Source organism: Streptomyces albus subsp. albus, from assembly GCF_000725885.1.
GTDB lineage: Bacteria > Actinomycetota > Actinomycetes > Streptomycetales > Streptomycetaceae > Streptomyces > Streptomyces albus.
The window spans coordinates 1-56509 of the sequence record NZ_JODR01000030.1; the positions used below are offsets into that span (position 1 = coordinate 1).

General features: G+C 73.7%; 51 protein-coding genes and 2 pseudogenes (1 of these 53 cut by a window edge). 31 read left to right on the forward strand and 22 right to left on the reverse strand.

Annotation, left to right across the window (positions count from 1 at the left end; genetic code table 11):
• Positions 1-118 precede the first annotated feature (118 nt).
• From IO40_RS0128290 to IO40_RS0128300, 3 genes are all read right to left on the reverse strand, one after another.
• A complete protein-coding gene (locus IO40_RS0128290; RefSeq protein WP_016467203.1) occupies positions 119-1591 on the reverse strand; it encodes a carboxylesterase/lipase family protein in 1473 nt (490 codons plus the stop codon).
• Positions 1592-1610: 19 nt separating this feature from the next.
• Positions 1611-3110, reverse strand: coding sequence for an FAD-binding oxidoreductase (locus IO40_RS0128295; protein ID WP_016467204.1), 1500 nt, complete (start codon positions 3108-3110; stop codon positions 1611-1613).
• 62 nt (positions 3111-3172) lie between these two features.
• A complete protein-coding gene (locus IO40_RS0128300; RefSeq protein ID WP_031030175.1) occupies positions 3173-4039 on the reverse strand; it encodes an alpha/beta fold hydrolase in 867 nt (288 codons plus the stop codon).
• A 58-nt stretch (positions 4040-4097) separates the two neighbouring features.
• Between IO40_RS0128300 and IO40_RS0128305 the strand changes: the two genes are divergently transcribed.
• The 5 genes and pseudogenes from IO40_RS0128305 (at position 4098) to IO40_RS0128325 (ending at position 10185) form a co-directional block, all read left to right on the forward strand.
• The gene (locus IO40_RS0128305; RefSeq protein ID WP_016467206.1) at positions 4098-4580 is read left to right on the forward strand and encodes a MarR family winged helix-turn-helix transcriptional regulator; all 483 of its coding nucleotides are present in this window, start codon (positions 4098-4100) and stop codon (positions 4578-4580) included.
• Between the two features lie 169 nt (positions 4581-4749).
• Positions 4750-5835 carry a branched-chain amino acid aminotransferase gene (locus IO40_RS0128310; protein ID WP_031176380.1) on the forward strand — a complete coding sequence of 362 codons (1086 nt, stop codon included), beginning with the start codon at positions 4750-4752 and terminating at the stop codon, positions 5833-5835.
• Positions 5836-6033: 198 nt separating this feature from the next.
• Positions 6034-6729, forward strand: a complete 696-nt coding sequence (locus tag IO40_RS0128315; RefSeq protein ID WP_016467208.1) for a hypothetical protein — start codon at positions 6034-6036, stop codon at positions 6727-6729.
• 170 nt (positions 6730-6899) lie between these two features.
• Positions 6900-8991 (forward strand): annotated as a pseudogene (locus tag IO40_RS34175) (SpoIIE family protein phosphatase).
• A 57-nt stretch (positions 8992-9048) separates the two neighbouring features.
• Positions 9049-10185 carry a pyridoxal-phosphate-dependent aminotransferase family protein gene (locus IO40_RS0128325; RefSeq protein WP_016467210.1) on the forward strand — a complete coding sequence of 379 codons (1137 nt, stop codon included), beginning with the start codon at positions 9049-9051 and terminating at the stop codon, positions 10183-10185.
• Between the two features lie 92 nt (positions 10186-10277).
• Here IO40_RS0128325 and IO40_RS0128330 read toward each other — a convergent pair whose 3' ends face one another.
• Together IO40_RS0128330 and IO40_RS0128335 are read right to left on the reverse strand one after the other, a co-directional pair.
• Positions 10278-10922, reverse strand: coding sequence for an HD domain-containing protein (locus IO40_RS0128330; protein WP_016467211.1), 645 nt, complete (start codon positions 10920-10922; stop codon positions 10278-10280).
• Positions 10923-10963: 41 nt separating this feature from the next.
• Positions 10964-11410 (reverse strand): nitroreductase family deazaflavin-dependent oxidoreductase, encoded by a 447-nt coding sequence (locus tag IO40_RS0128335; protein ID WP_016467212.1) that lies wholly within the window; start codon positions 11408-11410, stop codon positions 10964-10966.
• Between the two features lie 267 nt (positions 11411-11677).
• On the opposite strand from IO40_RS0128335, the gene IO40_RS0128340 reads away from it, so the two are divergent.
• The 3 genes from IO40_RS0128340 (at position 11678) to IO40_RS0128350 (ending at position 13800) form a co-directional block, all read left to right on the forward strand.
• Complete coding sequence (locus IO40_RS0128340) at positions 11678-11893, forward strand: EF-hand domain-containing protein (RefSeq protein WP_016467213.1); 216 nt, start codon at positions 11678-11680, stop codon at positions 11891-11893.
• A gap of 309 nt (positions 11894-12202) precedes the next feature.
• Positions 12203-13015, forward strand: coding sequence for an SAM-dependent methyltransferase (locus IO40_RS0128345; protein ID WP_016467214.1), 813 nt, complete (start codon positions 12203-12205; stop codon positions 13013-13015).
• Positions 13016-13089: 74 nt separating this feature from the next.
• Complete coding sequence (locus tag IO40_RS0128350) at positions 13090-13800, forward strand: alpha/beta hydrolase (RefSeq protein ID WP_016467215.1); 711 nt, start codon at positions 13090-13092, stop codon at positions 13798-13800.
• Positions 13801-13835: 35 nt separating this feature from the next.
• Here the strand turns inward: IO40_RS0128350 and IO40_RS0128355 are convergent, their stop codons facing one another.
• The 5 genes from IO40_RS0128355 to IO40_RS0128375 all read right to left on the reverse strand — a co-directional run bounded on the left by IO40_RS0128355 (position 13836) and on the right by IO40_RS0128375 (position 20671).
• On the reverse strand, positions 13836-14795 hold the full coding sequence (locus IO40_RS0128355; protein ID WP_016467216.1) for an alpha/beta hydrolase family protein: 960 nt from the start codon (positions 14793-14795) through the stop codon (positions 13836-13838).
• A 519-nt stretch (positions 14796-15314) separates the two neighbouring features.
• Positions 15315-16940 (reverse strand): endonuclease/exonuclease/phosphatase family protein, encoded by a 1626-nt coding sequence (locus tag IO40_RS0128360; RefSeq protein WP_016467217.1) that lies wholly within the window; start codon positions 16938-16940, stop codon positions 15315-15317.
• A 532-nt stretch (positions 16941-17472) separates the two neighbouring features.
• A complete protein-coding gene (locus tag IO40_RS0128365) occupies positions 17473-18348 on the reverse strand; it encodes a sugar phosphate isomerase/epimerase family protein (protein ID WP_016467218.1) in 876 nt (291 codons plus the stop codon).
• Complete coding sequence (locus tag IO40_RS0128370) at positions 18345-19523, reverse strand: dihydrodipicolinate synthase family protein (RefSeq protein ID WP_031176382.1); 1179 nt, start codon at positions 19521-19523, stop codon at positions 18345-18347. Before IO40_RS0128370 ends, IO40_RS0128365 begins: the two co-directional genes overlap by 4 nt.
• Entirely contained in the window at positions 19520-20671 is a 1152-nt protein-coding gene (locus IO40_RS0128375) for a Gfo/Idh/MocA family protein (protein WP_031176383.1), read from the reverse strand. Before IO40_RS0128375 ends, IO40_RS0128370 begins: the two co-directional genes overlap by 4 nt.
• 392 nt (positions 20672-21063) lie before the next feature.
• On the opposite strand from IO40_RS0128375, the gene IO40_RS0128380 reads away from it, so the two are divergent.
• The 10 genes from IO40_RS0128380 (at position 21064) to IO40_RS0128425 (ending at position 30609) form a co-directional block, all read left to right on the forward strand.
• Positions 21064-21426: an NADH-quinone oxidoreductase subunit A gene (locus tag IO40_RS0128380; RefSeq protein ID WP_031176384.1), complete on the forward strand. Its 363-nt coding sequence runs from the start codon at positions 21064-21066 to the stop codon at positions 21424-21426.
• The gene (locus IO40_RS0128385) at positions 21417-22625 is read left to right on the forward strand and encodes a hypothetical protein (RefSeq protein ID WP_031176385.1); all 1209 of its coding nucleotides are present in this window, start codon (positions 21417-21419) and stop codon (positions 22623-22625) included. The genes IO40_RS0128380 and IO40_RS0128385 overlap by 10 nt, the downstream gene beginning before the upstream one ends.
• Entirely contained in the window at positions 22618-23547 is a 930-nt protein-coding gene (locus IO40_RS0128390) for an NADH-quinone oxidoreductase subunit H (RefSeq protein WP_030408933.1), read from the forward strand. The genes IO40_RS0128385 and IO40_RS0128390 overlap by 8 nt, the downstream gene beginning before the upstream one ends.
• A 78-nt stretch (positions 23548-23625) precedes the next feature.
• The gene (locus tag IO40_RS0128395) at positions 23626-24132 is read left to right on the forward strand and encodes an NADH-quinone oxidoreductase subunit J (protein ID WP_041968484.1); all 507 of its coding nucleotides are present in this window, start codon (positions 23626-23628) and stop codon (positions 24130-24132) included.
• Positions 24129-24431: an NADH-quinone oxidoreductase subunit NuoK gene (gene nuoK / locus IO40_RS0128400; protein ID WP_016467225.1), complete on the forward strand. Its 303-nt coding sequence runs from the start codon at positions 24129-24131 to the stop codon at positions 24429-24431. The genes IO40_RS0128395 and nuoK overlap by 4 nt, the downstream gene beginning before the upstream one ends.
• On the forward strand, positions 24428-26302 hold the full coding sequence (locus IO40_RS0128405) for a proton-conducting transporter transmembrane domain-containing protein (protein WP_016467226.1): 1875 nt from the start codon (positions 24428-24430) through the stop codon (positions 26300-26302). Before nuoK ends, IO40_RS0128405 begins: the two co-directional genes overlap by 4 nt.
• Positions 26303-26308: 6 nt before the next feature.
• Positions 26309-27817, forward strand: a complete 1509-nt coding sequence (locus IO40_RS0128410) for a complex I subunit 4 family protein (protein ID WP_016467227.1) — start codon at positions 26309-26311, stop codon at positions 27815-27817.
• Between the two features lie 29 nt (positions 27818-27846).
• Complete coding sequence (locus IO40_RS0128415; RefSeq protein ID WP_031176386.1) at positions 27847-29265, forward strand: NADH-quinone oxidoreductase subunit N; 1419 nt, start codon at positions 27847-27849, stop codon at positions 29263-29265.
• 162 nt (positions 29266-29427) lie between these two features.
• Entirely contained in the window at positions 29428-30003 is a 576-nt protein-coding gene (locus IO40_RS0128420; RefSeq protein ID WP_016467229.1) for a TerD family protein, read from the forward strand.
• Between the two features lie 150 nt (positions 30004-30153).
• Positions 30154-30609: a tellurite resistance TerB family protein gene (locus tag IO40_RS0128425; RefSeq protein ID WP_016467230.1), complete on the forward strand. Its 456-nt coding sequence runs from the start codon at positions 30154-30156 to the stop codon at positions 30607-30609.
• A 37-nt stretch (positions 30610-30646) separates the two neighbouring features.
• Here the strand turns inward: IO40_RS0128425 and tatA are convergent, their stop codons facing one another.
• Positions 30647-30868, reverse strand: a complete 222-nt coding sequence (gene tatA / locus IO40_RS0128430; RefSeq protein WP_016467231.1) for a Sec-independent protein translocase subunit TatA — start codon at positions 30866-30868, stop codon at positions 30647-30649.
• Positions 30869-30972: 104 nt separating this feature from the next.
• Between tatA and IO40_RS0128435 the strand changes: the two genes are divergently transcribed.
• Positions 30973-32448, forward strand: a complete 1476-nt coding sequence (locus tag IO40_RS0128435; protein WP_016467232.1) for an LCP family protein — start codon at positions 30973-30975, stop codon at positions 32446-32448.
• Here IO40_RS0128435 and mgtA read toward each other — a convergent pair.
• A complete protein-coding gene (gene mgtA, locus IO40_RS0128440; RefSeq protein ID WP_016467233.1) occupies positions 32439-35177 on the reverse strand; it encodes a magnesium-translocating P-type ATPase in 2739 nt (912 codons plus the stop codon). The genes IO40_RS0128435 and mgtA overlap by 10 nt on opposite strands.
• Positions 35170-35529, reverse strand: a complete 360-nt coding sequence (locus tag IO40_RS0128445; RefSeq protein WP_016467234.1) for an ArsR/SmtB family transcription factor — start codon at positions 35527-35529, stop codon at positions 35170-35172. Before IO40_RS0128445 ends, mgtA begins: the two co-directional genes overlap by 8 nt.
• Before the next feature lie 263 nt (positions 35530-35792).
• On the opposite strand from IO40_RS0128445, the gene IO40_RS0128450 reads away from it, so the two are divergent.
• Positions 35793-36059 (forward strand): GlsB/YeaQ/YmgE family stress response membrane protein, encoded by a 267-nt coding sequence (locus IO40_RS0128450; protein ID WP_016467235.1) that lies wholly within the window; start codon positions 35793-35795, stop codon positions 36057-36059.
• On the opposite strand, the gene IO40_RS35060 is transcribed toward IO40_RS0128450, so the two are convergent.
• Positions 36019-36747 (reverse strand): hypothetical protein, encoded by a 729-nt coding sequence (locus IO40_RS35060; protein ID WP_016467236.1) that lies wholly within the window; start codon positions 36745-36747, stop codon positions 36019-36021. The two genes, IO40_RS0128450 and IO40_RS35060, sit on opposite strands and share 41 nt — an antisense overlap.
• 193 nt (positions 36748-36940) lie before the next feature.
• On the opposite strand from IO40_RS35060, the gene IO40_RS0128460 reads away from it, so the two are divergent.
• Positions 36941-37360: a BlaI/MecI/CopY family transcriptional regulator gene (locus tag IO40_RS0128460; protein WP_016467237.1), complete on the forward strand. Its 420-nt coding sequence runs from the start codon at positions 36941-36943 to the stop codon at positions 37358-37360.
• Between the two features lie 3 nt (positions 37361-37363).
• Entirely contained in the window at positions 37364-38314 is a 951-nt protein-coding gene (locus tag IO40_RS0128465) for a M56 family metallopeptidase (protein ID WP_016467238.1), read from the forward strand.
• Positions 38315-38487: 173 nt separating this feature from the next.
• Here the strand turns inward: IO40_RS0128465 and IO40_RS0128470 are convergent, their stop codons facing one another.
• Positions 38488-38922: an Hsp20/alpha crystallin family protein gene (locus IO40_RS0128470; protein ID WP_016467239.1), complete on the reverse strand. Its 435-nt coding sequence runs from the start codon at positions 38920-38922 to the stop codon at positions 38488-38490.
• A gap of 248 nt (positions 38923-39170) precedes the next feature.
• Complete coding sequence (locus IO40_RS0128475; protein ID WP_016467240.1) at positions 39171-39407, reverse strand: twin-arginine translocase TatA/TatE family subunit; 237 nt, start codon at positions 39405-39407, stop codon at positions 39171-39173.
• 185 nt (positions 39408-39592) lie between these two features.
• Here IO40_RS0128475 and IO40_RS0128480 point away from each other — a divergent pair, with 185 nt between their 5' ends.
• From IO40_RS0128480 to IO40_RS0128495, 4 genes are all read left to right on the forward strand, one after another.
• Entirely contained in the window at positions 39593-40585 is a 993-nt protein-coding gene (locus tag IO40_RS0128480) for a sporulation protein (protein ID WP_016467241.1), read from the forward strand.
• 600 nt (positions 40586-41185) lie between these two features.
• Positions 41186-42040 carry a GtrA family protein gene (locus IO40_RS35370; RefSeq protein ID WP_063830989.1) on the forward strand — a complete coding sequence of 285 codons (855 nt, stop codon included), beginning with the start codon at positions 41186-41188 and terminating at the stop codon, positions 42038-42040.
• Positions 42041-42100: 60 nt separating this feature from the next.
• Positions 42101-43255, forward strand: a complete 1155-nt coding sequence (locus IO40_RS0128490) for a hypothetical protein (protein ID WP_031176389.1) — start codon at positions 42101-42103, stop codon at positions 43253-43255.
• 73 nt (positions 43256-43328) lie between these two features.
• Positions 43329-43943: a class I SAM-dependent methyltransferase gene (locus tag IO40_RS0128495; RefSeq protein WP_031176390.1), complete on the forward strand. Its 615-nt coding sequence runs from the start codon at positions 43329-43331 to the stop codon at positions 43941-43943.
• A gap of 37 nt (positions 43944-43980) precedes the next feature.
• Here the strand turns inward: IO40_RS0128495 and IO40_RS0128500 are convergent, their stop codons facing one another.
• Both IO40_RS0128500 and IO40_RS0128505 read right to left on the reverse strand, forming a co-directional pair.
• The gene (locus tag IO40_RS0128500; protein ID WP_016467245.1) at positions 43981-44811 is read right to left on the reverse strand and encodes a class I SAM-dependent methyltransferase; all 831 of its coding nucleotides are present in this window, start codon (positions 44809-44811) and stop codon (positions 43981-43983) included.
• A 398-nt stretch (positions 44812-45209) separates the two neighbouring features.
• Positions 45210-45875: a DUF4232 domain-containing protein gene (locus tag IO40_RS0128505; RefSeq protein WP_016467246.1), complete on the reverse strand. Its 666-nt coding sequence runs from the start codon at positions 45873-45875 to the stop codon at positions 45210-45212.
• A gap of 357 nt (positions 45876-46232) precedes the next feature.
• Here IO40_RS0128505 and IO40_RS0128510 point away from each other — a divergent pair, with 357 nt between their 5' ends.
• From IO40_RS0128510 to IO40_RS0128520, 3 genes are all read left to right on the forward strand, one after another.
• Positions 46233-46760, forward strand: coding sequence for a hypothetical protein (locus tag IO40_RS0128510; protein WP_016467247.1), 528 nt, complete (start codon positions 46233-46235; stop codon positions 46758-46760).
• Positions 46761-47132: 372 nt separating this feature from the next.
• Positions 47133-48146: a helix-turn-helix transcriptional regulator gene (locus tag IO40_RS0128515; RefSeq protein ID WP_031176391.1), complete on the forward strand. Its 1014-nt coding sequence runs from the start codon at positions 47133-47135 to the stop codon at positions 48144-48146.
• A 214-nt stretch (positions 48147-48360) separates the two neighbouring features.
• Entirely contained in the window at positions 48361-49614 is a 1254-nt protein-coding gene (locus IO40_RS0128520) for a multidrug effflux MFS transporter (protein WP_016467249.1), read from the forward strand.
• A gap of 72 nt (positions 49615-49686) precedes the next feature.
• Here IO40_RS0128520 and IO40_RS0128525 read toward each other — a convergent pair whose 3' ends face one another.
• Positions 49687-51339 (reverse strand): amidohydrolase, encoded by a 1653-nt coding sequence (locus IO40_RS0128525; protein WP_016467250.1) that lies wholly within the window; start codon positions 51337-51339, stop codon positions 49687-49689.
• Positions 51340-51373: 34 nt separating this feature from the next.
• A complete protein-coding gene (locus tag IO40_RS0128530) occupies positions 51374-52738 on the reverse strand; it encodes an MFS transporter (RefSeq protein WP_016467251.1) in 1365 nt (454 codons plus the stop codon).
• A gap of 187 nt (positions 52739-52925) precedes the next feature.
• Here IO40_RS0128530 and IO40_RS0128535 point away from each other — a divergent pair, with 187 nt between their 5' ends.
• Positions 52926-53819, forward strand: coding sequence for a LysR family transcriptional regulator (locus tag IO40_RS0128535; RefSeq protein WP_041969165.1), 894 nt, complete (start codon positions 52926-52928; stop codon positions 53817-53819).
• A 48-nt stretch (positions 53820-53867) separates the two neighbouring features.
• On the opposite strand, the gene IO40_RS0128540 is transcribed toward IO40_RS0128535, so the two are convergent.
• The gene (locus IO40_RS0128540) at positions 53868-55121 is read right to left on the reverse strand and encodes a hypothetical protein (protein ID WP_031176395.1); all 1254 of its coding nucleotides are present in this window, start codon (positions 55119-55121) and stop codon (positions 53868-53870) included.
• Between the two features lie 609 nt (positions 55122-55730).
• Positions 55731-56306: a DinB family protein gene (locus IO40_RS0128545; protein WP_016467254.1), complete on the reverse strand. Its 576-nt coding sequence runs from the start codon at positions 56304-56306 to the stop codon at positions 55731-55733.
• Between the two features lie 172 nt (positions 56307-56478).
• Between IO40_RS0128545 and IO40_RS39135 the strand changes: the two are divergent.
• Positions 56479-56509: pseudogene (locus IO40_RS39135) on the forward strand (winged helix-turn-helix transcriptional regulator); its annotated part runs 65 nt beyond the window's last position; the annotation flags it as partial.

Here is a 56509-nt window from a genome sequence, read left to right on the forward strand (position 1 = left end):
GACCGCTACGGCACCATGGACAACGTCGACTCCGCCTACTGAGCAGGCAGTCACTCACACAGCACCGCGCATGCGAACACCCGAAGCGGGTGGGAGGAAGCCCCTCCCACCCGCTTCGTCACGTCCGGGCAGTGCGTACTCCGTCCCACATCCGCCGCTCGGGGCCGTCGGCGTGTTCGGTGCGGGTCCACTCCGGGCCAATGTGCTGCACCACCGGGTGCTCGTGGGTGTAGCGGGGCCAGCCGGGGTCGCCGTCGGTGGCGAACCGTACCCAGGCGTCGTGGGTGCGCCGGGCGAGTTCCCTGACCTCGTCGTCGTCGGGAATGCCGAAGCTGCCGTGGTCCACCCGGCCGACGGTGTCGAAGACGAAGGGCAGCTCCAGTCCGTGACAGGCCCCCAGTCGCCCTCCGTAGGCGGGTGAGCGCCAGGTGAACTCGTACCGCCAGGTCCCGCCGGGGTGCGGGGCGTGCGCTTCCGCGAGGGTCCAGGTGGGATGGGCGAAGACGATGTCCGTGCCCACCGCCGGGAACAGGTCGCCGCGGCCCGAGGCGCGGTAGGCGGCCAGCAGCCGCTCCGGCTCGGGGTGCAGCGGGGCGAGCAGTGCGGGCAGCGCCTCCTCCGGCACGGAAAGGCCGAGCGCCACGGTGTAGAAGTTCAGCTCCTCGCGGTTGTGACCGACCATGACGTCCACGTCGGCGGCTGCGCCGGCGGCCACCATGCCGGTGGGCTGGTCGGTGAGCTGCTCGCCGTCGATCACCAGGCTCAGCGGCGACAGTCCCAGCAGGGGGTCGGGAGCGGGTACGGGCCGGCGGAGAGCGAGCGGTTCGAGGGCGGCCACCAGTGCTTCGTCGGGCAGGGCGGCCAGTGCCCGTGCGGCCGGTTCGGTGCCCAGGACCGCCCCCACCTCCCGGGCGACGGCCACGGCCTGTGCCCGGGTGAGCGCGCTGCTGCCGGCCCCGCTCTGCGCGACGGCGCGCCGGAAGAGCCCGCGGGGTGCGGCGGCCAGCAGTGCCGCGACGCTCATCCCGCCGGCCGATTCGCCGAAGACGGTGACGTTGTCCGGGTCCCCGCCGAAGGCGGCGACGTTGTCCCGTACCCAGTGCAGCGCGGCGAGCTGGTCGAGCAGCCCCCGGTTGGGCGGGGCGTCCCGGACGGCGACGTAGCCGGATATGCCCAGCCGGTAGTTGAGCGTCACCAGCACCACGCCGTGGTGCGCGAACCGGGTGCCGTCGTAGCCGGGGGCGCTGCCCGAGCCGCTGGTGAAGGCGCCCCCGTGGAGGAAGACCATGACGGGGAGGCGGCCGGCGCCGGGGTCGGGGGTGTGGACCTGGACGGTCAGGTAGTCGCGGCCCTTCACCCAGCCGGGGCCGGAGAGGGAGGAGAAGTCGACGTCGGGGTGCCGGCTGTCGGGCTGGGGCGCGGTGGGGCCGGGCCGGGTCGCGTCCAGATCACCGGCCCAGGTGGGCGGTGGGGCCGGTGCGGCGAACCGGGCGGCCCCCGTCGGGCCGGCGGCGTACGGGATGCCGTGGAAGGCGTGGACGCCGTCGCGTGTGGTGCCGCGTACGCCGCCTTGCCCAAGCTGGACCCTCATCGCATGCGCCTCCTCGCCGTCAGGCGACGTCTCCGTTGCGCTCCGTGGTCGTGGGGGCGGTGGTGCCGCCCGTGTCCCAGGTGTTCCCGCCGCTGCCGGTTTCCCCGACGACCTTGCCGGGATTGAACAGTCCGAGCGGATCGAGAGCCTCTTTCACGGCGCGTTGGACGGCGCACACCTCGGGGCCGAGCTCCCGTGCCATGCCGCCGCGTTTGAGCAGGCCCACCCCGTGTTCGCCGGTGACGGTGCCGCCTGCCTCGACGGCCGCGGTGAGCAGCTCCTCGAAGGCGGCCTGGGCGGCCTCGCGGGCGGCGTCGTCACCGGGCGGGGTGATCAGCAGCGGGTGCAGATTGCCGTCCCCGGCATGGGCGATGGTGGCGATGCGCACGCCGTGCCGGCGGCCGGTCTCCTCGATGCGGGCCAGCATGCGGGGCACGGCGGAGCGGGGGACGCAGATGTCCTCGGTGAGCACCGGGCCGAGCCGTTCCAGGGCCGGGTAGGCGAGCCTGCGTACGTCGAACAGTGCTTCCGCCTCGGTCTCGTCGGTGGAGCGTTCCGCCCACAGTGCGCCGCTCTCGGTGAACGCGGCGGCCACGGCGGCGGCTTCGTCGTCGCCCGCCTGGCCGGGGCTGTCCACCCGGGCCAGCAGCAGGGCGGCGGCCTGGGGTTCGATGCCCAGGTGCTTCCACTCCTCGACGGCGGTCATACAGGCCCTGTCCAGCAGTTCGAGGGCGGCCGGCCGCAGACCGCGCCGGGTGCACAGGGCGACCGCCCGCCCGGCCGACACGAGGTCGTCGAAGGCGCCGACCACGGTGTGCGGGGCGGTGGCGGGGGCGGGCCGCAGCCGCAGCGTGATCTCGGTGATCACACCGAAGGTGCCCTCGGAGCCGGTGAACAGTCCGGTCAGGTCGTAGCCGCTGACTCCCTTGGTGGTGCGGCGGCCGAACCGTACGGCGGTGCCGTACTCGCCGGCCGGGCCGCCCATGACGGCCTGGAGGCCGAGCACGTAGTCGCGGGTCACGCCGTACTTGAGGCAGCACAGGCCGCCCGCGTTGGTGGCCACGTTGCCGCCGATGGTGGACCAGGGGGCGCTGGCGGGGTCCGGCGGGTACCACAGGCCGTGCTCGGCGACGGCGGCCTTCAGGTCGTTGTTGACCACACCGGGCTGGACGACGGCGAGCTGGTTCTCCTCGTCGATCTCCAGCACGCGGTTCATCCGGGAGACGTCCAGTACCAGACAGCCGTCCACCGCGTTGGCACCGCCCGACAGTCCGGTTCCCGCGCCCCGGGTGACGACGGGTATCCGCCAGGCCGCGCAGGTGCGGACGGCGGCCTGCACCTCGGCGGTGCCGGCGGCCCGCAGCGCGGCGAGCGGTCGGCCGTGCGGGGCCCATTCGGCGTCGTCGGCGGAGAGTGCGGCCAGGACGTCGGGGTCGGTGACGAGCGCGCTGCCGGGGAGGGCGGCGGCGAGCGCGTCGAGGGCGGGGTGCGGCTGGGGCGTGTGGTTCGCGTCGTTCACCCGCCGGACGCTACGCCGTCGCCGGGGAACCGGCCATGGCGGGTCCCTGGCGTGACGCCTGCTCAGCGGCCCGGGGCGGCGGTGCCGGGACGCGGGCTGCTGTCGGCCGGCTGCTCCAGGAAGCGGGCCAGGAGCGTGTTGTAGCCGGCCGGGTTCTCCATGTTGGGGTAGTGGGCGGCGCCCGGGACGGTGGCGGACCGGCCGTCGGGGACGGTGGCGACGAGGCGTTCGGCCATGGCGAGGTGGTCGCTGTTGTCGAGTGCCCCGTGGAGCGCCAGGACGGGGACGGCGATGCGGGCGGCGCGCCGCCAGGTGTCGGTCACGGGGACGAGGTGGTCGGGTTCGCCGGCGGTGTGCTTGGCGACGGTCCGGCTGACCATGTCGTGCAGTCGGCGTACGACGTCCGGGTCGGCGTCGGCGGGCGTGCGGTGGGGCCCGCAGGCGATCCGGACGTAGGCGGCGATCCAGCCGGCGATGTCTCCGGCGGCCAGTGCGCGGTGCTGTTCCGCCTGGGCCTTTCGTATCCAGGGGTCCTCGAAGACGGGCTCGCTGGTGCCCACGCCTCCGACGACGACGGCGCGGACGAGACCGGGGTGTTCGAGTGCGGTGTCCACGGCGGTGGCACCGCCCACGGAGATGCCGACGAGGACCGCCGGTGCGGCGTCGAGGTACCGCAGCAGCGCGGCGAGGTCGTCGGCCGGACGGAAGGGCCGGGTGGCGTTGGCGGATGCGCCGTGCCCGCGGGCATCGGGTGCGATGACCCGGTGGTGCGGTGCGAACGCCCGTATCTGGGCTTCCCACATGCCGTGGTCGAGGAAGCCCCCGTGGAGCAGGACGAGGGGATCCCCCGTCCCCTCCTCGCGGTAGGCGAGCAGCCCGTCGGCGGTGGGGAAGGTACGGATTCGTGAGGACGCGCCACGATCAGACATGACAACCAAGGTGTCATCATTTCCCCGAAGTTGGCAACCAAGGTGTCATCCTGGGGAGATGGACGACACGACTCCCTCTTCCACCCCCCTGCCGCCCGACGAGCTCGCGGACCGCCTGGCCCAGGTCTTCTCCCTGGTCGGCCCCCTCTACCGGCGGGCGCACCGCAAGGTCGAGGTGACCGCACCCGTCGAAGGGCTCTCCGTCGGCGTGCGGGCGGTGCTCGACCTGCTGCGCGAGCACGGCCCCATGACGGTGCCCCGGATGGGCCGCGCCCAGGCGCTGAGCCGGCAGTTCGTGCAGCGGATGGTCAACGACGCGGCGGCGCAGGGCCTGGTGGAGACCGTCCCCAATCCGGCGCACCGGCGCTCCCCCCTCGTCCGGCTGACCGACACCGGCTCGGCGGCCCTCAGCGCACTCCTGGAGCGGGAACACGCGCTGCTGTGCCAGGTCGGCGGCGGTCTGACCCGCACGGATGTGGACGGCTGCGTGAAGGTGCTCTCCCACATGCTGGCCTTCCTCGACGACGTGGACGTCAACTGAGGCGCGACCAGGCGGAACGAGGCGGCCGGCACCGTGCGGAGCGGGCACCCGAACGGTGACGTACCGCTTAACGGTCATTAACATCTGCCGTGACGCCGGTGACCGGCGTCCGAAAAGCGAACGGCGGCGCCCGCCGCCGTGACTGCCGCATCGGCGTGAGGAGTTGGCCGTGGCCACTGACTTCCCCCTGACCCGGACGACGCGTCCCCTCCCCGCGCCGGAGCGCGCCCGTGTACTCGAATCCCCCGGCTTCGGCCGCCACTTCACCGACCACATGGCCACCGCGACCTGGACCGACGGCCACGGTTGGCACGGCCACCGGGTCGGCCCCCTGGAGCCCTTCTCCCTCCACCCGAGCGCGGCCGTGCTGCACTACGCCCAGGAGATCTTCGAAGGGCTCAAGGCCTACCGGCACGCCGACGGCAGTGTGTGGCTCTTCCGCCCCGAGGCGAACGCCAGACGTTTCGCCCGCTCCGCCCGCCGGCTGGCGCTGCCCGAACTGCCCGAGGAGGACTTCCTCGCCGGGGTCGAGGCGCTGGTCCGGGCCGACGAGCCCTGGGTCCCGGTGCCGCGCAGCGAGGAGAGTCTGTACGTGCGGCCGTTCATGTTCGCCTCCGAGGCGTTCCTCGGGGTGCGTCCGGCCGCGGAAGTCGTCTTCTCCGTGATCGCCGGGCCCGCGGGCCCGTACTTCGCCAACGGCCTCGCCGGGGTGACGCTGTGGGTCAGCAGCACATACTCCCGCGCCGCCAAGGGCGGTACGGGGGCGGCCAAGTGCGGCGGCAACTACGCGAGCGGGCTGGCCGCGCAGCTGGAGGCCCGCGAGCACGGCTGCGACCAGGTGCTCTACCTCGACAGTGCCGGCGGCGGCTTCCTTGAGGAGTCCGGCACCATGAACCTGTGCCTGGTCACCGCGGACGGGCATCTGGTGACCCCGCCGCTGGGCACCATCCTGGAGGGCGTCACCCGGGACACGATCCTCGCGCTGGCCCCGGAGTGCGGGCTGGTCCCGCAGGAGCGGCCGGTCACCATCGACGAGCTGCGCGCGGGTGCCGCCGACGGCACCGTCACCGAGGTGTTCGCCGCGGGGACGGCCGCCGTCGTCACCCCGATCGTCGGTTTCAAGGGGGACGGCTACGCGTTCACCGTCGGCGACGGTGAGCCGGGCAAGCACACGGCGGCGCTGCGCTCCCGGGTGCTGGACATCCAGTTCGGCCGGGCGAAGGACACCCACGGCTGGCTGCACCGGGTGCTGTGACCCCGGGCTCCCGCGGGTGCCGTACCGGGGGCCGGCCCGCAAGCCGTGCCCCGGCCCGGGCCCCGCTCCGCGTCCCCGGCGCGGGGCGGGGCGCACGGGCGGGGACGGGCCGCGCGTGCGCCCCGCCCCGAACCGGGTGAGTACCGTCCCCGCGGCGGTGCTCAGACACCGGCGGTCACCGCCGGGCAGGCTGTACCCATGACGACACCACCGCTGTCGGGGCAGCCGCACCCTCCGCCCCGCCCGGGCATCGTCCCCGTGCCCCCGCCGCCGCCACCGGTGCCGCCCCGGGCCCGCCGTACCGTTCGCGCCGCGCTGCTGACGGCGCTGGTGCTGCTCCTCGCCGCAGGGGCCGGCGCCGCCTGGTGGCCGGCACGGGGACGGCAGGAGGCGCCACTGGCCGACCGCCCGCGGGTGACGGACACCAGCGCGGGGCTGTCGTACGCGCTCCCTCCGGGCTGGGTCCGCGAGGACGGGGACCCGGCCCGCAGGGAACTGCCGGCCGCGTTCACCTCGCGGATCACCACCGATCCCCGCCGCGGCGACGGCAGCGGCCACGGCACGGTGCTCGGTGGCCGGTCCGGGCAGGTGGTGCCGCCCTCCGACCTGCGCGTGTACGCGGAGGCCGCGGCCCGTTCCCACGCGGAGTTCTTCTTCCCCGACCGGACGGCCGGGCCGAGCGAGTCCCGGGCCACCACGGTCGGCGGCCACCCGGCGCACACGGTGACCCTCCGGGTACGGGGCACGCGGGAGGAGGGACCGGCCCGTCTGCGGATGATCCTCGTCACCGTGGACAGCGACCGCACCTCGTTCGTGCTCGGCATCGCGGCCGGCGGCTCCCCGGCGGGTGCCCAGGACGTGGACGCGGTGCTCGCCGGGGCCGACACGCTGTGACGGAACGCGGACCGCGCCGCCGGCCCCGCCCGCCGTGACCGCCCGAGGGGCACGCGGCGGCGGCGCGAGGGACGATGGAGGGGCAGGCACCGGCCAGGAAGGCAGCCGTCGTCGTGAGGAACCGCCAGGAACCGGCCGCAGGCGACGCCGACGGCGCGCCGGGCATCAGCATGTCCCCGCCCGGCGGGCTGCTGGACGTCCTGGCGGTCGGCGCCGTGGTACTCGACCGGCGCGGGCGGATCGTGCTGTGGAGTCCGCAGGCCGAGGAGCTCTTCGGCTACCCGGCGGAGGAAGCACTGGGCCGCCACGCCGCCCCGCTGCTGGTGCCGCAGGAACACCTGGACGCCGTGCTGCAGCTGTTCGACGAGGTCGTGCGGGAGGGCCGCGACTGGGCCGGGTCCTTCCCCGTCAGGTGCAAGGACGGCAGCACCCGGGTGCTGGAGTTCCGCACCATGCGGCTCCACGACGACCAGGGCGCCGACTACGCGCTGGGGCTCGTCACCGACCGGACCACACTGCGCCAGGTCGAACGGGACCTTGCCTTCTCCGGCCGGCTGGTCGAGCAGTCCCCCATGGGCATCGCCGTCCTCGACAACCGGCTGCGGTACGTGTCCGTCAACCCGACCCTCAGCCGGCTGGACGGCGTCGGCGCCGAGCAGCACCTGGGCCGGACCGTCCACGAGGTCCTGCCGCCGGGGCACGCCAGGGACGCCGAACGGGTGATGCGGTACGTGCTGGAGACCGGCGAGCCCGTCATCGACCGTGAGGTACTGGGCGGGCAGACCCGGGCGGGTGCGGGCCGCGCCTGGTCGGTTTCGGTGTTCCGGCTGGAGGACCCGGGCGGCCGGCCGCTCGGTCTGACCGTCTCGGTCACCGACATCACCGAACGCCACCGGGCGGCCCGGCAGGCCGAGCAGGCCCGGTGGCGCCTGTCCCATCTCGCCGACGCCTCCGTCCGGATCGGCACCACGCTCGACCTGGAGCAGACCGCCCGCGAACTGGCCCAGGTCGCCGTCCCCGACCTGGCCGACATCGCGGCGGTGGACGTCCTGGATGCGGCGGTACGCGACCAGCCGGTACGCATCCCCGAGGAGGAGACCGCCGCCTTCCGCGCGCTGGCACTGGCCACGGGCTACCCCCACCCTGGCCGCCGACGCCGCCGACCCGCCCGGGCAGGTGGCGCACTACGGTCCCGAACGGCTCGTCACCCGCTGCGTCGCCACGGCACGGCCCGTGGCCGTGCCGAACGTGCGCGGCGAGGACCTGCTGCGCATCGCCCGCGACGAGCACGCCGCCGCCCTGCTCGACCGGGCCGGTGTGCACTCCTACCTGGCCGTACCCCTCATCGCACGCGGCGAGGTGCTGGGCGCCCTCGACCTCAAACGGGCCCGCAATCCCAAACCGTTCGACCACGACGACACCGTCCTCGCCTGGGAGCTGGCCGGCCGCGCCGCCGTCTGCATCGACAACGCCCGCCTCTACCGCCACCAGCACGACATCGCCCCGACCCTGCAGCGCAGCATGCTGCCCACCACGGCCACCACCTCCGACAGGCTGCGGGTCGCCTCCCGCTACCAGCCGGCCGGGGCGCACAACGAGATCGGCGGCGACTGGTTCGACGTCCTGGAACTCGACGACGGATGCACCGCGCTCGTCGTCGGCGACGTCATGGGCAGCGGCATCAACGCCGCCGCGACCATGGGGCGGCTGCGCACCGCCACCCAGACCCTCACCCGGCTGGCGCTGTGCCCCTCCGAAGTGCTCAGGCACCTGGACGGCATCACCACGGACCTGGACCCGCACTTCGCCACCTGTCTGTACGCCGTCCACGACCCGGCCCGCCACCACTGCCGCATCGCGTCGGCCGGGCACCTGCCGCCCGTCCTCGTCCCCGCGCGGGGCGAGCCGCGGCTGGTGGAGCCGCCCACGGGGGCCCCGCTGGGCACCGGAATGCCCAGCTACGGCACGGTCACCGTCGGACTGGAGCCGGGCGACCGGCTGGTGCTCTACACCGACGGGCTCGTCGAGACACGGCACGACGACATCGGGGACCGGCTCCAGACCCTGCTGCGGACCCTGCGCGACGAGCCGTCCCCCGACCGCTGCACGGTGGAGGGACTGGAGAGGACCTGCGACCATCTGCTGCGCACGCTGCGCCACCCCGGCAACCACGACGACGTGGCCCTTTTGGTGATGACCCCGTGCGAGGAACAGGCCGCCGAAGGGGATGCCGGGCGCGGGTCCCGGCGGCGGCGGACGTAAGGTCGTGCGGTAACGGGGCCGTGGCAGGATGCGGCCCGTCATGGCTGGAAGGCGACCGTGACCGCGAACACCGAGCACCCGTCCCTGCTGGATCTGCCGCCGCTGACCGCGGAGCACTTCGCCGCGGTCGAGGACAAGATCGCGTCGTTGCTGCACACCCGGTGCGACGTGGTGGCGATGCAAGGCGAGGCGCTGCTGCCGCTGGAGGCGTGCATCCGTTCGGCGGCGGCCCCGGGCAGCACGGCGCTCAACATCGTCACCGGCCCCTACGGGGAGACGTTCGGCGGCTGGCTGCGCTCCTGCGGGGCCGATGTCGTCACCCTCAGCGCACCGTTCACGGGCGCGGTCGGTGCGCAGGAGGTGGCCGACGCGCTGCGCGAGCACCCGGGGACCGGGCTGGTCAGCCTCGTGCACGCGGAGGCGGCCACGGGCAACACCAACCCGGTGGCCGAGATCGGCGCCGTGGTGCGCGAGCACGGCGCGCTGCTGATGCTCGACGCGGTCGCCTCGGTGGGCGCCGAACCGCTGCTGACCGACGAGTGGGGCGTGGACCTGTGCGTCATCGGCGGGCAGAAGGCGCTGGCCGGCCCGGCCGGGGTGTCCGCCGTCTCCGTCAGCGCCCGCGCCTGGGAGCGGATCCTCGCCAACCCGCAGGCACCGCGCCGCTCGTATCTGTCGCTGCTGGACTGGAAGGAACGCTGGCTGGACGGCGGCCGGAAGGCGCTGCCGCACGCCCCGGCACAGCTGGAGATGCTGGCGCTGGAACAGGCCGTCGACCGGATCGCCGCCGAGGGCCTGGACGCCTCGATCACCCGGCACCGGGCCGCGTCCGCCGCACTGCGGGCGGGCGCCCGCCGGCTGCCCGCCCTGGAGCCGTACGTGGTGCGTGACCAGGACGCGGCTCCCGTGGCCACCACGCTGCGGACCCCCGCGGGCCTGGACGCGCACGAGGTGGTGGCCGCCGCGCTGGCCGCCGACGGCCGGGTGCCGGTGCAGTCCGCTGCCGGTGTACTGGGCACGGAGATGCTGCGCGTCAACCACTACGGCCGCGCCGCCGACCGCGCGGTCGCGGTGGACACCGTCCGGGCCCTGGCCGACGGCCTGCGGACGCTGGGAGTGGAGGGCGAGGGCAGCGCCCGGGACGAGGCCGCCGAGGCGGCCGGCGCGGCGTGGGACGCCGTCCTCGCCGGGTGACGTGAGCGGCGCGGGTCCGGCCCCGCGGCCGGCGGGCCCGCGCCGCTCCCCCTCGTCCGGGCCGGTGAGCCGGCCGGCCGGTCAGCCGCCTGTCATTCCGGCCAGGGCGACTCCAGGATGGTGCGCACGAAGTCGCCCCGCCGGAAGTGCGGATCGTAGTGGGCGAGGACGTCGGCCTTCACGTTGCCGAACGTCGTCTCCGGTCTGTCCTCCACCCCGTCCGCGAACGCCCGCAGGATGCTCTGCTTGAAGGCGGGACGCGGATGCAGGGCGACGACGGCCTCCCGGTCGGCCGCCGCGATCTCGTCGAAGCCGAACCCGAGGACGTCGTACTCGACACCCGCCGTCACCAGGGCCACCTCGGGCTCCATGTACTGCGGGATGCCCGGCGTGGTGTGCAGGGCGATGGCCGTCCACACCCGCCGGACACTGTCGTCGGGCACCCCGCGTGCCTGGAGGAAACGGCGGGCCTCGTCCGCGCTGTCCACCTCGAAGCGGCGCCCGCTCGTGCGGTACGGCTCGCCCAGCCCCACGTCGTGGAAGAGCGCGGCGACGTACAGCAGTTCCGGGTCATGGCTGACCTGACGGGCCCGCCCCAGGAGACAGCCGAAGAAGAAGACCCGGCGCGAGTGGTCGTAGATCAGATCGCTGGTGGTGTCCCGCACCAGTTCGGTGGCCTCCGCTGCCAGCCGGGAGTCCGGCACGGGGATGCCCGCCGGGCCGCGCTGCTCGTCCATGGGTCCGCTCCGCTCCTGTCCGCCGGTCCCCGCCGGGCCGGTCAGTGCCCGCCGGGGGTGGGTTCCAGCACGAAGACCGGGATCTCGCGGTCGGTGTTGCGCTGGTAGTCGGCGTAGTCCGGGTACGCCTCGACGGCGCGCTGCCACCACACGGCCTTCTCCTCCCCCGTCACCTCACGCGCCGTCATGTCCTGCCGTTTGGGTCCGTCCTGAAGCTCCACCCGGGGGTCGGCGACCAGGTTGTGGTACCAGACAGGGTGGGAGGGGGCACCGCCCTTGGACGCCACCACGGCGTACTTCCCGTCGTGCTCCACCCGCATCAGCGGCGTCTTGCGCACCTTGCCGCTCTTGGCTCCCCGCGTGGTGAGGATGATGACGGGCAGCCCGCGCATCGTCGTGCCCTCGGTCCCTCCGGACCCCTCGTACAGTTCGACCTGGTCGCGCACCCACTGCTCCGGGCTCGGCTCGTACTCCCCCTGGATCGGCATGCTGCCCACATCCCCTCGTCCGGTCACCGTCGGTCCGCCGGAAGACGCTCCTCCGGCCTCTGTCGGCTTACCACGGGCGGGGCGGCCGTACACGTGCGTACACCTGCGGGGCTCGGATGCGGCCACGGTGCGCGGGTGCCGTGCGGGCCGCCGGGACAGTGCTGGGGCGGACGGGCCGGTGCGGGGCCGGTTTCCGCACCGGATAGCGTGACCGGGAGCGTGCCGCCGGGCACGTGACCGGTTCGTTCGACGGAGGAAGAGACTCCCGTGGCCCGTATCGAGGACGCGCGTAAGACCTTTGACAAGTTCGACCGGAACGGTGACGGCTTCGTCACCCCGGCCGAGTTCCAGCAGGCGATGGTGGAGATGGGCGACCGCCACTACACGGTGGGCCTGGCGGAGGCGATAGTGAGGACCCGTGACGCGAACGGGGACGGCGTCCTCACGTTCGAAGAGTTCTTCGAGAAGGCCAAGGACCTCTGACCCCACGCGTCCGGGAAACATTCGGCGCACCGCGCCCGAGGGCGGCCGTCCGTGCCGGACGGCCGCCCTGCCGTTTCCGGCCGGCGGTGCGCCCCTTCCCGCCCTGCCGCCGCGCGGCACCGGCGCACCCGCACAGTGGTGCGGGCATCCGGCTCGGTCCCGGCAACTGCCGTGCCGCGCAGGGGCTTTGCCGAGGCGTCCCGCCGCGCCAGGGACACCCCGGGGGCCGGTCCGCCACCGGACGGCCCTAGGGTGGCGGCAGCGAGTTCGAGGCCCCGGCGGACCACCGGGGCCGGAGTGGAGAGCACCATGCGGGAAACCGGGGACGGACCCGAGCGGCTGAACACCGGCACGGCGCATTCGGCGCGGGTCTACGACTACATCCTGGGCGGCAAGAACCACTACGAGGCCGATGTCGCGGCCGGGGACGCGATGGTCGAGGTGTGGCCGGCCCTGCCCGCGCACATGCGGGCCAACCGGGCGTTCATGCTGCGGGCGAGCCGCTGTCTGGCGCGGGAGCACGGGGTGCGCCAGTTCCTGGACATCGGCACCGGGCTGCCCACCTCGCCGAATCTGCACGAGGTCGTGCAGGAGGTCGCGCCCGCCGCGCGGGTCGTCTACGTCGACCACGACCCCATCGTGCTCAACTACGCCCAGGCGCTGCTCGCCAGCACGCCTCAGGGCCGCACCACCTACATCGAGGCGGACATGCGGGACCCCGACGCCATCCTCGGCGCCGCCGGCTTCCGCGACACCCTCGACCTGGACGAACCGGTGGCGCTGCTGGTCATCGGCATGCTGCACTTCATCCACCCCGGGGACGACGACCAGGGGCTGATCCGCCGGCTGCTGGACCCGCTGCCGTCGGGCAGCTGGCTGGCGGCGACGGTGGGCACCGCCGACTTCGCCCCGCAGGAGGTGGGCCGGGTCGCCGAACGGTACGCGGCCGAGGGCATGCCGATGCATCTGCGGACGCACGCCGAGGCGTCCGCGTTCTTCGACGGCCTGGAGACGATCCAACCGGGTCTGGTGCAGGTCCACAAGTGGCGTCCGGACCCGGACGACGAACGGGTGCGGGACGAGGACATCGCCATGTACGGCGCGGTGGCCCGCAAACCGTAGGGGCGGAGGCGTACGGACCCGTCGCCGCCTGCGGACCTCCGCCCCGGCGGGGTGGTGACGGACAAAGGAGTGAGATGAGGGAACGGCCCACCCCGGTCCTGGTGCACAGTCCGCTGGTCGGGCCGTCGTCCTGGCGGCCCGTCGCCGCGGCGCTGCGCGCGCGGGGGTACGCGACGGTCGTGCCCTCGCTGTCGCCGGTGCTCGGGAGCCGGGACGGCTGGTACCCGCGGATGGCCGCGGCGGTCGCGCACGAGGTCGCCCGGCACGGGGGTGCCGGGCGAACGGTGCTCGTGGCCCACAGCGGTGCCGGTGCCCTGCTGCCCGCGGTGGCGGAAGCGACCGCCGCGCCGGTCGTGGGCGCCGTCTTCGTCGACGCGCTCCTGCCCCATCCCGGCCGCGGCTGGACCTCGACCGTGCCGGAGGCGCTGCGCGAGCGGTTGCGCGGGCTGGTCCGGGACGGACTGCTGCCGCCCTGGGACGAGTGGTTCCCGCCCGGCACCGTCGAGGAACTGCTGCCCGACCCGCGCATGTACGCGCGCTTCCGCGCCGAACTGCCGCACGTGCCGTGGGCGTTCCTGGAGGAGCCGGCCCCCGAGGTGCCGGACCTCCCCCCGTCCCGGTGCGCGTACCTGCGGCTGAGCGAGGCGTACGAGGCCGAGACGCAGGAGGCCGAGCGGCGGGGGTGGGCGGTCGCGCGTCATGCCGCGCACCACCTGGCCCCGCTCACCGCGCCGCAGGAGGTCGGCGCGGCACTGGAGGCGCTGCTCGACCGCCTCGGGCACTGACCGCCCGGCCGCCCGGCCCCGGACGCCGGCCGGTCCTACTTCGACTCGACGCGCCCCCACGGACTGGTCCCGCCCGTCAGCGCCTCGCTCGCCTTCTGCCAGGCGGGGTCGCCGGGGAAGAGCCGGCTGCGCAGGTAGGCCCAGGTCAGGTGCTGGACGGCGGAAACCCGCCCGGGGTTCTCGTCCGTGGTCTCGGCGACGTCGTAGCCGGAGATCCCGCCGAGCCCGTGCTCCGCGCCGAAGAGGGTCAGCAGGGTCTTGGGGCCCGGGGCCAGTACGTACGGGTCGGCGTGCCAGTCCGGGCCGGCGACCGTCAGATGGGCGGAGTCGTCCTTGTCGCCGGCCACGACGAGCGTGGGCGTCGTCATCCGGGAGAAGTCCGTGGTCTTGAAGAAGGGCCAGTTCTCGACCACCGTCTCGGTGAGGACGTCGCCGCCCCTGCCGGTCGTGGCGAGCAGGACGCCGGCGGTGATGCGGGGCTCGCTCAGGTCCACCACCGTTCCGTCGTCGGGGTCGGTGAGCCGGGCGCCCAGCAGCAGGCTCGCGGTGTGCCCGCCCATCGAGTGGCCGGCGACGGCGACCTTGTCGCGGTTCAGGCGCCCGCCGAGCTGCGGGACGGCGGCCTCTATCTCGTCGAGCCGGTCGAGGATGCGCGTCATGTCCTCGGCCCGCGAGCGCCAGAACATCGGTGCGCCGGGGGTGTCGGGCGCCAGGTTCAGCGTCGCGGAGCTCAGGTGGGTGGGCTGGATGACGACGAAGCCGTGCGCCGCCCAGAAGTTGGCGAGGGGGGCGTAGCCGTTCAGCGAGGAGAGGTGATTCGAGTAGCCCTGGCCGTGCGAGAGGAGGACGACCGGCAGATCGTCCCCGCTCACGGGCGCGGAGACCCGCACCTGAAGGTCCACGGGCCTGTCGGGGGCCGGCAGTACGACCGGACTGACCGAGAGGACCGGGGCAGGAGTGCCGGTGATGCCGGTCGTGGACGTCGATGAGCTCATGGGGTGTGTCCCTTGTTTCCGGGCAGCCACCGCCGCCGGACGAAGGCGGAGGACTGGAGACAGACGGAAGCGCCGGACTCCGCGAAGAGAACCGGAGCACTGTTCCATTTAGAATACGGAGCAGTGTTCCGGTTGGTCAACAGGGGTCGGCCGCCACGCCGCGTACCCGGACCGCGACGACGGTCCCCGAGCGGCGGGCCCAGCTGGGGGCTGTCTTCCGTCGCCACACCGTTCGGCTGGGCTCGGGAGCCGGATCCAGGCCCACGTCCTGAGCGCTCCCGGGCCCGGAATCAGGTCGCCCGGACCCGCCGCCCAGCTCCAGGCCCGAGCGCTGCTTGTGGATCGGTGTGCGGGCCGGACGAAGACGCCAGCGATGGGGTAGCCGGCGGTCGTCAGCGACGGTGGGCGACGAGCGACAGCGGTTCCGGAGCAAGCAGGGGGCCACCCGGAAGCGGGTGGCCCCCTGCTTGCCGTGCGGTGCCGAGAGCAGCACCGCACGGTGGCGACAGTCGCCCTGCCTCACCTGACCGGTTCGAACCGCCACTGGTAGAGGCCCGTTTCGGTCTTCAGCGGTGCGCCCAGCTCGTTGGGGCTGGGCTGCAGCGTGCCGCCGAGGTCCGGGGTGACGATCTGCCCCTTGAGGAACTTCCAGTGCGCCGAGGTGGGCACTGCCGTCTGCGGGTCGCAGGGAATCTCCGTGACGGCGTTGGACGGACCGGCGTACCGGGTGAGGCACCAACCGTCGTCGAAGGCGAGCAGATACTCGCCGGGCCGGGTGCTGAAGAGCACCTGGACCTTCTCGGTATCGCTGCCCGAGGGCTTCTTCACGGTCGGCGGTGCGGCGTTCCCCTCCGGGTACTCGTCCGCGAGCACGGCGTTGTCCAGGTGGTGGGGGAAGATGCGGTAGGTGTCCCCGGGAACAGGGGTGTGGCACTGTTCCTCGGGATCCATCGAGTCCGCACGACGCTCCAGCTCCTTCTTGCCGGCTTCCGCCGTGTCCGCGCCGCGGGCGTCGGAGTCGGTTGCGCCGGCTCCGGTGCCGGCACCGCTAGGAGCCGTGTCCGTGCCTCGTGCGCCGTTTCCCGTGGGGGCGGCGTCCTCCCCGACGCCCGTGGCGCGAGCGTCACCATCCGGTGCGCTCGGTGCGGCGCCCGCACCTGTTCCCGGACTCGGGGCTGTCCCGTGGGGGCCGGCATCGGCCCCGCCCGTGCCGGGGTTCTCGGGTTTCACCGAGTCACTGTGGTCGTCCTTCTTCTCCTCCTCCGCACGGCGCCTGAGCGGCGAGCCGCCGCCGCAGTACGGGTTCGGAAGGTAGCGCACGTACGCGGTGTGGTCGGAATTGGTCCCTCCGCGTACGGCGTTGACGGTGGAGTTGTTCTCGTTCTGCATGTACGCGAAGTCGAGTTCGCCACCTCCCTGATGGGTGGGTTGATTCGAGGCGACGATGTGATTCTGCAGGTTGGCCGGCATCCGGCCGGGGCTGCGGTTGAAGTCGGCCAGCACCACCCAGTCCTGGCCGGGGTGGTAGCGCGCCATGAACTGCCGGGCCGTTTCGATGATGTCCTCGGCGTCGTTGGGCGCGGTCGGGCCGTTCGACAGTGCGTGTGCGTTGAAGTACCACGTCTCGCCGAACTGCACGCCCATCATCGGCCGGGAGTTGAACCTGCCGCCCACCGGCAGCTGAACGGCGTCGCGCGCCGTCTCGCGAGAGGCTATCGCCAGACCGTTCCGCTGCTGTCCGGGGTCGGCCCAGTAGATGTTCACGATGTCCGGGCGGCTGTTCGTCCCGATGTTGTACAGGTGCTCGGTGACGCCGGGTTGCGGGAAGACCCGCTCGCTCTGGTGGGACGACGGCGGCGGTCCGTTGCCGGCCTCCTGGAGCGATGCCACCTGAACACCGTCGTCGTTCAGCATCCGGCGGATCTGGGTGAGCCAGCGCGACTCCGGGACCGTGCCGTCGATACCGTCCCGCTCGCCGTTCATGTTCCACTGCCCGGCCACCCGGTCGTTCTCCACCGCGTGAGCGGGCGGGCTGGTCCAGTCGACGGCAACCAGGGCGGGGGCCAGGAAGCCGGCCGCGGCGAGCACAGCGACCCAGCGACGTTTTCCGAGGCCGTACCGCGAAGCATGCTCGCGCGTGCGCATTCCTCTTCGAGCCGTTAACGCGGCACGTGATGAGTCGATCAAGAAAATCCCCCCATGGGTTCTGTTTCGACGGATCAGGCCATCGCAGACGGCGCCGGGTCCCCCACCCGAAGATCCGCAACGCGGCCGGAGCTCGCTGCCCCACTGGGGGCGGGCACTGGACTGCGCGGTCTTTCGCAGGGCATCGGGTCGGTCCTTGTGAGCAGGAACAAATGCGGCACCGGGCCGGTGCGGGGCCTTCCACGGAGTTGGATGCGAGAGGAAGCGAGAATGTTTCGACCTGGCTCCATGATTTTTTTGCGCGGCCGGGAACTGACGGCCGTGCTGCTTTCTTGTGCGGGTGGTGACAACAGCCTCTGCCGTCACCCGCGGCAGTGCCTCACCACCCACGAGTGAGGGAAAGAACAGCATTGCGGCAGTACAGGGCCTCCGCCCTGTCGGACACCCCTTTGGGGATCGTGTGGCCCGCGCGCACGAGGACCGGGTCGCCGGTCGCCTGACGTATCAACCGACCGTGATCCGCCAACCAGGATCACATCGACGACAGACCCTCGGGCGCGGCCGGTTCCAGGGCGTGCTGCCGGTAGCGTTCGGCCGTCTCCGCGAGGACTTCCGTGCCGTCCCGCTCCCACAGCCGGGAGTTGAACAGCTCCACCTCGACGGGGCCCCGGTAGCCGGCCGCGTCGACCAGGCGGCGGAACCCCCGCAGATCGACGCACCCGTCACCGAGCTGCCCCCGCCCCAGCAGGGCGCCCTCGGGCAGCGGGGTGACCCAGTCCGCGAGCTGGAAGGCGGCGATACGGTCACCGCGGCCCGCGCGGGCGATCTGCTCGGGCGCCCGGTCGTCCCACCACAGGTGGTAGGTGTCCACGACGACGCCGACCTGTCCGGCGGGAAACCGCTCGGCCAGGTCGAGGGCCTGGTCGAGGGTGGAGACGACGCACCGGTCGGAGGCGAACATCGGGTGCAGCGGTTCGATCGCCAGGCGCACCCCGCGGTCGCGGGCGTCGTCGCAGAGCGCGGCGAGCGCGTCCGCGACCCTCTCCCGGGCGCCGGCCAGGTCACGGCTGCCGGCGGGCAGCCCTCCCGAGACGAGGACGAGGGTGCTCGTGCCGAGTGCGGCGGCCTCGTCCAGGGCGGCACGGTTGTCGTCCAGGGCGCGGCGCCGTGCGGCAGGATCGGGGGCGGTCAGGAAGCCGCCGCGGCACAGCGAGGTGACGGTCAGTCCGGCGTCGCGCACCAGCCGGGCCGCCGCCGCCAGGCCGTACTGCTGCACGGGTTCGCGCCACAGGCCGACCTGGGTGACGCCGACCCGGGCACAGGCCTCGGCGAGGCCGGGCAGCGAGAGCTGTCTGACGGTCTCGTGGTTGATGGAGAAACGGGCCAGGTCCGGCTGCGGCGTCGTCACTGGGGCACTCCGTGGACGGTGAGGAGCTGCCGGATGCGGGCCCCGGCCAGCTCCGGGTCGGGGAAGAGGCCGAGGCCGTCGGCCAGTTCGTAGGCCCGCGCCAGATGGGGCAGGGAGCGGGCGGACTGGAGGCCGCCGACCATCGTGAAGTGGTCCTGGTGCCCGGCCAGCCAGGCGAGGAGGACGACCCCGGTCTTGTAGTAGCGGGTCGGGGGCCCGAACAGGTGCCGGGCGAGGGGGACGGTGGGGTCGAGTGCGGCGCGGAAGCCGGCCGTCTCCCCGCTGTCGAGCATGCGTGCCGCTGCGGCGGCCAGCGGGGCGAGGGGGTCGAAGACGCCGAGCAGTGCGTCGCTGTGGCCCAGCCGGTCGCCCTCGATCAGTTCCGGGTAGTGGAAATCGTCGCCCGTGTAGCAGCGCACACCGTCCGGCAGGCGCCGGCGGAGCCGCACCTCGCGGTCGGCGTCGAGGAGGGAGACCTTCACACCGTCCACCTTGCCGGGGCGGCGGGCGATGATCCCGAGGAAGGTGTCGGTGGCGGCGTCCAGGTCGCGGCTGCCCCAGTAGCCCTCCAGCGCCGGGTCGAACATGGGGCCCAGCCAGTGCAGGACGACGGGGCGCCGGGCCTGCCGCAGCAGGTCGTCGTAGAGGCGCGCGTAGTCCTCGGGGCCGCGGGCGGCGGCGGCCAGCGCCCGGGACGCCATCAGGACGGCCTGGGCCCCGGCCTCCTCGATCGTCTCCAGCTGCGTCTCGTATGCGGCGCGGACGGCGTCGAGCCCGGCGGGTCCGGAGAGCTGGTCGGTGCTGGCACCGCAGACGATCCGGCCGCCGGCGGCCCGTGCTTCGGCGGCCGAGCGGGTGATCAGTTCGGCGGCGACGGGCCAGTCCAGCCCCATGCCGCGCTGTGCGGTGTCCATGGCTTCGGCGACACCGAGACCGTGCGCCCACAGATGGCGGCGGAAGGCGAGGGTGGCGTCCCAGTCGACGGCGGCGGGACCGCCGGGATGGGTGTCCGCGAACGGGTCGGCCACCACATGGGCGGCGGCGAGGACGGTGCGGGACGCGGGCGGGGCGTGGCGGCCCTGCGCGCGCACGGCGGGGTCGGGTTCGGCGCGGGGGCGGTAGGTGCGCAGGCCGCCGTCGGCGCCGGGCAGCCGTACGGTTGCCGTGGCGCTCACAGCACCGGCTCCGGGACGGTCAGCCGGCGGCCCTCGGCGAAGGAGCGCAGGCCCAGTTCGGCGAGCTGGACACCCCGGGCGCCGGCCAGCAGGTCCCAGGTGTAGGGGGTGCCGAGGGCGACATGACGCAGGAAGAGCTCCCACTGGGCCTTGAATCCGTTGTCGAACTCGCCGTTGTCGGGTACCTCCTGCCAGTGGTCGCGGAAGGTCTCGGTGGCGGGCAGGTCGGGGTTCCACACGGGTTTGGGGGTGGCGGAACGGTGCTGGGCGCGGCAGCGGCGCAACCCGGCCACCGCGGAGCCCTCCGTTCCGTCCACCTGGAACTCGACCAGTTCGTCACGGTGCACGCGGACCGCCCACGAGGAGTTGATCTGGGCGACGATGCCGCCCTCCAGTTCGAAGATGCCGTACGCGGCGTCGTCGGCGGTGGCCGCATAGGGTTCGCCGTTCTCGTCCCAGCGGCGCGGGATGTGGGTGGCGACGTGGGCCTGCACGGAGGTGACGCGGCCGAAGAGATTGTGCAGCACGTACTCCCAGTGCGGAAACATGTCCATGACGATGCCGCCGCCGTCCTCGGCACGGTAGTTCCAGGAAGGACGCTGCGCCTCCTGCCAGTCCCCCTCGAAGACCCAATAGCCGAACTCGCCGCGCACGGAGAGGATGCGGCCGAAGAATCCGCCGTCGACGAGGCGTTTGAGTTTCAGCAGCCCCGGCAGGAACAGCTTGTCCTGCACGACGCCGTGCCGGACGCCGGCCCGCTGCGCGAGCCGCGCCAGTTCGAGGGCGCCCTCCAGTCCGGTGGCGGTGGGCTTCTCGGTGTAGACGTGCTTGCCCGCGGCGATGGCGCGGCGCAGCGCCTCCTCACGGGCCGAGGTGACCTGCGCGTCGAAGTAGATCTCTACGGTGGGGTCGGCCAGCACCGCGTCGAGGTCGGTCGTCCACTCGCTGAGGCCGTGCCGCCGGGCGAGCGCTTCGAGGGCGTGTTCGCGCCGGCCGACCAGCACCGGCTCGGGCATCAGTGACGTGCCGTCACCCAGGTCGAGGCCGCCTTGCTCGCGGAGGGCGAGGAGGGAGCGGACGAGGTGCTGCCGGTATCCCATGCGTCCGGTCACGCCGTTCATGGCGATCCGTACGGTCCTGACACTCACGTTGCTCCCTTTCCCCTTCCGCTCGGCGGACGGCGGGCAGTAAGCGCTTTCTATCGCGGCGCGGACCACGCTAGCCCCCGTCCCCGCGGCCTCACAAGAGGCGCGGAAGCGGCATGAGGCACCAGGCGCCCCGGCCCGGACGGGCGGCGCGGCGGCGGGGCGAGTGGCGCGGCGTGGGCCACGGGTCGGCCTGCCCCGGCTCGGCGAACTGCTGTGCCACCGACGGGAGCTGACAGCCCCTGCTCGCGACCGGCGGCACCGTGTGACACCGGCTGCGGGTGCGGTACCCCGCGGACGGTCCGTCGCACGGGTTTCGTCCGGGTGCCCGCGGTGACACGTGCGGCGGGAAGCCGTACCCGTGTCGGAGGCCGTCCGGTGAGAAAGCGTCAGCCATGATGTCCCCGATGTCCGTCTGGGAGCCCGTGCTGGTGCTGCTCGGCGTCGTGAGCGGCGGCGTCGCGGCGCTCCACGGGTTGGGGGCCTGGCTGCGGACGGGCCGCGCGCTGCCCGACGCGGGAGCGTTCAGCGGGGGTCTGCCGCCCCGCGAACACGCCTTCTCCCGGTTCCACGTGCGCTGGTACCCGGTGACGATGATCTTCCTGGCGTTCGACATGGAGATGCTCTTCATGTACCCGTGGGTCCGGGTCGTGCGCACGATGGGCGTCCCCGCGGTCGTCGAGATGTTCCTCTTCCTCGCCGTCCTGCTCACCGCCGTGGTCTACGCCTGGCGGGAAGGGGCACTGCGGTGGGCCTGAGAACAGCGTTGCGCCGGATCGCCGCCACGCGGGTGGCGGTGCTGCTCGTCACCGCTCCCGGCGCGACGGCCGTGCGGCTGGCCGTGGAGGCCGGGGTCCGGCGCCGGGGCCCCGCGTGGGGCTGGGCCGAAAGCCCCGCCGCCGCCAACGCCCTGCTGGTCGCCGCGGGACCGGGCCACCAGGCCGGCGGCACCCTCCCGGACTCGCTCCCCGGCCGGCTGTGGGACCTGCTCCCCCACCCCAAGGCGCGGGCCACCGCGGCAGGCGAGGACGAGGCCGGTCCCGCGCTGGACTCGCTGGCCGAGGCACTGGCCGCGGGACCGGGGTGGCGGTCCGGGTCCGCACCCGGCGGCCCCGGCCGGCAGGCGCGCAAGGGCGCGGGCGGTCAGGACACGGAGCTGGTGGCGGGGCTGCCGATGGCGGAGCGGGGGGACGACCGGGACGGGCTGCGCCTCGACGTCCTGCACCTGCCGCTGGGTCCCGCGCTGCCGGACTGGCCGGCCGGGCTGGTCGTGGACGTCGCCCTCCAGGGGGATGTCGTCCAGGAGGCGCGGGTGCGTCCCCTGTCCGGGCCCGGTGCCCTCCCCCCGTCCGGGGATGCCCTGCCGTACTGGGACGAGCCGTGGCTGCGGGCCGCGCACGGCGAGTCGGTGTCGGAGGGCGCCGCGCACCGGCGGCGGTGCGCGGCGCACCTCGACAGCCTGGGGCGGATGCTGGGCGTCGCCGGCTGGCCCGGCCCGGCCGACCGGGCGCGGCGGTTGCGTGACGCCGCACTGCGGGGTGCCCCGGCCGGAGTGCTGCTGCCGGGGGTGCAAGCGCTTCGGCGGCGCGTCGAACGGTCCCGTACGTTGCGCGGACTGGTGCGGGGCCTCGGTCCGCTGCCGGCGGCGCGGGCACGGGAACTGGGGGTGGACGGTCCGGCACTGGCCGCCGCCGGGGACGCCTACGACCGTCTGCTCCGCTGGCCGACCGAGGCCGAACGGTCAGCGGCGGGCGTGGACAGTACGGCACTGTTGGCGGACCGTCGGCCGGTGGGGCCGCGCGGACGGCTGGACGGGCCGCGTCCACCGTCCCGGGCGCTGCTCGACGCGCTGCCACCGCTGCTGGCCGGTGCGGAACTGGCGGCGGCCCGGCTGATCGTGGCCAGTCTCGACCCGGATCCGGACGAGCTGCTGGGCGAAGAGGCGCCGCATGGCTGAGACGGCACCGCTGTGGGCGGTTGTGGTGCTGCCCCTCGCCCTCGTCGTTCTGGCCGGTGTCGCCGCGGGCGCCGATGCGGTGCTCTCGGCCGCGCACGGTGGTGCGGGCGCCTGGCGCCGGGCGGCCGACCCGTGGCGGGAGGCGGTGCGGCTGCTGGTCCAGCAGCCGCGGCGGACGCGGGCCGCCGACCGGTGGCTGGGCCGGATCGGCATCGGCCTGGTGCCGGTGGCGGCGGTGCTGGCGGCTGCGGTGGTGCCGTGGGGCCTGCGGCCCGTGACGGATCCCGCGGTGGGCGTCGTGTGGTTCAACGCGATGGAGGCGCTGGCCTGGGCCGCGGTCTGGCTGGCGGGGTGGGGGCCGAACTCGGCGTTCTCGCTGGTGGGCGGCTACCGGTTCCTCGCCCAGGGACTGGCGTACGAGCTGCCGCACATGCTGGCGCTGACGACGGCGGCGCTGGGCGCGGAGTCGCTGCGGGTGGGCGCGGTGGTGGCGGCGCAGCGCGGGCTGTGGTTCGTGGTCTGGATGCCGGTGGCGTTCGCGGTCCATCTGCTGAGTGCGGCGGCGCTGGCGTTCTGGGGGCCGTTCGCCCATCCGCTGGGGCGGGACGTGGCGGGCGGGGCGGCGGCCGAGTGGAGCGGCCCGGACCGGCTTGTGCTGCTGGCGGGACGGTGGCTGCTGCTGGCGGCCGGTGCGGCGTTCGCCGTTCCGCTGTTCCTGGGCGGCGGGCACGGCCCGTTGCTGCCCGCCTGGCTGTGGACGGTCGTCAAGACGGCGGCGGTGCTGGCCGCGCTGCTGGGCCTGCGGCATCTGGTGCCGACCGTGCGCATGGACCGGTACATGGAGGTCGCGTGGCTGGTGCTGGTGCCGCTGACGCTGCTTCAGGCCCTCGTGGTCGCGGTCGTGGTGCTCGGCCGCCGGTAGGGGAATGGGGAGGTTCCGCTCGTGTTCGGCGACGTGGTGTTCTGGGTGCTGTCGGCCGTGGCCGTGGCGGCCGGGGTCATGGTCTTCCGTTTCGACTCGATGGCCCGCGCCACCTACGCGCTGCTGCTGTCCCTGCTGTGCGTGGGCGGCCTGGTGGTCCGGCTGGGCCTGGACTACCTGGGCGTCGTCATCGTGCTGATGATGACGGTCGAAATGGCCCTGATGGCCGTGTTCATGGTGATGTACATGATGAACCCGGCTGGGCTGATGCCGATGTCCATGCTGCACAACACCAAGGGCGCCGCCGTGGTGTGCGGGGGGCTGTTCGTGCTGCTGGCCGCCGGGATCGTGCTCGCGCCCTGGCCGCACCGGCGGGGCCGACCGGGCGACGATGCGACCCGGGCGCTGGGCGAGTCGCTGATGGGCCCGCACATGCTGACGATGATGACGCTGGGCCTCGCCCTGTTCGCCACCATCGTCGCCACCGTCGTGCTGGCCACCCGCCGGGGCCGCTACGACCGCTTCGGGGACGCTCTGCGGGCGCCCCGGGCGGACGATCCCGCGCGCGGAGGTGTCGGACGGTGACCTTGGAGACGACACTGCTGGTGGCCGCGGCGCTGTTCTGCGTCGGCCTGTTCGGCGCGCTGACGCAGCAGTCGGTCGTGATGCTGATGATGGGGCTGGAACTCATGCTCGGCGGGGTGATCCTGGGCGCGGCCGGGGTCTGGCGCCATCTGTCCCCCACCGCCGACGGGCAGGTGCTGATCGTGCTGGCCGTGACCGTGATGGCGGTGGAGATGGCCGTCGGCTTCGCCGTCGTCACCGCGCTGTTCCGCACCCGCGAGGCCGATATGACGGACATGGCGGCGGAGCTGCGGGAGTGAGCGGGCAGGCGGGCGCACTGGTGTGGGCACTGGCCGGGGTGCCGGCGGCCACCGGCGGCGTGCTGGCGCTCGCCGGCCGCCGTGCCGACCGGGTGGCACCCGGCACGGCGGTGGCCGCCGCGCTGGGCACACTCGCTCTGGCGGTGGCCGCCGCCCGCGAGGCCGCGGCCGTCTCGGCACCGTTCCTTGAGGGCCTGCCGTTGGGCCTGTCGGCCGCGGGGATGTCGGGCCCGCTGGCGGTGACGGTTGCGGGCGCCACCGTCACCGTCCTGCTGTTCGCCGCGGCCGGCCGCGAGGGCGGGGCCCGCGCCAGGTTCCACGGGCTGATGCTGCTGTTCGCCGCCGCCATGCTGGTGACCGTCACCGCGACGACGCTGACCACGCTGCTGCTGGGCTGGGAGGTGATGGGCGCCGCCTCGTGGGCGCTGATCGGCCACCGGTGGCGGGAGCCGGCGCGTACGGAGGCGGCACAGGTCGCGTTCGTGACCACCCGCGCCGCCGACCTGGGGCTGTACGTGGCCGCGGGGGCGGCGCTGGCCGGCGGGGTGGGCTCCCTGCGCCTGGACCGGCTCCCGGAGGCCGCGGGGCCGTGGCTGCACGTGGTCACCGCAGGCGTGGTGACCGCCGCGCTCGGCAAATCGGCCCAACTGCCGTTCGCTTTCTGGCTCTCCCGCGCCATGCAGGGTCCCAGCGCCGTCTCCGCGCTGCTGCACTCGGCGACGATGGTGGCCGCCGGCGCCTATCTGCTGCTGCGGCTGTCCCCGCTGACGGCCGCCTCCGGCTGGGGCGGCGCGGCCGTCGCCTGGGCGGGCGCCGTCACCGCGCTGGCTCTCGGCCTGGTGGCGCTGGCACAGCGCGACCTCAAGCAGTTGCTGGCCGCCTCGACCTGTGCGCAGACGGGGTTCATGGTGCTGGCCGCCGGGGTGGCGGCGACGACCGGCGGGACGCTGCAACTGATGGCGCACGCGGCGGCCAAGAGTCTGGCGTTCCTGGTCAGCGGCTGGTGGCTGGCGCGGCTCGGCACCAAGTCGCTGACGCGCCTGCGCGGTGCGGCCCGGCGGCACCGCGCGGTGGGAGCCGCGTTCACCGTTGCGGCGCTGGGGCTGGCGGGGGTGCCGCCGCTGTCGCTGTGGGCGGCCAAGGATCTGGTGCTGGCCGGTGCGCTGGCCCACGACCCGTGGCTGTACGCGGTGGGGCTGGCGGCGGCCGTGGTCTCGGCCTGCTACAGCGTCAAGGCGCTGTGGTACGTGTGGCAGCCGGTGGAGAGGGAAGCGGCGGGCTCTGCCGTGCGCCGGGCCGCGTCACCGCGCCGCGTTCCGGTCGCCGTCTCCTTGGCGGTGCCGGCGGCGGCGGTGCCGGGGCTGGCCGTCCTCGCGCTGCCCGGGCCGCGTGCCGCCCTCGGCCGTGCGGTGGGCGGCGGCAGCGGACCGGCGCCCGGTGCGGGCGAGTTGCTGCTGTCCGCCGGTCTCGCCGTGGTGGCCGGGTGCGCGGCGTGGGTCCTGGGCGGGCGGCGGACGGTACTGCCGCCGGCGGTGGTCGCGGCGGCCCGGGACTGGCTGCGTCTGGAGCGGGCGGCCCGGGTCTGTGTGGTGCGGCCGGTGCGCCGGCTGGCTGCCGCACTGGCCGCGTTCGACGACCGGGTGCTCGACCGGTGCGTGCACGCGCTGGCCGCCGGCGCGGTGCGCTGCGCCGCCTTCACGGACCGCCGCGTCGAGGCAGCGGTGGACGCCGCGGTGGAGGAAGTCGGCGCGGCGGGGCGCCGGCTGGGCCGTCTCGCGCGGCGTCCGCAAAGCGGCCTGCTGCACCAGTACCTGGCCCAGGCCGTGGCGGCGTTCACCGTCCTGGCCCTCGTCCTCGTCCTCGTGAGGTGACCGCGCGTGCTCACGGCGCTCGTCTTCCTGCCCGCCGTGGCGGCGGGCATCCTGCTGTGCCTGCCCCGGACGACGCCGCCGCTGCTGGTCCGCGCCGTGTGGGTGGCCGTCTCGTCCGTCGAGGTGGCGCTGGTGCTCGCGGTGTGGGCGGGCCACGGCAGCGGCGGGGGCATGACGCACGAGACCCGTGCGGTGTGGATCCCCAGCGCCGGGATCGGCTACCACGTCGGGGTGGACGGGCTGTCGCTGCCGCTGCTCGCCCTCACCGCCGTCCTGTTCTGGGCCTGCGCCGTCCACGCGCTGCGCATGACGCGCCGGGTGCGGCTGCTGGCGGCGCTGTTCCTCTTCCTGGAGACCACGTGCCTGGGCCTGTTCGCGGCCCTCGACCTGATCCTCTTCTTCGTCTTCTTCGACCTGTCCCTGGTGGCGATGTACTTCGTGATCGCAGGCTGGGGCCACCGTCCGGGTGCGCCGCGCGCGGCCGTGAAGTTCTTCCTCTACACCTTCACCGGATCGCTGGCGCTGCTGCTGGGTTTCATCGGCCTGTACCTGGCCGCGGAACCGCACACGTTCGACATGGTGGCCCTGGCGCGCGGTGAGGTGACGGCGGGCCGTCCCCTCTACGGTGCACTGGTGCTGCTCGCCGTCGGCGCCGGTCTGGCGATCAAGACGCCGACGGTGCCGTTCCACACCTGGCTGCCGCCGGCCCACACCGAGGCACCGGCCGTGGGCTCCGCGATCCTGGCAGGGGTGCTGCTGAAGATGGGCACGTACGGGTTCCTGCGGATCGCGATGCCGCTGCTGCCGGACCGGTGGCGGGAGTTCGCGCTGGTGTTCGTGGTCGTCGGTGTGGTCTCCGTGCTGTACGGGGCACTCGTCGCGCTGGCCCAGCGCGACTTCAAACGGATGATCGCCTACACCTCCGTCAACCACATGGGGTACGTGCTGCTGGCGCTCGGTGCGGCGGCCGGCTCCGCGGGGACGGCCGACGGCGCCGCCCGCCTCGCGGTCAGCGGTGCGGTCTTCCAGATGGTCAGTCACGGGCTGCTGACCGGCGCCCTGTTCCTGCTCGCGGGCGTGCTGTACGAGCGGGGCCGCACCTACGACATGACCGCCTACTCCGGCCTCGCCGCCCGCGCTCCGGTGTTCGCGGCGCTGACCGGGGTGGCCGTCTTCGGTTCGCTGGGACTGCCGGGCCTGTCCGGGTTCGTCGCCGAGTTCCAGGTGCTGGCCGGCAGCCTGGGGCCGCGCCCGCTGGCGACCGTACTGGCCGTTCTCGGCCTGCTGCTGACGGCGGCGCTGCTGCTGGGCGCGCTGCGGCGGGTGTTCCTGGGGCCGCTGCGGCTGCCTGTGGCGCCCGGCACCGGCCGGCCGTTCCCCGACGTGCGCCGCCACGAGATCGCCGCCGTCGTCCCGCTCCTGGTGCTCGCCGTAGCGCTCGGCCTCTTCCCACGGGTGGTGCTGGACGCGATCGAGCCGTTCTCCCGAACGCTGCTGGGGCTCGTCGGCCGATGAGCGGGGCGGCTGACGGTGCGGTGACGCTGATGACGGCGATGGACGAGAACCCGGCGGGGCTGCTGCCGGAGGTGTTCCTGGCGGCCTCGGCGGTGCTGGGGCTGCTGGCGGGCGCGTGGCTGCCCCGGCACCGGCAGTGGCTGGTCGGCGCGGGGGCGACGGCCGCGTGCGGAGCGGGCATCGTGGCGGCGGCCGTCGCGGGGGACGGTCCGCGCACGGTGTTCGGCGGGGCCTTCGCCGTGGATCCCGTCACCTGCACCGCGCGCGTCGTCGTGCTGTCCGGCACGCTGCTCGTCCTGCTGCTGAGCTTCGTACCGTTCCGCTCGCACCCCCGGGAGAGCGAGCTGTACGTCCTGATCCAGCTCACCGCACTGGGGGCGCTGATGCTGGCCGGCGCCCAGGATCTGCTGCTGCTGGCGGCGGCGTATCTGCTCACCAGCGTCCCCTCCTACACGCTGGCCGGGTTCCGCAAGGACGAGCGGGGCACCGAGGCGGCGCTCAAGTTCTATGTGACGGGGGCGCTGCTGGGCGTCGTCATGCTCGCGGGGATCACCCTGCTGTACGCGGCGGGCGGTGCCAGCTCCTATCCGAGGCTCGCCGCCGCGCTGCCGGACGCGCCCTCGGCCCTGGTGGCGGCGGGTGTGGTGGCGTTGTCGGCCGGTGTGCTGTTCAAGGCGGGCGGTGTGCCGGCGCACTTCTGGGTGCCGGACGCCGTGCAGGGCAGTGCCCCGCCGGTGGCGGCACTGCTGACGACCGTGCCCAAGGTGGGGGCGCTGGCCGCGCTGTGGCGGCTGACGGCCGTGCCGCTCGCCGGGGCCGACGGGCCCTGGCACACGCTGATGGCCGTGGTGGCCGCCGCGTCGATGACGCTGGGGAATCTGGCCGCGTTCTTCCAGACGGACGTGCTGCGGCTGCTGGCGTACTCCACCGTCAGCCAGGTCGGCTATCTGCTGCTGCCGTTGGCCGCCTCCGGCCGGGGCGGCCAGGCGCAGTCGGCGCTGCTGTACTACCTGGCCGCCTACGCGCTGACCAACCTCGGGGCCTTCGCCGTCGTCTGCGCCCTGCCCCGTGCCCGGCTGCTGGCGGAGTACCGGGGGCTGTGGCGGGCCCGGCCATGGCTCGTGCTGTGGCTCGTCGTGTGTCTGCTCGGCCTGGTGGGGACGCCGCCGACCGCGGTCTTCCTGGGCAAGCTGGAGGTGTTCACCACCGCTGTGGACGGTGGCGCCGGGTGGCTGGCCGTGCTCGCCGCCGTGAACACCGTGGCGTCCCTCTTCTACTACCTGCGCTGGGTGCGGGCCGCCTGCTCGGGAACCGAACCGTGTGCCGCCGCCCGCGCGGTGGTGGGGCCGGCGGCGGTGGTGGCCTGCGCGGCGGCGGGCGCCTCGGTGGTGCTGGGTGTCGCCGCGAGCCTGGTTCTCCCTTTGTCCGGCGGCCCGTTGGCGCGGTGACGGGGTCCGCCCGTGCTGGGTCGGGCCGCCGTGGCGGGAGGCCGGGAGAGGGTGCCGGGACCCGCCTCCAGCAACTTCTACAGTGCTGTAGATTTTCCTTGGTTCCCCGTCCGGGCACCCAGGCCCGGACACCGGTCCGACGAGAGCACCAAGGAGAACAACGTGGGAGTTTCCCTGTCCAAGGGCGGCAACGTCTCGCTCAGCAAGGAGGCACCGGGGCTGAGCGCCGTCCTGGTCGGCCTGGGCTGGGACGTGCGGACCACCACCGGCGCCGACTACGACCTCGACGCCTCGGCCCTGATGTGCGACGAGGGCGGCAAGGTCCTCACCGACCAGCACTTCGTCTTCTACAACAACCTCACCAGCCCGGACGGCTCCGTCCAGCACACCGGCGACAACCTCACCGGTGAGGGCGAGGGCGACGATGAGGTCATCAAGGTGAACCTGGCGGCGGTCCCGGCCGAGGCGGCCAAGATCGTCTTCCCGGTGTCCATCCACGACGCGGAGGCGCGGGGCCAGAACTTCGGCCAGGTCCGCAACGCCTTCATCCGGGTGGTCAACGAGGCGGACGGCCAGGAGATCGCGCGGTACGACCTGACGGAGGACGCCGCCACGGAGACCGCCATGGTCTTCGGGGAGCTGTACCGGCACGGCGCGGAGTGGAAGTTCCGCGCCGTCGGCCAGGGTTACGCCTCCGGACTGGCCGGGATCGCGGCCGACTTCGGCGTCAACGTCTGAGCGAGCGTGCGGGTGCCGTCCGCCGCGGGCTCGGCCCCGGCGGGCGGCACGGCACCCCTCTTCCATCCTGCTAGCTTCTACACCGTTGTAGATTTTGTTTCCGGCGCGCCCGGGACAGCCGGGCGCGCCCCCCGAGAGGACTACGTGCTCATGGCCCTGTGGGACCGCATCAAGGAATCGGCTCAGGCGATGCAGAGCCAGCTGGAGGCGAAGAAGAACGACCTCAAGAGCGGCGCCTTCCGTGACGCCAGCATGGCGATGTGCGCCCTGGTCGCCGCGGCCGACGGGAACATCGACCCCGAGGAGCGGCGCAAGGTCGCCCAGCTGATCGCGACCAACGAGGTGCTCCAGAACTTCCCCGCCGACGATCTGCGGGCCCGGTTCGAGGCCAACTGCGACAAGCTGACCGCCGACTTCGACTTCGGCAAGGTCAGCATCCTCCAGGAGGTCGCCAAGGCCAAGAAGAAGCCGGCGGAGGCGCGTGCCGTCATCCAGATCGGCATCGTCATCGGCGGCGCGGACGGGGACTTCGACAAGGACGAGCAGGCCGTCGTCCGCGAGGCCTGCTACACGCTGGGCCTGCCGCCCCACGAGTTCGACCTGTAATCCGGCCCACCGAGATCCCGGCACCCCGCCCGCCCGGTCAGGCGCTGTCCCGCACGGCCGGCGCGTCCCCCGTGGACGCGGGGCGGGGTGCCGGCTCCTGCGCGCCCTCCCGCTTCATGGCCCGCGTCTCGCTCTTGAGGATGCGCAGGGACTTGCCCAGCGCGCGTGCCGTGTCCGGCAGCCGCTTGGAGCCGAACACCAGGACCACCACCAGCGCCACCACCAGCAGGTGCCAGGGCTCCAGACCATTGCGCAACACCGGCGTCTCCCTTCCCTCCATCACTTGCTACATTGCGCAACTGTACAACCCGGTGCGGGGTGCAACAGCCCCCACCCGGGCAGCTGCTGCAACGAGGAGCACGCATGCCGGACCGCCGCGCGAGGGACGCGGGAAGCCGAGCCGAGGGCAGGGCAGCACGCCGGAGGCAGGCCAGACGGGGCAAGGCCCGGATCGCGGGCACGACCGCGCTCGCCCTGCTGGTGCTCCTCACCGCGGGGGTGGGCTGGCTCTACTTCCACTTCAGCGGCAACATCGACACCTTCGGTGCGGACGGACTGAGCAAGGACCGGCCCCAGGCGAGCGCGGGCGGACAGAACGTGCTCGTCATCGGTTCGGACGCCCGCACCGGCGGCAACGACCGGCTCGGCGGCGGACGCAAGGACGACGTGGGCCGTTCCGACACCGCCTTCCTGCTCCACGTCTACGACGACAGCAAGCACGCGGTGGCCGTCTCCTTCCCCCGTGACACCCTCGTGGACATCCCCCCGTGCAAGCTCCCGGACGGCAGCTGGACCGCCACCCGGCACGAGGCCATGTTCAACGCCGCCTTCTCCGTGGGAGGCACCGCGCAGGGCAACCCGGCCTGCACCCAGAACACCGTCGAGAAGCTGACCGGCCTGCGCGTGGACCACACCGTGGTCGTCGACTTCAAAGGGTTCTCCGCCATGACGGAGGCCGTCGGCGGCGTCCCGGTGTGCGTGCCGAAAGACCTCTACCAGGGCGATCTGAACCCCAACCGGGGCTCCCGCGGCAAGCGCATCTTCCGCGAGGGCGAGCAGACCGTCTCCGGACAGCGGGCCCTGGACTACGTCCGTATCCGGCACGGCATAGGCGACGGCTCCGACATAGGGCGGATCAAACGCCAGCAGGCGTTCGTCGGATCACTCATAAAGAAGATCAAGGAGAAAGGGTTCAGCCCGACCACGCTGCTGCCCCTCGCGGACGCCGCCACCGAGTCCATGACGGTCGACGAGGAACTCGGGACGCCCAAGAAGATGGTCGACTTCGCCATGTCCCTCAAGGACATCGACCTGGAGAACACCCGCTTCGTCACCGTCCCGTGGCGCTACCAGGGCAGCCGGGTCGCCGTCGTCCATCCCGACGCGGACGAGCTGTGGGCCGATCTGAAGGCCGACCGGGCCCTGGACAAGGACGCCGACTCCCCCTCCCCGAAGCCCTCGGTCAAGCCCGTCTCCGGCAAGGGCGTCGAGGTGACCGTCTACAACGGCACCACCACCGCCGGGCTCGCCGCCTCCGCCGCGAAGATGCTGCGCTCCCACCACTACACCGTGGCCGGCAGCGGCAACGCCGCCACCCAGCAGCACACCAGCACCGTCGTCACCCACGGCCCCGGCGAGGCGTCCCGCGCCAAGGACCTCGCCGCGCTCTTCCCCGGAGCCACCGTCGAGGGCTCCGACAGCCCCGGGCTGAGCGTCACCCTCGGGGCCGACTACCGGCCCGGCCAGGACGGCGACGGCTCCCCGGGCGGCGGCAAGTCCGCGCGGGACAAGGGCCGCTCGGCCGCCGACGATCCCTGCGCCGACCTCTCCTACGGCTGACGGCCGGCCGCACCCCGGCCGGCCGCAAGGCCGATGCCCGCCCGGCCGGCTGCGAGGCGCCGCCCGTAGTGCCGCACCGCCACCGCCAGCGCGGCACCGTAGAGGCCGAGCACCGCGGCGAGCAGCGCGTACGAGACGGGGGTGAGCGCGGGGACCATGCCCAGGGCCGGGCCCAGCGGGGTGAGGGGCAGCAGCAGGCCGGTGACGGCCAGCAGGACGGCGGCCCACGCCACCGGCCCGGGGCGGCCCCGGTGCCGGTGGCGGCCCCGGGTGCGCAGCAGCACCATGACCATGGCCTGGGTCAGCAGGTTCTCGGTGAACCAGCCGGCGTGGAAGAGCGCCTGGCCGGCCTCGCCCGCCGCGCCCCGCACAGTCGCGGCCAGCACGGCGAAGGTGGCCATGTCGGCCGCGGCGTTCAGGACGCCGAAGACCGTGACGAACCGCAGGATCTCGCCGGGGCGCAGCGGCGCCGGCGCACGCAGCGCGGCGGGGCCGTGCCGGTCGAAGGCGAAGGTGAGCTGGGCGGCGTCGAAGAACAGGTTCTGCAGGAGCACCTGCGCCGGCAGCATCGGCATGAACGGGAACAGCAGGACGGCCACGAGCATGGCCAGTGCGTTGCCGAAGTTCGAGGAGAGCGCCACCCGCAGGTAAGAGGCGAGGGAGACGCCACTGCGGCGCCCCGCGGTGACGGTCTCGTCCAGCGCCGCGAAGGGCCGCTCGCCGAACACCACGTCGGCGCTCTCCCGGACGGTGGCCACCGCGTCGCGCGGGCACAGCCCCACATCGGCGGCGCGCAGCGCCGCCAGGTCGTTGACGCCGTCGCCGAGGAAGCCGGTGGTGCGCCCGGCGGCCCGCAGCGCGGCGACGACGCGGGCCTTGTGGTGCGGGGTGCAGCGGGCGAACAGGGTGGCCCGCTGCGCGGCGCCCGCCAGTTGTCGGTCGTCGAGGGCGTCGATACGGTCCGCCGTCAGGACGGCACCGCCTGCGGGGTCCAGACCCAGTTCGCGGCAGGTGCGCTCGGCGGTGCCCGGGTGGTCGCCGGTGAGGACCTTGACCTCCACACCTTTGTCCCGCAGGGCCCGCAGCGCCTCGGGGGCGTCGGTGGTGAGCGTGTCGCGCAGCGCCACCAGTCCCGCGAAGGTCAGCCCGCGCTCGTCCGCCGTGCCGTAGTTCTTGCCCGGGGCCGGGGCGGGGCGCTCGGCGGTCGCCACGGCCAGCAGCCGCAGCCCGTCGTCCGCCCAGCGTGCCGCCCGCTCGCGCAGCGCCTCCCGCTCCGGCTCCTCCAGCGCGCACCGCTCCAGCACGGCCTCCACCGCGCCCTTGACGACGAGCGTGTGCGTGCCGAGCCGTCCGGGGGTGCGGACCACGGCGGTGGACAGCCGGCGGGCCGGGTCGAAGGGGACGGCCGCCACGCCCTCGTGCTCCTCGTCCCAGCCGGCCACCTCGGGGCGGGCCGCCGCCGCGCGCAGGATCGCCTCGTCCAGCGCGTCGGGCACCGGGGTCTCGGCGAGCTGGAGGGTCCACAGCGCATTGACGGCCGCCCAGCGCAGCACCTCCGCATCGGGGGTGCCGTCCGGCCCCACGGCACGGTCCACGACAGGGCGGTCCTCGGTGAGCGTGCCGGTCTTGTCCAGGCACAGCACGTCCATGGCGCCCAGGTCGTGGAGGGCGGGCAGCCGCCGCACGATGACCCGCCGGTCCCGGGCGAGGGCGACGGCGTTCCGGGCGAGGACGGCGGTCATGACGACGGGCAGCATCTCGGGCGTGAGGCTCACGGCCACCGTCACGGCGAAGGGCAGGATCTCCACCCCGCGTCCGCTGACGGCGGCGTCGGCGGCCAGCGCCAGCGGCGGGGTCAGCAGCATGAAGCGGACGAGGTTCCAGGCGACCCGGTGGACCGAGCGCTCGTAACCGCTGCGCGCCGGGCGGCGGTGCCGGTGTCCGGCCGCCAGCCGGGTGTCGGCGCCGGTGGCCAGGACAACGGCGGTGCAGCTCCCGGCGACCACGCTGCTGCCCTGGAAGCACAGCTGCGGCTGCTCGAACAGCCGGGTGTCGCCGTCGGGCGGCGGCTCGGCCGGGCCGGCGACGTACTTGGCCAGCGGCTGCGACTCCCCGGTGAGCGGAGCCTGGTGGACGACCAGCCCGGTGGCGCGCAACAGCAGCACGTCCGCCGGGACGAGGTCCCCGGGGCCGAGCCGGATCACGTCACCGGGCACCAGATCGCCGACCGGCACCTCCCTCGACTCGGGCTCCCGGTCCGCGGCGTCGGCCCGCCGCAGCACGGTGACGGTGCCGGCGACGAGGGCCCGCAAGCCCGCGACCGACCGGTCCGCCCGCAGCTCGCCACCGGCCCGCAGCAGACAGCTGACGCTCACCAGTACGGCGATCACGGCAGCGGTGCCCAGCGACCCCACCACGGTGGAGACCGCGGCGAGACACAGCAGTACGGCGGTGAAGGGGTCCCGGACGCCGCGCAGCAGACGGCGCGGCAGCGAGGGAGTGTGCCACTCGGGCGGCGCGTTCTCGCCGTACCGGGCCAGCCGTTCCTCGGCCTCCGCCTCGGTGAGCCCCCGCGGTCCCGTCCCCAGCCGGCGCAGCGCGGTGAGCGGGGCGCGGGCGGCGAGGTGGGCACCGGCCTGCGGCCGGTCCGCCGCGGCGGCGGGGTCCGGGACTCCCCCGGTGCCGGGCGGGCCCTCGCCGTCCCGGCACAGGGGTGCGGTCTCAGGCACCGGACTCGCCGAACCGCAGGGAGGCCCGCGGCGTGTCGGCGACGGCGGCCAGCCGCCGGACCATCTCGTGCACGACGGCGACCACGGCCGGGTCATCGACCAGATAGACCTGCCGCCGCCCCTCACGCCGGGAGCGGACGAGCCCGGCCAGCTTCAGTTTCGCCAGGTGCTGGCTGACGGCGGGCAGGGTGCCGCCGACGCGTTCGGCGAGGTGCGTCACATCGCACTCGCCCTGCGAGAGGGCCCAGACGATGTGGACCCGGGAGGGCGAGGCGAGCAGCCCGAACGCCGTGGCGGCCTGAGCCAGCAGTTCGGGGGACGGGTCCGTGAAACCGCCTGCCTCCGATGTCACCGCTGCACTCCTGTCCGCGCCGTCCTCGATGGCCACGGAAGGGGGCCCGTGGCGCACCTCAGTCTAGGCGGGGCCGTGCGCTCTCCCGGCGGCCCCGTGGCGCGGTGCCGGGGCGCGGAAGGGGAGGGAGCGGCACACCGGGTGCCTGCGGGGCGTCACCGCCGGTTGCGGCACCTTCAGTTGCGCAAGCATGGAACCTTTGCGGGCCGGCCGCGCGTCCTCCCGGGTGCCGGGGCGCCCGCCCCGGGGAAAAGGAGGGTTCGATGGGCATCATCAGCTGGATCATTCTGGGCCTGCTGGCCGGGGCCATCGCGAAAATACTGCTGCCCGGACGCGACCCGGGCGGTCTGATCGGTACGGTCCTGATCGGCATAGCCGGCGCCTTCGTCGGCGGGTGGATCTCGGCGAACTTCCTGGACCGGCCGATTCAGAAGGAGTTCTTCGACCTCCCCACCTGGGGGGCGGCCATCGGCGGCTCACTGGTCCTGCTCATCGCCTACCGTCTCCTCTTCGGCAATTCGCGGGACTGAGCCCCGAGGCCCGTTCCGCCTCGGGCAGGCGGGCCCGCAGGTAGGGCAGCACGGCACGGTCCCGCAGTGCCGCGCGCCAGGCCTCGCGGGCCGCCGCGACCCGCCGCCGCGCCGCTTCGGCCCGCCCGTCGGTACCGGACCGCGCGGCGCCGTCGTCGGTGCGGTCATCGGTGCGGGGGCCGGTCTTGGAGTGCCGGCGGGCGGTGATCAGGAGCCGGCACATCCCCGCCGCACCCGTCACGGCGGCCACCGCGGCGCCCGACCACCCCGTGACCACCAGCGATTCACCGACGTCCCGCTGGGTCTCGACCAGCGTGAGGACGTACCCCAGCAGCAGGAAGATCACCGCCGCCGCCGCGGCCACCAGCGGTACCAGCACCGCGAGCGCGGCGAGCAGCCCACCGCCCGAGCCCCCCGGCGTCCGGGATCCGGGTGCCGCACCGGCGACTCCCCCGCCGGCCCGGACCCGGCACAGTTCGCGGTATTCAGCGGCGGCCGGCCGGGCGACGTCCTCGGCCGACGCGAGCGCCCAGTCGCGGAGAAGAGCGGCGGTGCCCTCGGGGGCGGTGCGCAGGCCCCGGCGCAGCGGCTCGGACCGCAGCACCTCGTCCACCACCTCCGCGAACGCCGCCCGGTCCTCCGGCTGGAAGGCGGGACCGTCCCCGCCCGTGGCCGGCGATGCTCCCATTACTCTTCCTTCCGGTACGACTGACGACAAGCAAAAATCTACAAGCCTGTAGAAGATACTGGACGGACGGTCACCCGGACCACACGGTCACGGCCGCCCCGGCCCGCCGTACCGTCCGGCACACCGGCCGGCGGACACGGCGGGCGGCGTGCGGAACCGGCGGGCGACCGCCGTCGGGCGCGGAGGAGGGAACGTGGGCAACACGGCGCGCGAGCCGGGGCGCCGGCGCGGACAGGGCGAGCTGGAGGCCATGGTGCTGACCGCCCTGCACGAGGCACCCGGCCCGGTCACCGCGGCCTGGGTGCGGGAACACCTGGGCGGCGACCTGGCGTACACCACCGTCGTCACGATCCTCACCCGGCTGCTGGCCAAACGCGCGGTGACCAGGGAGAAGTCCGGGCGCTCCTTCGCCTGGACCCCCGCGGCCGACGCCGCGGGACTGGCCGCGCACCGGATGCGGCAGGTCCTCGACGGCGAGAGCGACCGGGACACCGTGCTGACCCGCTTCGTCTCCGGACTGACGGACCACGACGAGCGCCTGCTGCGCACCCTGCTGCGGCACACCGCCGACGAGACGCCCGAGAACGGCGGCACACCGGGGGAGAACGACTGAGCCGTGGGCTTCTTCGTCCTCCTCCCCCTCGTCCTGCCCCTGACCTCCTGGCCGGTGGCCCGGCTCGCGGAACGGCGGCTGCACCCCCGCGCCACCACGCGGCTGCTGGTGGGCGTGGGCGTCGTCCTGGCCGCGTGCAGCACGGTGTGCCTGGGCCTGCTCGTGGTCGTCGGCACCGCCCAACTGCCCGGCAACCCGCTGCCGGACGCCTGGTCGGACCCCGAGGTCCGGGCGGCCGTCCCCTACGACGAGATGCTGGGCAAGGCGTCCATCCCGGCGCTGGTCCTCCTGCTGGGGAAATGCGGCAGCACGCTGGTGCGGCACCGGCGCGTCCAGCGACGCGTACGCCGGGCGCTGGAGGGCTTGCGCGACTCCCGCGTGGCCGTCCTCCCCGACAGTGCGCCCTACGCCTTCACCCTCCCCGGAAGCCGGCGCCGGCGCTCCCGCATCGTGGTGTCCACCGCCATGCTCGACGCGCTCGAACCGTCCGAACGGCGCGCCCTGTTCGCCCATGAACGGGCCCACCTGACGGCACGCCACACCCGCATGCTGCTGCTCTCCGAGCTGGCGGCCGACGCCCACCCCTTCCTGCGGCCCCTGCGGACGGCCGTCGCCTTCGGCGTGGAGCGGTGGGCGGACGAGGAGGCCGCCCGGGAGGTCGGCGACCGGCGGCTGACCGCACGCGCCGTCGGCAAGGCCGCACTGCTGGCCAACGGGAGCCCGGCGCGGACCGTTCCCGCGGTCGCGGGAGCCGGACAGGTCCCCCGCCGTGTGCAGGCCCTGCTGGACCCCGCGCCGAGCACCCGGCTGTGGCTGCCCACCACCACGGCGCCCGGCCTGGTGGCCGGCCTCGCCGCCTGGCTGGCCGCGGCCGGCGCCGCCACCTCCGCCCTCTCGGCGGCCAACGCGGCGGTCGCACTGGCGGCCATCCTCCACGCCGCCACCCCGCTGTGACTCCGGGGGAGTTCACTCCGCCCTCACGCGGACGGGCCCGTGGCACGCACTGGCGCCACGGGCCCGTCCGTCTTCGTCGCCGTACGGCGGACCGACGGTGAGTGCCCGGCCGCCGCGAGCCGGGCACTCGTGGTGTTCTTCTCCGCGTCCGCCGCGGGTTTCCGGCCGACGCCTCAGCCGCTGATCTCCTTGCGGCCGGACCGCCCGATCTCGATCTTCCGGGGCTTGGCGCGCTCCGCGATCGGGATGCGCAGCGTGAGGACGCCCGCCTCGTAGTCGGCGTCGATGTGCTCGGTGTCGAGCGTGTCGGCGAGCATCACCTGGCGCGAGAACACCCCCAGGGGACGCTCCGACAGCTCCATCTGCACGTCCTCACCCCTGGCCGACGGCCGCCGCTCGGCCTTGACGGTGAGCATGTTGCGCTCGACGTCGATGTCGATGGCGTCGGGGCTGACACCCGGCAGATCGAGGGTGATCACGTACTGGTCGCCCTCGCGGTAGGCGTCCATCGGCATCGCCGAGGGCCGCGACCAGGTGCCGGGCTGGTTGCCGAAGAACTGCTGCGTGAGCCGGTCGAGCTCACGGAAGGGGTCGATGCGCATGAGCATTGTGAAACACCTCCGGTTGCTCCAGGCAGTTCCTGCCATGCCGATGCGCTTAACCGATTCCCGTTGTAACACGTCGTCCGATGGACGACAAGCAACGGCGTCATCCAAGCGCTGACACCGACCCGACCGCGACCCGACGGTCCGACGGCCCGACGACTGACGGCCGGCGGCTGACAGCCGGGCCCGCCGGAGAGGGCACCCGGAGACGGACCGGCGCGGCACGCCGGTCCGCCCGTGGCGCCCCGGGATCAGGACCGCTCGTGCGGGGTATCGCGTTCGACCACCCGTCCGGTCACGACGTGCGGCGCCTGCGCCTTTGCACCGGGGACGGGACGGGACGCGTTCTCCTCCTTCATCGCCTTCCGCTCGCTCTTGAGGATGCGTGCCGCCTTCCCCGCCGAGCGGGCCAGCTCGGGCAGCTTCTTGGCCCCGAGGACCAGAACCACGACGATGAGCACCAGGGCCAGTTCACTCAACCCGAACATCAGGTCCACTCTCCACATGCAGGCGGGGCGACCGCCGAGACCGGCGACGTCTTGAAAACTACAGTGTTGTAGAAGCCTGGCGTAGCGTGGTGTGCACGGCAAGTACGCCTCACCGGGCCCCGGATGGGGCGGACTGCCCGTACAGCATTCGATGCACTGGACAACAACTGAAGGAGAACGCCGCGATGGTGTTCAAACGGCTTCTGGGCGCGCTCGGTGTGGGCGGCCCGTCGGTGGACACGGTCCTGGACGACGGCCCCGTGCGGCCGGGCGGCCCACTGTCCGGGCAGGTACACCTCGAAGGCGGCAGCGCCGACCACGAGATCGAACAGATCTCGCTCGAACTCGTCGCCCGGGTCGAGGCCGAGCACGAGGACGGGGAGCGGGAAGGCACCGTCGCTTTCGGCCGTTTCGCCGTCGGCGGCGGCTTCCGCCTCGCCGAAGGGGAACGGCGCAGTGTCCCCTTCACCGTCACCCTCCCCTGGGAGACACCGGTCACTGAACTGCACGGACAGCAACTCGGCGTCGTCCTCGGGGTGCGCACCGAACTGGCCGTGGCCGGCGCAAAGGACAAGGGCGACCTCGACCCGCTGTCCGTGGCACCGCTGCCCGCGCAGGAGGCCGTGCTGGAGGCGTTCGGCCGGCTGGGCTTCGGCTTCCTGTCCGCGGACCTGGAACTCGGCCACATCCGCGGCACCGGACAGACGCTCCCCTTCTACCAGGAGATCGAGCTGTCCCCGTCCCCGCAGTACGCGCACGCCGTCAACGAGGTCGAGGTGACGTTCCTGGCCACACCCGGCGGCATGGAGGTCGTCCTGGAGGCCGACAAACGCGGCGGGCTCTTCCACGGCGGGTACGACGCGGTCAACCGCTTCACCGTCTCGCACGACGGAGTCCAGCACCTCGACTGGGAAGCCGAAGTCGACTCCTGGATGCGGCAGATGACGGAGAGCCGCGGGGCGTATGCGGCGGGCCACGGCGGCCCCTACCCGGCCCCGCACGACGGAGGGCACCCGTACGAGGCCGCGCACGGCGGCGGTCACCACCGCTCGGGGCCCGGTACGGGCGCCGTCGTGGCCGGTGCGGCGGCCGGACTCGCCGTCGGCGCGGTCGGCGGTTTCGTCGCCGCCGAAGTCATCGACGAGGTCTTCGACGACGATGACGAGGACGACGACTGAGCGCACCCGGAGCACACCCGGCAGGGGCCCTGGCGCGGCACGGCGCCAGGGCCCCGCGCCTCGGACGGCGAGCGGCCTCCCGCACGCCGCCGGCCGGCGCAGATCGGTGCGGGTCCGGTTCCGGCCGTAGGGGTGGTGCGGCGGGCGGTGGGCGGTCCCGGCCGGAACACGGGACCACTCCCCTGATGTCCGGGATTGCGCGCGCAGCCCGGGGACAAGTCGCTCGACGGTGAGGCCGGGAGCCGCTCGGGCAGCGACGAGCGCTCCCGGACGTCCGGGGCGAGGGCGTGGCAGCGCCCGCGTGCCGGCACGGCCGACCGCCCGTCCCCGGTCCGTGACGGAACGCGGCGGACCGGCGGGCCCGCACCCGCCCCTCGCCGGGGTGCCGTCACCGTGCGCCGTCGCGGGGGACGCTCCGCGGCATGCCGCCGGGATGCGAGCGGTCGCCGGGCCGCGCACTCTGGGAAGCGGCGGACCTTGCGACGGGTGGTCCGTCCGACGGCGGTGGCCTGCGGAGCGGCGGTGGCCCGCCGGATGGCCGAGGACGGCCCCTCCCGGGGCCGCGATGCCGTTCAGGTCCGCGATATCGCTGGAGTCGCAGTGGCACAGACCGACGCAGCCGACAGGAGCCCCGTCACGCGCCGGATCCGCGCACTGGCCGACGAGGTCGTGGGATTCGCTCTCGTGGGCGGAGCGGGCATCGCCGTGAACTTCGCGGTGTTCGATCTGTGCCGGGCCCTGACACCGCTGAACGTGCTGGCGAGCAGCCTCGTGGGCACCGGCGTGGCGATCGTCGGCAACTACTTCGGGTTCCGCCACTTCACCTACCGCGACCGCGACAAGCGGTGCCCGGGGCGGCAGTTCACGCTGTTCGTCGTCTTCAGCCTGGTGGGGCTGGTCATCGAGAACGGCACGCTCTGGGTCGCCGCCCACGAGCTCGGCCGCCAAGGTGCTCTGGAGAGCAACCTCGTCAAGGCCCTGGGCATCACGGCCGCCGCCACCTTCCGGTTCGCGGCCTACCGCACCTGGGTCTTCCGACGACGGCCCGCCGCCCCGGCCGCACGCCGCGTCCCCGTTCCCGATGCGTGCGGCTCTGACGCAGGCGACACCCGTGTGCGCGGCCCCGGCCGCCGGACCCCCGCCCACAGGTCCCGCGCCCGCCGGACGCCCGGGACGGGGCGACGGCCCCACCGGTCCGTGCCTCCCGTGCTGGTGCCCGCCGGTGGCGGAGCCGCCTGGCCGCGCCCCCACGCCGACGCCCCGCCCGAGACGTCCCGGTGGCCGGCGGCCCCCGGCCACCGACCCGCCCGGCCCGCCCGGCACGGAGCCGCCCCCGTACCGGCCGGCGGCGGCTGCCCGCACGAGGCGGTCTGGCAGTACACCGGGGACGGCCGGCCGCAGGCGGGGCATCGACGGTGCGGGACGGGCGCGCAGCCACGCGGGAGGTCCCGATGACGGCCGTCCCCCTGCCCCCGGCGTTCCGTGCCCAGGCCCCCCTTATCTGACGGAGCCGCCGTGACCACGGACTCGACGGCCGTCCCGCGGCGGGCCGCCCGGTGGTGGGCCGGGCCGGGCCGCCTGCTGGCCGCCGCCGCGCCCGCCGTCGGCGCGTACGCGGCGGTGCGGCTCACCGGCTTCCTCGCGGTGGCGGCGTACGCCTGGGCAACCGGGAAAGCACCCAGCGCCGTGCTGGGCCACAGCTGGGACGCCCGCTGGTACGTGTCGATCGCCGCACACGGCTACGGAACCACCCGCTCGGGCGAGAGCGACCTGGCGTTCTTCCCCCTGCTGCCCGCGCTCGAACGGGGGCTGGCCACGGTGCCGCCGCTCAGTCTGCCCCAGGCCGGCATCCTCGCCGGCTGGGCGGGGGCGCTCGCGGCAGCCGCCGGCATCCACGCCGTCGGCCGGCACCTGTACGGCGGGGCCACTGCGACGTGGCTGGTCGTCCTGTGGGGGCTGTGGCCCAACGCCGTCGTCCAGACGATGGCGTACACCGAATCCCTCATGACCGCGCTGTCGGCGTGGGCGCTGTACGCGGTGCTCACCGGCAGGTGGCTGTGGGCCGGCTCCCTCGCGCTGCTCGCGGGCCTCTCCCGGCCCAACGGCTTCGCCGCCGCTGCCGCCGTCCTCACCGCCGCCGCAGCGGCACTGTGGCGGGACCCGGAACGCCGCCGCGACCCCCGGGTGTGGGCGGCACCGGCACTGGCGCCGCTGGGCTGGCTGGCGTACGTCGCCTGGGTCGGGACGCGGAGCGGCGGACCACTGGGCTATTTCGCCGTGCAGCGGGCCTGGGGGTCCCAGTTCGACTTCGGGCGCTACAACGTGGAGTACCTGCTGCGGCTGCTCACCCAGCCGGCCCTGCCCGCCCAGTACCTTGCGGCGCTCACCGTCGTGGCCGCGCCGGCCGCACTCGTCCTCCTGGTCCGCGAAAGACCCCCGCTGCCGCTGGTGATCTACAGCGCCGCTCTGACGGTCGTCGCCCTGGGAGGCGCCCACTTCTTCTCCTCACGGCCCCGCTTCCTGATGCCCGCCTTCCCGCTCCTGTTCGTCGCGGCCCGCTGGGTCTGCCGCGCCCGCCCCTGCGTCCGCCTCCCCCTCGTTGCCGGCTGCGCGGGCCTGTCGACCGTCTACGGCGTCCATCTGCTCACCGCCTCCTCCGTCGCCCCCTGAACCGCCCACCCGGCTGCGGCCTCCCACAGGATCGGGCGTGTGGCACGGCCGGCACGCCCACTACGGTGACGTCATGCCCAGGGACGACCTGACGCCGTACTGGAACACCAACGTCGCCCGGCACCGCGACGTTCTCGCGGCCGTGCCCCGAGGCTGCGGCGACGCACTGGACGTGGGCTGCGGTGACGGACTCCTGGCCCGGAAGCTGACCGCAGCCGCCCGCCGCGTCACCGGGGTCGACAGCTCTCCCGAGATGATCGCCCGCGCCCGCGCGCATACCGCCGCCCGTCCCGGACTCACCTTCGTGGAAGGCGATTTCCTGACCGCCCGCCTCCCCGCCGCGGGCTACGACTTCATCTGCTCCGTGTCCGCCCTCCACCACATGGACGTCGAAGCAGCCCTCCTGCGTATGCGCGCCCTGCTGCGGCCGGGCGGCACCCTCGTGGTCGTCGGCCTGGCCCGTGATGCGAGCCGCACCGACTGGGCGGCCAGGATCGCGGCGGCACCTGTCGTCAAGGTCACCAAACTGGTGCGCCGCGCACAGTCCCCGGAGGGAATGCCGGTCCACGACCCGCAGTTGAGCTACGGCCAGATCCGCGCCACGGCACGGCAACTCCTGCCGGGCATGCGCTACCGCCGCCATGTGCTGCGACGGTACTCGGTGATCTGGCGGAAACCACCACCCTGAGAACGGTCGGCCGGGCGGTGGCCGGGACGGGACGCCGTCAGGCGTCCTTGCGGGCCACCAGGCTGAAGAAGGAGGGAACCGGCCGGCCGCCGATGCGGGTCCGCCACTTTCCGTCGGTTTCCCGGGTGCCGCCGTGCTCGCCGGGGCAGTCGTTCTCGGTCGTCTCTGTGAGGGACAGCAGCCGCAGTCCGGCCCGCACGGCACCGGTCGCGACAGCTCCCACGGTGTGCCGGTAGGTCATCACGCTGCCGGTCGCCGGGCCCTCCTCGGCTTGCGCGTAGGCGGCCAGCTGTCCGTCCCACACATGCGGGCCCGCGTCGTCGTAGGCGCACCAGGCGCTGGCGGGCTCGTGCACGGCGAACATCCCCGGCAGGGGGTGGAATTCGACGAGGACGAGATGGCCTCCCGGACGCAGACAGCGTGCGACCGAGCTCATCCACCGGGCGGGTTCGTCCGTGAAGTAGACGACCCCGAGGGAGGCGAAGGCGAGATCGAAGCTTCCCCACAACCGCGGCGGCAGCGAGTTGGCGTCGGCCTCGACGAACGTGGGACACACCCCGCAACGACCGGCGAGGTCGCGTGCTTTGTCGAGGGAGGCGGGGGAAAGATCGACGCCCGTCACGATGGCCCCGCGCCGCGCCAGGGAGATCGTCCCGAACCCGATGTGGCACTGCACATGCAGTACGTCGAGCCCTTCGACGGATGGTGCCGCCTCCTGGAGAGCCGCGTTCTCCGCGGCGGACAGGGTGTCCCGCCCGGCCAGCAGCCCGGCCAGGTCGTACGTCTGGTCGCGTCCGTTCCCGTGCACCGCAGCCGCGGCGTCCCAGTAAGCCTTGTTGAGCCCGAGCATCTCGTGCGGATCGGCCATGGGGCATCACCTGGCCCGGCTAGGGCACGGCCGCCGCCACCGGTCTTGTCAGGGACGGCGGACGCGTGCGGAGGATGGGGAAATCTGCTCCGACACCGGCCGCACGAAACGCGGACGCGGACCGCTACCGCCGGAAAGAGTGAAGACGTATGCCTCCGCCACAGGCAGCGGGCCCTCCGTTGCCTGCCGGTGCGGCCACCCACGGGCAGCCGGCCGGCAACCGGCAGGGGCCCGCCCGTGCGCCACGGGGGTGCGACGCACGGGCGGGGGTCCTGGGGCCCGGCCCGGGCTCGGGACGGTGGCCCGGGGCGGTCCCGGGGCGGCGCCTGGCCGGGGACGGTGCCCGGTTGTCGGACGGGGGTGGGCCGCTCGCGGGCGATGTGCCGGCCGCGGGCCGGTCAGCCGACGCCGACGGGGCTGACGAAGGTGCCGGGGCGGGTGGCGCCGGACTGGTCGAGGATGGCCCCGCCGTAGGGCCACTTGAGGGTGACGTGGGTGGTCTCGTCGGGCGGGGTGAGCAGGACCTTGCTCGGCACGAACGCCTTGGTGTCCGGGTCGTTCGTGGCGGTCGGCAGGAGCGTCAGGCTGACCATGGCGGTGCTCTGGCCGGGCCGCAGGGTGACGGTGCTGGGCTTGTCCGAGGAGCGGCGCAGGTCCCAGGCTTCGCCGCTCTTGCTGATGAGGCGGACGCCGGGGAAGCCGTGCAGGGTGCAGGTGCGCCCGCTGCCGTTCTTGAGCCGGATGCCCGCGGTCTGCTGGCTGGTGGCGTCCATGTCCGGGTGGCCCCCGTGCGGCAGGCCCCAGCTGTAGCGCAGTTCACCGGTGTGGCAGCGCTTGCTGGTGGCGGCGGCCGAGAGGGTGTTGACGGCATCGGTCCGCGAGCCCTGCGCCGCGGTCTCCTTGAGCGCGCTGCCGGTGGCTTCCCCGGCTGTGCGGGAGTGTGCGCCGGCCTTGGCGGAGGACGTATCGGTGGACGAGCCGCAGGCGGTGGCACCGGCGCCGACCGCGAGGGCGGCCAGCACGGCGGCGGTGCAACGGACTGCGCGGTGGAGCTTGGCGGTCATGGTTCCTCTTTCCCGAACACCGGGCCGCTGCCCGGCGTCCCCCCTGTCGAGTGGGTCTACGGGAGGTGTGATGGGCTCCGGGCGGCGGGAGTTCACGGAAGATTGTCCGGAGCCTGTAACAGCCCTCTCCCCCGTCCCCCGCCCCCTTCCCGTGCCGCTTCGCCCGGCGCGGCAACGGTGCCGTCGCGGGCGGCCCCGTCCACCGGGCGGGGCCCGCGGCGCTCCGGCGAGTTGGTGACCGTTGTGCGCCGCGAGAAGGCGCACGAGCCGCGGTGTGCGGACGAAGTCGTCGTCGACGCCGGCACCTGGGCGGGGCAACGACAGACTGATCCGGGCAACACTGCCTAGGCTGGCGCGATGGACACTGTGCTCGCTCACGAGGAGAGCGGCTTCATCAACTTCCGGCATCACCTCCCGGATGCGATGGAGCACGGGTACCGCTGGGTCAGCATCAAGCAGCTCCGCTTCTCCGCCCGGGCCGCGGAGTCCGCGGGTGACCGAGAACTGCTTGCCGCTCTGATCGGGCATGAGCAGTTCCGGGACGACTACGCGGGCGGAGGGGTGATGCCGGAGGGAACCCGGCACGGTCCGTACTGGCGACGGCTCATCACTGCCGATCTCTATGAACCCGTCAGCCAGGAGAAGGCCGTGGAGATACTGCGCGAGTGGGTGGGACCGCGCGGGGAAGTCCCCGCCGGGTTGGAAGCGGAACTCCGACGGGAGGTCTTCGCCCGCCTGGCCGCTGCTGACGGCATCCACTACCTCGGCGAGCTCGGAGATGAGGCCCTCCACGACTGGGGAGGTGTGCACGAGTTCTTTCACGAGTTCGTGCTCATCGACCGCTCGGCCGGACGGCTCGCTCTCATCGTCGCCGCCGACGACTAGGCAACCGTCGGGGCGTCCGCTGCGGTGACGAAGAGCGGTCGCGGAGCCCACAATCGCCCCCCGGGGCCGCCCACTGCCGGTCTTCCCGCTGCGGGCGGGCCCCCGGTGACCGGGCTTGATCCTCACGCCACGTAGGGCTGGAAGACGAGGCCCACCAGCGACTTTCATGCGGCGTTCGAGACGAGCCCCGGCCCGCCCCGGTCCGGACGCGGTGCCGCCGGAGCCGTGCCGTGTGTACGCGTCCGCAGCACCGGTCCGGGCTCCCCCGGCCCGGCAGCAGCCCCATGGGTCCTCACGCCTTCACCGGCCCCCCGTGGGCCGGGCGCGGGAGCGGTCAACCGGGCGGCCGGGCGGCGGTAATCTGGCATCGTTGTGATCCCCGTTCACCAGCTCGCCGGCGCGGCCGGTACCGCCGTCTCGGATGCCGCGTACGCGGCGTACTACGCGGCCATCGCCCGGACGGACACGCAGAGCCGGGGCACTGTCCGACACCTGCTCCGTCCGGAAGTCGGGGACGGCACGATCGAGGTCACGTCGCTGCGCAGCGGGTTCCACATCGTCCGCTACGACGTGGCGTTCACCGGCGGCCACCGGCTCGGGTACGCCTTCCCCGACGACCACTTCGAGCTGGAGTACTGCCTCGACGGGCGGATGCGCATCAGCGAGACCCACGCGGGTGACGGCGATCTGCACGCCCGCTCGGTGTCGCTCAGTCCCCGGCGCGCGACCGACGGCGTCGTCGCGTACGGCGACGGGGAGCGGTACCGGGCGGTGTCCGTCACCGGCACCTGGAGCGGGCTGGAGTCCTACCTCGGCGGTCTGGGCGCGGACGCCCTCCCGGCCCCCGGGCCGGAGGACACCGCCTGCGCACGCTATCTGGGGCGGTCCGCCGCGCTGCGCCCGGTGGCCGGGCCGATGGAGGAGATCTATCTGCACCGGCGGTCGTCGCCGGGCCGGCTGCTGTTCCTGGAGTCGCGGATAGTTGCGGCGCTGTCCGCCCTCGCCGAGGGGCTGGGGGCCGCCGAAGCTCCCGTGCGGGGCCGGGGCCTCGATCTTGCGGAGCACGAGGTGGCGGCGTTGCGCCGGGTGCCCGAACTGCTGTGGCGGCAGCGTCACGCACCGCCGACGCTGGCGGACCTGGCCCGCGCCTCGTCGATGTCGGTGCGCCGCCTCACCTCGGGGTTCCGCGCGCTGTACGGGACGTCCGTGAAGGAGTACCACCGGCGCCGGTGCCTCGACCGGGCGGCGGCGCTGCTCGCCGAGACGGACTGGACGGTGGCCCGGATCGCGCACGAGGTCGGGTACGCGTCGCCCGGCAACTTCGGTTACGCCTTCCGCCGCGACCGGGGAACGACACCCGCCCGGTTCCGGCGGGCGCACTCCTGACGCCGGCCGCCTGCCGGAAGCGCACCGCTCTCCACATCGACGGACCCCGCCCTCCACACCGCGGCGTGCCGTTCCCCCGGACGATGTGGCGCGGACCGCGGTCGTACCGGCTGTCTTACCGGCTGTCGCGCCGGCGCCCGAGGGGCCCGGGGCCCGGCGTCCGGGTGCGCCCGCGGCCTGACCCGCCGCCGACAGACGATCCGGAGAAAGACCGATGCATCCCGGCACCGACACCCCGCCCCGGCCGACCGGCGCGGGGCGCCTCGTCCTCACACTCGGCGGACTCTGCGCGGTGTCGCCGTTCGCCATCGACATGTACGCGCCCGGCTTCCCGCGTATCGCCGCCTCGTTCGGCACTTCGGGGACGGCCGTCCAGCTCTCCTTGACGGCCTGCCTGGCCGGGCTCGCCGCCGGGCAACTGGTGCTGGGCCCGGTCAGTGACGCGAGGGGGCGGCGGCGTCTGCTGCTGGCCGGCTGCGGGCTGTTCGCCGTACTGTCCCTGGTCTGTGCGCTGGCCCCGTCCGTCGTCGTGTTCGACATCGCGCGGCTGTTGCAGGGAGCCGCCGGCAGTGCGGGGATCGTCATCGGGAGGGCGGTCATCAGTGACCGGTTCAGCGGGGCCCACGCGGCCCGGCAGCTCGCCACGCTCAGCGTGATCGGATCGACCGCGCCGGTGCTCGCGCCGGTGGCCGGGGGCGTGGTGCTCGGGTTCGGCTCGTGGCGGCTGGTGTTCGTGGTGCTGGCCGCCTCCGGGCTGGTGCTGCTGGCCGCGGTGTGGGCCTGGGTGCCCGAGTCGCTCCCCGCCGAGCGGCGCCGGCCAGGGGGTGTGCGGGCCGTGTTCGCGGCGATGGGCGGGCTGCTGCGCCGACGCGAACTGGCCGGCCACCTCCTCGTGATGGGATGCGGGCTGGGTGCGCTGTTCGCCTACATCAGCGGGTCGCCGTTCGTCTTCCAGACCGTCTACGGCCTCTCCCCCACCGGCTACGGCCTCGTCTTCGCCGTGAACGCCGTCGGCACGGTGCTGGCCGGGGTGCTCTTCGGCCGCTGGGCCGGACGGGTGTCCCTGAACGCGCTGCTCACGGCCGGCGTGGCCGTCACGGTGGGTGCCCTGCTGGCGCTGGTGGCGCTGCTCGCCGCCGGCATCAGCACCTTTCCCACCACCTGGGCCTGCCTGTTCGGTCTGACCTTCGGCTTCGGCCTGCTGCTGCCCGCCTCGACCACCCTCGTCCTCGCGATCGGCGGGCAAGCGCCCGGAGCCGCTTCCGGTCTGCTGGGCGGCGCCCAGTTCGTGCTGGGCGCCGCGGCGGCACCCCTGCCCGGCGCCCTGGGCGGCACGACCGCCATGTCGACGGCCCTCGTGGTGGCGGGCTGCGCCCTCCTCGCCGCGCTGGCGCTGGTCACTCTCGCCCGGCCGTGGGAGCGCCACGGTGAGCCGGCCGGCCCCGACCGGGCCGGGGCCGGCGCATGACGCGGGTGCCGCCCGGTCGCCGTGAGCCTCACGTGCCGGGCGGCTCCGGGCCGAACTCCGCTCCGGACGACGTCAGGAGAACGTCAGCGCTCCCGTGTCGTGGGCGACCCGGCCGCCGACGACGGTCGCGCCCACCGTCAGCTCGCCGATGCGTCCGGGGGCGACGGCCAGCAGATCGTCGCTGAGGACCGTGAAGTCCGCGAGCATGCCCCGGCGGAGGATGCCCTTGCGGTGCTCCTCGTGGACGGCGTGGGCCGAGCCGACGGTGTAGGCGTACAGCGCCTCCCGTGCCGTGACCGCTTCGTGCGGCGCGATCGGCGCGCCCGACGCGGTGCGCCGGTTCACCATGTCGTGGATGCTCAGCAGCGGATGGGAGGCGACCACGGGGGCGTCCGAGGAGCCGGGCAGCACGACGCCCGCGTCGAGGAAGGCGCGCATACGGTAGGCGCGCTCGCTGCGGTCGGGGCCCAGCGCGCTGAGCAGTCCGTCGCCGATCTCCGAGAGGAACCGGCCCTGCGGTACGGGGATCAGGCCGAGTTCCGCGATCCGGGCGACCTGCGCCTCGCTGGTGACGGCCGCGTGCTCGACGCGGTGGCGCACATCGGTGCGCGGGTGGCGGCGCTGTGCTTCCTCGTAGGCGTCCAGGACGACGTCCAAGGCGGCGTCCCCGATGGCGTGCGTGGCGACCTGCCAGCCGCAGCGGTGCGCCTCCACGATGTAGCGGCGGATCTGCTCGCGCTCGTACTGCAGCAGTCCGCTGTTGCCGGGGGTGTCGTGGTAGTCGCAGCACATGGCGGCGGAGCGGCCGATCAGGGAGCCGTCCGCCATCATCTTCGCCGGACCGATGCGCAGCCATTCGTCGCCGAAGCCGGTCCGCAGGCCGAGGTCGAGGCCGTACCAGGTGGTGCCCTGCTCCAGGAGGCCGCAGTCGTGCAGCGCGGTGATGTACGGCATGACGGTCATGCGGACGCCGAGCAGGCCGCGTTCGCGCACCCGCTGGTAGGCGTCGAGGTCGGCGGGTCCGTTGCCGATGCCGTCGGTGACGCCGATTCCGGGTTCGGTCACGCTGGTCAGGCCGGCTTCGAGGGCGGCCCGCGCCCCGGCGGCGATGTTGGCGGTCCACTCGTCGACGGGTTCGGGGCGGAGCACCTGCTCGACGAGGTGCATCGCGGTCTCCTGGAGCAGGCCCTCGGCGCGGCCGTCCGCCTCGCGCACGACGTGGCCGCCGGGCACGTCAGGTACGTCCCTGCGGCCGGTGAAGCCCGCCCTCTCGAAGGCGGCGGTGCTCGCCACGGCCATGTGGTGCGAGGTGTGCACGAGCCAGACGGGGCGGCCCTGTGCGGCCCGGTCGAGCGCCTCGGCGGTCGGGTGGGCGCCGATCTTGTTCTGGTCGTAGCCGGCGCCGAGCACCCAGGCGTCGGGCGGCAGTGCCGAGGCCCGCTCGGCCACCGCCCGGTAGAGCGCGTCGAGGCCGGGCGCGCTCTCGTAGGAGCAGTCCAGCTCGCGCAGTCCTTTGCCGACGAGGCTGAGGTGGTGGTGCGCGTCGTTGAAGCCGGGTACGGCGGGGGCACCGCCGAGGTCGACGACGGTGTCCGCGGTGCAGCCGGCCACCTCGTCGTCCACTCCGGCGATCCGGCCGCCGAGGACGCCGAGGGCACGGGCGGTGGGGCGGTCCGGGTCGAGGGTGGTGAAGCGTCCGTTGTGGAACAGGGCGTCGAGACGCATGAGGGTCAACTCCAGGGGTCGGGGTCGGTGGACGTCAGACGGCCGCCGGTGCGGGGCGCTGTTCGGGGGCGTGCCCGCGGGTGAGTCCGGCGAGCCCGGCGACGCAGGCCGCCGTGGTCAGCAGCAGGGCGACGTAGAAGCCGGTCACGGGCCATACGGACCCGCCGCCCGCCGTCAGCAGTGCCTGGGCGACGAGGGGCGTGGTTCCGCCGATGAGGGTCGAACACAGCTGGTAGGAGAGCGAGATGCCGGTGTACCGGACCCGGGAGGGGAAGGCCCGGGCGAGGAACCCGGCGAGGACGGCGTAGTACCCGGAGCCGCTGACGACGGCCAGTGCCGTGCCGCAGAGGACGAGGAGCGGCTGCGCGGTGTTCACGAGCAGGAACATGGGGACGGCGACGACGACGTTGGCCAGCAGGGAGCACACCATGAACCGGGTCTCGCCGACCCGTTCGGAGAGCAGGGCGGCGGCGGGTTGCCACAGGAACTGCACCGCGGAGACGCCCAGCAGCACGTACAGCATCGTCTGGCGGTCCATGTGCAGTTCGTTGGTGGTCCAGGAGAGCAGGAAGGTGTTGGTGAAGTAGGCGGAGGAGATGCCCATGACGGAGGCGCCGATGCCGAGCAGCACGGTCCGCCACGCGGTGCGCAGCACCTCGGCGACGGGGAGCTTCACCACCTCGCCGCCGCGCTTGACCCGCTCGAAGTCGTCGGACTCCTCGACCTTCAGCCGGATCAGCAGGCCGACCACGACCAGCAGCCCCGACAGCAGGAACGGCACCCGCCAGCCCCAGGAGGTGAACGCCGCGTCGTCGAGGCCGCCCGCGGCCAGGAAGACCAGCGTGGCCAGGATCGCCCCGGCGGGCGAGCCCTGCTGCACCAGCATCGCGAACAGGGAGCCCCGCCCCTTGGGGGCGCTCTCGGACGCCATCAGCACGGCGCCGCCCCATTCGCCGCCGACGGCGACACCCTGTACGGCGCGCAGCAGGGCCAGCAGCAGTGGTGCGGCGAACCCGATCTGCGCGTGGGTGGGCAGCACGCCGACGAGGAAGGTGGCGATGCCCATCATCAGCAGGGTGGTGACCAGGGTGCCCTTGCGGCCCATCCGGTCGCCGAAGTGGCCGAAGACGATCCCGCCGAGCGGCCGGGCCAGGAAGCCGACCCAGAAGGTCGCGAAGGAGGCGAGCACGCCCGCGGCGGGTGACACGTCGGGGAAGAAGAGCTTGCCGAAGACCAGCGCGGACGCCGTTCCGTAGATGTAGAAGTCGTACCACTCGATGGTGGTGCCGACGAACGAGGCCAGGCCGGCCCTGCGTGCCTGCTGCGAAGGGGGCCCGTCGGGGACGGGTCGCGGGACGTTCACGGAGGGCCCGTCGGGAGCGGGCCGGGGGACGTTCATGGAGCCTCCGGCGGAGCGGCGCCCCGTGGAGGAGTCCGGACGGTGCGGAGACCGGTCGGGAGTCTCGGCCGAGCGTGCGGGGCGGTGAGCTGGACAGGCTCAGTTTGTTCCGCGCCACCCATACCGTCTAATACTTGATTGCTAAAGCACCCATGCCTTTGGGGCATGACACGGAGGGGAGACCGCGGTGGAACTGCGGGTACTGCGCTACTTTCTCGCCGTCGCCGAGACCGGCTCGGTCACCGCCGCGTCCCGCCGCGTCCACATCGCCCAGCCGTCCCTCTCCCGGCAACTGAGCGCGCTGGAGAAGGACTTGGGCGTGCCGCTGTTCACGCGCCGTCCCGGCGCGCTGACCCTCAACGCCGCCGGACGCCGCTTCCTGCCCATCGCCGAGGACCTGCTGCGCCGCGCCGAACAGGCCGCCGAGACGATGGCCGCCGCCGGGCGCGGCGCGGAGGCGGCGTTCACCGTCGTCGCCGCCCCGGCCACGGTGGCCTGTCTGCTGGCGCCGTTCATGGCGTCCGGCGGCGCCGCCGGGCCCACACTCCACGACACCATCCAGGCGGAGCCGAGCAAGGTGTTCGACACCCTCATGCACAGCGACGCCGACCTCGGCGTCTCCACCACACCGCCGCCGCTGCCGCTGGAGTCGGCGTTCCTGGGACTCGTCCCGGTGCTCGCCCAGGTCCCGGCCGACCATCCCTGGGGCGGTCGCTGCGAGGTCACGCTGGCCGAACTCGTCACCGAGCCGCTGATCCTGATGACCCGCTCCAACGCGGCCCGTACGGTCGTCGACGAGGCGGTCAGCCGGGCGGGACTCACCCCGGCCGGCGTCACCGAGACCGGTTCCTCGGCCTTCGCGCAGGCCCTCGCCGCGCGGGGCCGGGGAGTGTGCCTGGTGACGGACGACTCGCGCTTCGGCCTGACGGAACTGATCGTGCGCACGCCGGACGGCCCGCTGACCGTCCCGCTGTACGCGGGCTGGGACGCCGTCCACTATGCCCGCACCGCCCTCCACGAGCTCGTCGACGGGCTGCGTGACCACTGCACCCGGCGCACCGAGACGCTCATCGGCCCGTGACGCCGCCGCTATCGTCCCCGCGCCGTCCGGCGTGCGCCCCTCCGCCGGCTAGCGCGTCGCCCCGCGCACGGGGCTGAGCGGATCGGGTGTGCGCCCTGTCCAGCGGTGCAGTACGGCGCGGCCGGTCTGCTTGGTGACGCCGTTCTCCTTGACGGTGCCGGACTCCGCCACGTAGTAGCGCCCGTCGCCCAGGGAGACCAGGCCGTACTCGCCGGGGCCCCGCCAGCCGCGCACGCCCGTGGCCCGGTCGTACAGGCCCTGCCGCGCGAGGGTGAGCAGCCGGCCGCGCTCCGGGCGGGGCTGGCCGCGCACCGGGCCGCGCACGGCGGGCTTCGTGCCGTCGACGGTGAAGAGGGAGTAGTTGGGGAAGCCCGGCTTCTTCCCCTCGTACACGGCCAGTTGCCAGTTGCGGGAGGCCGCGTCGTACTCCAGGTTCTGCACGCCGTAGGTGGTGTTGCCGGTGTACGCGAAGAACTTGCCGCGGGGGTGTGCCGGGCCGCTGGTGTGCGGCGCCGACTCGCTCAGTGGACGCTCGTACTTCGTCCACCGGCGCACGTCGTACTGGAGGAGCACCTGGTGGTCGTTGTCGGTGCGGGAGGTGTTGGCGTAGACGCCGTAGGCGACGGTCAGCAGGTGGGGGTCGCGCTCGCGTCCGCCGCGAGCGCCGAGGTCGGGTCCGAAGGCGACGCCGTCGATACCGCTGCACCCGTAGCGGTGGTCAGGTGTGTCGGCGGTGTCGCCGTCGAAGACGCCGTTGCCGTCCATGTCGGCGGTGTAGTCCTCGACGACCTCCTTGAGGTAGACCGTCGAGACGATGTCGCTGGTCTGGGCGTCGATGCCCATGCGGTCGATGCGGTCGGCGTCGAAGACCGCGATGTAGAAGGACTCGGCGTCCTTGTACTCCAGGGAGCCGTAGATCCTGCCGTCCCGTTCGTTGAAGTCGAGATCGCCCAGGTGGCCGGTGAATCCGGTGACGGAGCCGACCGGGTTGCCGCGCAGATCCGTCTTGACCAGGAGATTGGTGAAGGAGAAGTACATGTAGCCGCGCTTGCGGTCCAGCGCCATGCCCTGGATGTGTCCCGAGTCCCACGCCCCGCCGTCGACGACGGCCGGCAGCCGTTCCCCGCCGCGGGCCGTCGCCCCGCCCTGGGCAACCGCCCCGGCGGCGGACGCGGTCCACGGTGTCAGCGCCGACCCCAGCAGTGCGGTCACCAGGGCGGTGCCCGCGAGCGCGGTGGCCCGTGCGCCGGCCCTCCGCCGGGGCGCCTCGTCCCGTACGGTCGTCTTCTTCCGCCTTCTCATCCCGTCCCGCCCTTCCCCGGCTTCCCGAACGACCGCCGCCCCGGCCGCCTCGTGCGGGAATGCCCTCCCGCACCGGGCGGACCACTGACCGGCTGCGACACCAGCGGTCATTCTGAGCCCCTGCCGTGAACACAGGGAAGGCTTGCGGCGACGGGAAAACGACGACCGGGTGCCGCCTCCGCCCGCCTCCCCGCACCGACAGGCGACCCGCACCCTGACGGGGCTCACGGCCTCATGGCTCGCAGCACCAGGGGTTCAGGGGCGGCGCTCACGGAGGTCTCCCGCTCTCACCCGGTCAAAGGCACGTTCGGCGACGGCCGGTTCGTCCCACTCGGCCCGCATCGGCCAACCGCTTGGCCAGTTGTTCCGAGCCGCCCAGTTCCGCACGGCGCGTGGTGATCCGTTCCAGCAGCTCGGGCTCCAGCATGCACCCGGCCGGCAGAGGACCTGCCGGGTGCAGCGGACAAGCAACGGACGGTCAGCTCCCCCTCACCCGGCACGGCCATGGAGAGCCGCACAGTGCCCGACGCCTCGCCGGCACAGGGGCCAGGCTCCCCGAGACACCCGCCGAGGTGGCCGGCCTCTCCCGTATCCGTACGACGGGTGCGATCACTGGCCCACTCTGCCGTCGATCCGCTCGCGATGGAGGTCGGCGTGGCCGCAGTGTCGCGCGTACTCAGCGATCTGCGCCACCAGGATCTCGCGCAGCGGCGCCTCCCCGGTCCGCGTGCCGAGGTCGGCGAAGCCGGCGATGAAACGGTCGGTCACCTCGCTCTCGGCCCGCCACCGCCGCCAGGCATCCTCCACGACCGCCGGGTCGGCGACCGCTCCGTTCCAGTCGCCGTCACGGTCTTCGGGTGTGCGGTAGATCCTGGGCGAGTCCTCGCCGGCCATCCGGCGGAAGTGCCGTTCGTCCTCGGCCATGTGCCGTACCAGCCCGAGCAGGGACATCGTGGACGGCGGTACGGAGCGCCGGGCCATCTGCTCGGCGTCCAGGCCCGCACACTTCATCTCGATGGTCAGGCGGAAGTAGCGCAGACTCTCCCGCAGAGAGCCCAGCTCGTCGACCGTCTCGACGTCCGTCTCGCGCGGGTCGTCATCCGGATCGACCCACATGTCGGGGTAGACGGTGGACGGGGTCCACCGTGTCACTGCCGCTTCGTTGTCGCGCTCGCCTGAGTCCATGGCCGCATCGTGGTGCGCATCGGCGCCGTCCGCTACCGAATATGGCCGCCTCACGCCACCGGGAGAACCGATTCGCAGGCACCAGCGTGCGTACCCCTACAGGCCGGCACACCAGCTTTTTTGGCCTGCGACTTCAAGTCGGCGGCAGCTCAGTGAACCGCACAGTGCGGTCACGGGCATCTCGCAGCGCATGCTCACCCTGA

Excerpts from the sequence above, each read along its gene's own strand:
- IO40_RS0128545 (WP_016467254.1), bottom strand. The coding sequence starts at position 56,306 with ATGGACTCAGGCGAGCGCGACAACGAAGCGGCAGTGACACGGTGGACC.
- IO40_RS0128390 (WP_030408933.1), top strand. The coding sequence starts at position 22,618 with ATGGCTGAGACGGCACCGCTGTGGGCGGTTGTGGTGCTGCCCCTCGCC.
- IO40_RS0128495 (WP_031176390.1), top strand. The coding sequence starts at position 43,329 with ATGCCCAGGGACGACCTGACGCCGTACTGGAACACCAACGTCGCCCGG.
- IO40_RS0128345 (WP_016467214.1), top strand. The coding sequence starts at position 12,203 with ATGCGGGAAACCGGGGACGGACCCGAGCGGCTGAACACCGGCACGGCG.
- IO40_RS0128540 (WP_031176395.1), bottom strand. The coding sequence starts at position 55,121 with ATGAGAAGGCGGAAGAAGACGACCGTACGGGACGAGGCGCCCCGGCGG.
- IO40_RS0128315 (WP_016467208.1), top strand. The coding sequence starts at position 6,034 with ATGACGACACCACCGCTGTCGGGGCAGCCGCACCCTCCGCCCCGCCCG.
- IO40_RS0128480 (WP_016467241.1), top strand. The coding sequence starts at position 39,593 with ATGGTGTTCAAACGGCTTCTGGGCGCGCTCGGTGTGGGCGGCCCGTCG.
- IO40_RS0128510 (WP_016467247.1), top strand. The coding sequence starts at position 46,233 with ATGGACACTGTGCTCGCTCACGAGGAGAGCGGCTTCATCAACTTCCGG.
- IO40_RS0128530 (WP_016467251.1), bottom strand. The coding sequence starts at position 52,738 with ATGAACGTCCCCCGGCCCGCTCCCGACGGGCCCTCCGTGAACGTCCCG.
- IO40_RS0128475 (WP_016467240.1), bottom strand. The coding sequence starts at position 39,407 with ATGTTCGGGTTGAGTGAACTGGCCCTGGTGCTCATCGTCGTGGTTCTG.
- IO40_RS0128525 (WP_016467250.1), bottom strand. The coding sequence starts at position 51,339 with ATGCGTCTCGACGCCCTGTTCCACAACGGACGCTTCACCACCCTCGAC.
- IO40_RS0128335 (WP_016467212.1), bottom strand. The coding sequence starts at position 11,410 with ATGCCGATCCAGGGGGAGTACGAGCCGAGCCCGGAGCAGTGGGTGCGC.
- IO40_RS0128520 (WP_016467249.1), top strand. The coding sequence starts at position 48,361 with ATGCATCCCGGCACCGACACCCCGCCCCGGCCGACCGGCGCGGGGCGC.
- IO40_RS0128415 (WP_031176386.1), top strand. The coding sequence starts at position 27,847 with ATGACGGCGATGGACGAGAACCCGGCGGGGCTGCTGCCGGAGGTGTTC.
- IO40_RS0128505 (WP_016467246.1), bottom strand. The coding sequence starts at position 45,875 with ATGACCGCCAAGCTCCACCGCGCAGTCCGTTGCACCGCCGCCGTGCTG.
- IO40_RS0128360 (WP_016467217.1), bottom strand. The coding sequence starts at position 16,940 with ATGCGCACGCGCGAGCATGCTTCGCGGTACGGCCTCGGAAAACGTCGC.
- IO40_RS0128330 (WP_016467211.1), bottom strand. The coding sequence starts at position 10,922 with ATGGACGAGCAGCGCGGCCCGGCGGGCATCCCCGTGCCGGACTCCCGG.
- IO40_RS0128290 (WP_016467203.1), bottom strand. The coding sequence starts at position 1,591 with ATGAGGGTCCAGCTTGGGCAAGGCGGCGTACGCGGCACCACACGCGAC.
- IO40_RS0128470 (WP_016467239.1), bottom strand. The coding sequence starts at position 38,922 with ATGCTCATGCGCATCGACCCCTTCCGTGAGCTCGACCGGCTCACGCAG.
- IO40_RS0128450 (WP_016467235.1), top strand. The coding sequence starts at position 35,793 with ATGGGCATCATCAGCTGGATCATTCTGGGCCTGCTGGCCGGGGCCATC.
- IO40_RS0128500 (WP_016467245.1), bottom strand. The coding sequence starts at position 44,811 with ATGGCCGATCCGCACGAGATGCTCGGGCTCAACAAGGCTTACTGGGAC.
- IO40_RS0128355 (WP_016467216.1), bottom strand. The coding sequence starts at position 14,795 with ATGAGCTCATCGACGTCCACGACCGGCATCACCGGCACTCCTGCCCCG.
- IO40_RS0128425 (WP_016467230.1), top strand. The coding sequence starts at position 30,154 with ATGGCCCTGTGGGACCGCATCAAGGAATCGGCTCAGGCGATGCAGAGC.
- IO40_RS0128300 (WP_031030175.1), bottom strand. The coding sequence starts at position 4,039 with ATGTCTGATCGTGGCGCGTCCTCACGAATCCGTACCTTCCCCACCGCC.
- IO40_RS0128305 (WP_016467206.1), top strand. The coding sequence starts at position 4,098 with ATGGACGACACGACTCCCTCTTCCACCCCCCTGCCGCCCGACGAGCTC.
- IO40_RS0128350 (WP_016467215.1), top strand. The coding sequence starts at position 13,090 with ATGAGGGAACGGCCCACCCCGGTCCTGGTGCACAGTCCGCTGGTCGGG.
- IO40_RS0128435 (WP_016467232.1), top strand. The coding sequence starts at position 30,973 with ATGCCGGACCGCCGCGCGAGGGACGCGGGAAGCCGAGCCGAGGGCAGG.
- IO40_RS0128380 (WP_031176384.1), top strand. The coding sequence starts at position 21,064 with ATGATGTCCCCGATGTCCGTCTGGGAGCCCGTGCTGGTGCTGCTCGGC.
- IO40_RS35060 (WP_016467236.1), bottom strand. The coding sequence starts at position 36,747 with ATGGGAGCATCGCCGGCCACGGGCGGGGACGGTCCCGCCTTCCAGCCG.
- IO40_RS0128395 (WP_041968484.1), top strand. The coding sequence starts at position 23,626 with ATGGTCTTCCGTTTCGACTCGATGGCCCGCGCCACCTACGCGCTGCTG.